Genomic DNA, 57,671 nt, shown 5'->3' on the forward strand with positions numbered 1-57,671 from the left:
GTAAGCATGTTGTTGACTCCAACCGCGGCAGTGGTGCGATTCTGAGCCGCAGTCATGTCTGAGAAGCCTTTATTGATTGCCTCTGTCTGCTCGCTTATCATCTCAGCAGAAATGCTGCTGCCGCCATACACGGTAGCATTTGCGGTGGCGCTTACGTACACATCACCCATTCTCATCACCTAACCCAATCGTCTTTGTGATACATAGACATTGTCCACCCTGTTTCGTAGTTCTGTCAAATTGGTATATGCCAACATTTCAAATAAGGTTCCCCTTGCGTCAAAAAATGAAACGCGTGTAACAAAAGCCGGATATCCGCTCTAAAGCTCATCAAAAGTCGCTGTTTTCAAAGATGGAATCATATTGATACATTACAATAAATTTCAAATTAATTTATAAAACAGTGAAAGCGGAAAACGTGGCTGTAAGCAAATTTAACTTATATATCTCGTTTTATTATAAAGAACACTCTGCGAATCGACCGCCCGCACTGAACCGTCCGGCTGCGGCCAGACCACGTCGACGATTACGTCGTTTCGACGTTTCTTGATGTTTCGATGAATCAGGACTCAGAAACTCAGCACCTCGACGAGGCCCGTATCGACGCGGTAGCGCGCGCCGACGATCATGAGTCGCTCATGCGCGAGCGCGTCGCGGATGATCTCCGAATGCGTCACGAGATGCTCGATCGTGCGTGCGATGTGCACCTGTTCGTAGTCATCGCTCGTATCAAGTCCGGACATCTGCGCCTGCCATACGGAAAGTCCGGCGTTTTTGAGGAATTGGGAGTCGGATGCCTCGATGACCTCGTCGAGGTTCTCCATGACTTCGTCGTGGAGCCGTTCGGATTCGTCCGAGACCTGCTTGACGAGCGCGTCGAGCTCCTGCGCGCCTTTCGCGACGGCCGCGCAATGCTGGTGCCCGAGCACGACGAGCAGGCTCACATGCAGTCCGCTGACCGCGTATTCCAACGACTGGAGCGCCGCGTCGTCGATGAACTCACCCGCCGTGCGCACCGTGAACATGTCCCCGAGACCCGCGTCGAAAATGATCTCCGGTGGCACGCGCGAATCCGAGCAGCCGAGCACCACGGCATCCGGGTTCTGCGTGTCGATGAGCGATTCGCGCGTCTCCTTGTCTTGCCACGGGTGTTCGGCCTTGCCTTCCGCAAAGCGCCGGTTGCCCGCGAGCATGCGGCTCCAAGTGCTGTTCGCGGTGGTTTCTTCGGTGCTTTCGGTCATGGTGACTCCTCTGATTGCTGCGGCTCATGCGTTAAGGTAAATCATAGAAGCTTTTGAATACAGCGCACTTTTCGATGCGCGCAATCGCAGGAGGTGGCGATGGCCGACCGCAAGGGGGCAAAGCGCCCTTCGATTTTTGAGGTGGCGAAACTTGCGGGCGTGAGCCATCAGACCGTTTCGCGCGTGATCAACGATTCCCCCAACGTCTCGCCGGCCACGCGCGAGAAGGTGGAGCGCGCGATTGCGGAGCTGGGCTACCGCCCCAGCAATTCCGCTCGCTCGCTCGCCTCGAACCGCACGCGCACAATCGGCATGATCGCTGGCGGCCAACGCTTTTACGGCCCGGTGACCGCGCTGGCGTCGGTCGAAGCGACCGCACGCGCGCACACGATGTTCGTTTCGGTGGCGATGGTCCACGAGGCGGAATGCACGCAGCCGGAATTCGACGACCTGTGCGGCATGTTCATGCAGCAGGGCGTGGACGCGTTCATCTTCCTGACCCCCACGGATGAGATGTTCCAAGTGGCGTGCCGTGCGAAGGTGACGCAGCCGTGCGTGATCATCACGTCCACACACGGGGGCGTGAGCGTGGGCGAAGGCATGCGCATGCTCAACGCGCGCCGCCGCCGCCGTGTTTCGTTTGTGGGAGTGGACCAGTGGGGCGGCATGGCTTCGGTGATGCGCCTGATCCGCAAATACGGCCACCGCAATGTGCTGTTTTTCGCGGGACCGAGCCAGTGGCGCGACGCGCACACGCGCCTGCTGGCGTGGAACAAGCTGTGTGCGGAGAACAAGGTGAATTCGGTGACGGTGCAGTGCGGCGACTGGGAGTCGGCCGACGCGTACCGCCGCATGAACCATATTCTCGACAACATCGGCTCGAACGGCGGCCGCCTGCCCACGTGCGCGGTCTGTTCGAACGACGTGATGGCGATCGGCGTGATCCGCGCGCTGCACGAGCATGGTGTCCGTGTGCCCGGTGACATGAGCGTGACCGGCTTCGATGACATTCCCGGTGTGAGCAACATGTACCCGCCGCTGACCACGGTGCGGCAGGATTTCGACGACCTGGGCGTGATGGCCATGAAGGAGGCGCTGTTTTTGATGGGCGACGGCGACGAGCCCGGCTACCCGGCTTCGTACCATGGCGTGGGGCTGGTGTCCGCCGACCTGATCGTGCGGCAGTCGGTGCGTGCCGCGCCGCGGCGCTGACACGAACAAGCGGGGGTTTCCGTGGTCACGGAAACCCCCGCTTGCGCATTCACTGCATCATTGGTTCATTTGGTGTGTTCGTCTGTGTTGTCTGCCTGTGACGCCTCCTTCGTGTTCCAGCCGAGCACCGCGTTCACCGCGCAGTACCCGGTGACGATGATGAGGCAGATGCTGAAGATGACATTCGACCAGCTGAAGAGCTCGCCCGCGTTGTTCGCCTCCACACAGGTCTGGACGAGCCAGATCGCGCAGGCCACTGCGGTGAGGGCGTAGAGTCGGGCGCGTGCCGCCGATGTGATGTTCATGATGTGCCTCTTTCGTTGATGATGTGGTGGTTCAGCTCTTCTTGCGCTTGGAAAGGATGTCCACGGCCACGGCGCCCAGGAGCACGAGGCCCTTGATTGTCTTCACCACTGCGGTGTCGACGCCCATGATGGACAGGCCCTGGTTGATCACGCCCATGACGAGTGCGCCGACCACAGCGCCCGGGATGGTGCCGACGCCGCCGGTGACGGCCGTGCCGCCGATGAAGCAGGCTGCGATGGCGTCCATTTCGAACTCCATGCCGGCCTGTGCGGTGGCGGAGGAGAGTCGCGAGAGCACGCAGACCGCGGCGATGGCCGAAAGGAATCCCATGTGCACGAAGAGGGTGAAGTCGACGCGCTTGGTGTTGATGCCCGAGAGGATGGCCGCCTTGCGGTTGCCGCCCACCGCGTACACATGACGGCCGAACACCGTGCGGGTGAGGATGAAGTTGTAGACGAAGACGAGCACGCCCAGGATGACGAGCATGATCGGGATGCCGCCCTGGTCGGCGTTGCCGGAGAGGGCCAGCAGGTAGGTGACGAAGCCGATGAGCAGTGTGGCGATGACGATCTTGGTCACGGTGAGCGCCATGGGCTCAGGCGTGAGGCCGGCCTTGGCCACCTTGCCGCGGCGGCGCAGCTGGCTCCATGCGAAGAGCGCGATGCACGCGATGCCGACCACGATGGTCAAGCCGTCGAACGGACCCCACCACCCAAGCAGCTGCGGCAGGTAGTTGCGGGCGATACCGCGGAACTCCGGCGAGGTGATCGGCACGGATTCACCGACGATCACGGTGGCGAGGCCACGGAAGATGAGCATGCCGGCCAGTGTGGTGATGAAGCCGGGGATGCCTACGTAGGCCACCCAGAAGCCCTGCCAGCAGCCGATGATCAGGCCGACGACGAGCGAGATGAGGATCGCGAGTATCCAGTTGACGCCCTGCCGTTCCATCAATATGGCGCACACACCGCCTACGAAGGCGACGATCGACCCGACCGACAGGTCGATGTGCGTGGCGATGATGACCATGACCATGCCGATGGCGAGGATGATCACATAGGCGTTCTGCTGGATGAGCGAAACGAAGCTGTTGGGCTTGAGCAGCACGCCCTTGGTGAGGAACTCGAAGACGAGCACGATCACCACGAGCGCGCCCACGATGCCGTACTGCTTCGAATTGTTGGCCAGTGTCGCGAGGAATCCCGCGCTCTTCTTTTCTGCTGGGGCTGCATTGGTGCTCATGATGCAACCACCTCCTTCTCCTTGGTCATGCCTTTCATGAGATATTCCTGGGTGAAGCCGTTCTTGTGCACGTCATCGGTGACGACGCCTTGGCTGACGGTGTAGATGCGGTCGCAGATGCCGATGAGTTCCGGCAGCTCCGACGAGATGACGATCACGGCCTTGCCGGCGTCGGCCAGCTGGTTGATGATCTCGTAGATCTCGTATTTCGCACCGACGTCGATGCCTCGCGTCGGCTCGTCGAGAATCAGGATGTCGGGGTCGGAGATGACCCACTTCGCGAGCACCACCTTCTGCTGGTTGCCGCCGGAAAGCGTGCCGACGTTCACATCGATGCTGTTGCACTTGATGTGGAAGTCGCGTCGGTACTCCTCGACCTCGCTCTGCTCGATGTTGTCGTTCATGATGCCGTGCGAGCTCATCTTCTCGAGCGACGCCAGCGAGGCGTTCTCGCGGATGTTCTGCAGCAGGTTGAGCCCGTAGACCTTGCGGTCCTCGGTGGCGTAGGCCAGTCCGGCGTTGATCGCGGCCTGCACGTTGGGCAGGTTCACTTCCTTGCCCTTGACGAACACCTTGCCTGAGATCTTGGAGCCGTACGAGTGCCCGAAGAGGCTCATCGCCATCTCGGTGCGTCCGGCGCCCATGAGCCCCGCGAGGCCCACGATCTCGCCCGAGTGCACGTTGATATTGGCGTGGTCCACCACGACCCGGTTCTGATCGAGCGGGTGGTGCACGGTCCAGTCCTCGATGCGCAGGTATTCCTCGCCGGGCTTGTTGGGCTCATGCTCCGGGTAGAGGTTGGTGAGCGAGCGCCCCACCATCTTGCGGATGAGCTCGTCCTGGTCCAGCGGCGTCTCCGGGGTGACGAACATCGTGCCCACCGTCGCGCCGTCGCGGATGATCGTCACATTGTCTGCGATGGCGGCGATCTCGTTGAGTTTGTGGCTGATGATGATGCTTGTCACGCCCTGCTCGTCTCGCAGCTGGCGCACCAGGTCGAGCAGGTGTGCGGAGTCCTCGTCGTTGAGCGCGGCGGTCGGCTCGTCGAGGATCAGCAGTTTGACGTTCTTGGACAACGCCTTGGCGATTTCCACGAGCTGCTGCTTGCCTACGCCGATGTCCATGATCTTGGTGTCCGGGTTCTCCGGCAGGCCCACGCGCTTGAGCAGTTGGGCCGCCTTGGCGCGCGTCTCGTCCCAGTCGATTACGCCGCCCTTGGCCTGTTCGTTGCCGATGAAGATGTTCTCGGCGATCGAAAGGAACGGGCTGAGCGCGAGCTCCTGGTGGATGATGACGATGCCGTCGGCCTCGGAATCCTTGATGGTGCGGTACTTGCACTCCTTGCCGTCGAAGGTGATGGTGCCTGAATACGAGCCATACGGGTAGACGCCCGAAAGCACGTTCATCAGTGTGGACTTGCCTGCGCCGTTCTCGCCGCAGATGGCATGTATCTCGCCGCGTTCCACCGACAGATTGACGCCGGAGAGCGCTTTGACCGGGCCGAAGGTCTTGACGATGTTGTTCATCGTCAGAATCGTGTTGTTGTCTGCCATGACGATCTCTTTCCCCTCAGGAGTGCCGTCCGTCAGCGGATGGCCTCTCCCTTGGTGAGCTTGTCGAAGCGTTCCTGCGTGAGGTACTTCGCCTTGACCAGGTCGTCGAGGTTCTCCACCGTGATGTTCTGCGGGTCGAGCAGCTTGGAGGGCACGTCGACGTTGTTGTTGTTGAATTCGCCGTTGATGCCCGTGACCTTCTTGCCTTCGGCGATCTCGATGATCATGTCGTACACCGCGTCGGCCAGTTCGTCCACGTTCTTGAAGACCGTCTCGCCCTGCTTGCCCGCGGCGATGTTCGACACCGCGATCTCCATGGCGTCCTGCCCGGTGATCGGTGGCCAGGATTCGGTGCCCGGCTTCATGTCTGGGCGCTTGGCTTCGATGGCGTTGATCACGCCCTGCGCAATGCCGTCGTACGGGGTGAGCACCGCGTCGAGCTTCTTGCCGCTGGCATAGGTGGAATCGAGGATCGACTCCATGTCTTTCTGCGCCTGTTCGGTCTTCCACGACTGCACCGAGATCTTCTGCCAATCGTCAACGGTGAAGTCCTTGGTCACACCGCCGCCGTGGTTGGACGGGCAGACGAGCACGCCCTTTTCGAAGTACGGCTGCAGGATGTCCCACGCGCCCTTGAAGAAGTACTTGGCGTTGTTGTCGTCCGGCGAACCAGTGAACAGCTCCATGTTGAAGGGGCCCTTTTCGCCGTCGTTGAGGCCCAGCTGGTCAACCAGATACTCGGCTTCCAGCTTGCCCACCTGCTCGAGCTGGAACGTGGCGTAGTAATCCACGGCGTCGGTGTTCATGATCAGGCGGTCGTAGGCGATCACCGTGGCGCCGGCGTCGCGCGCCTTCTCCACGGCGGGGCCAACGGCGGAGCCGTCCTTGGATGCGACGACGAGGATCTTGGCGCCTTGGTTCACCATGTTCTCGATGTCTGCGTTCTGCTGCGCGGGCTTGTCGTCCGCATAGTTGAGGACCACCTTGTAGCCGGCGTCCTCAAGCTTGTTCTTGAGGTTGTTGCCGTCTTTGTTCCAGCGTTCCTCGGACTTGGTTGGCATCGAAATGCCGATTGTCGCGCCTTTCTCGAGTTTCTGGGTGCCACCGGTCTGCTCGAATCCGGAACGGGTGGATCCGCATGCGCTCAAACCGGCGCATATCGCCAGACTGCTGATGAAGGCTGCTATCTTGGTGATGCGTTTCATCTGCTCCATCTCCTTCGACGGAATGTACAGCTTCTCTGCTGTGATCTCGATGAGATCTACGGTCAGGATACGCCTTTGTGTTAAGTTGTCAAACTCAACACGGCGTGTTTTGCGACACTGAGTTCACGTTCTGAACTCAATACAGGGAGTTTCTGCACATTTTCCACGATTTTCGTGTATTCAAGACTGATTTCCCGAGCGCGCCCTTTATGCTGGTGTGTATGGCAGGACGATTCTCAAAGAAGAAGCTGGGCTCGCAGAGCTCGCTTCGTGAAGCGAATCGCGCCAACCTGTTGGAATCGATCCATAAGTTCGGTGCGATGACGCAGGTGGAACTCGCCGAGATCATGGGCGTATCCACCGCCACGATCTCGGCGCTCGTGCACCAGCTGGTCGACGAAGGCCAGCTCGAGACGCATGGCACCGTGCGCAACGGCCGGCGCGCGCAGCTCGTCACGCTCGCACACCACAACGGACTGGCCGCCGGCGTGCACATCACACGCCGGGGCCTGCGCGTTGTGCTGTGCGACGACACGCGCTCGCCGTACATGGAGCACCATTACCCGCTCGCGCGCAACCATCTGCCCGACACGACGCTCGACATCGCCGCCCGCATGATTCGCGAATCGCTCCAGCAGATGGACGCGGGGGTCGACGAGCTGCTCGCGATCGGCGTCGCGTTGGGCGCGCCGGTCGACAAGCGCACGGGCATGCTCGCCGTGTCTGGCCTGCTGCCCGGTTGGGAGGACGCGGATGTCGCCGCCGCGTTCCGTGAGATGTTCGACGTGCCGGTGCTTGTGGACAACGACGCGAACATGAGCGCCTTCTGTGAGGCGCGCGTGGGCGCAGGCAGCGGCATCGAGGATTTTGTGTACGTGAATGTGGGCGATGGCGTGGGCGCGGGCATTGTGCACGGCGGCGAAGTGCACCACGGGGTGACCGGTCTCGCCGGCGAGATAGGCCACATCCAGGTGGATCCGCTGGGTGCCATATGCCAATGCGGCAATCGCGGCTGCCTCAATACGATTGTGGATGAGCAGAGGCTCACATCGCTGCTGGCGGTGACGCATGGCGACCTCACGCTCAATGATCTGGTACTCAAGGCGAATGAGGGCGATCCCGGCTGCCGGCGTGTGATCGCCGACGCCGCGGTGCGCATCGGCAATGTGGCGTCCACGCTGTGCATTTCGGTCGATCCCGAACTTGTGGTGGTCGGCGGCGAGCTTGCGCAGGCGGGCGAGGTGTTCCTCGACCCCTTCCGCGAGGCGTTGCAGCGGCTGCTCTTCCCCGATGCGTTGACACCGATCGCGGTGCTCGAAGCGAAACTGCCGAAGATCAATGGAGCGTTGGGAGCGGGCATCATGGCGATGGAGAACGTGGAACGGGCGGCCCTCAATGGCGGCCGTTCCCAGAAGGGCAAGCAGGGGGAAGGCAATGAGCCATCAGTCAACGTTGATTGAACTGCGCGGGGTCTCGAAACGCTACGGGAACGTGGAGGCGCTGCGTGACGTCGATCTTGCGGTGCAGACGCGGCAGATCGTGGCCGTGGTCGGCGACAACGGCGCGGGAAAATCCACGCTCGTGCACGTGCTGGCCGGGCTTGTGCAGCCAGACGCCGGCAGCATCGCGGTGCGTGGTGAGGCGGTGCGGCTCGACAGCGTGGCCAAGGCGGCGGAACTGGGCATTGCGTCGGCGTTCCAGCAGCCGCAATTCTGTGAGAACCTCGACGTCTCCGCGAACATCTTCCTGGGGCGCGAGATGCGCCAAGGGCTTTCGGTGCGCGACGACGCGGGCATGTACGCCAAGGCGCGCGAAGTGCTCAACACACTGTCCACACCGGTGCGCGCGGGGCAGAGCATCGCCTCGCTTTCGGGTGGGCAGCGGCAGACCGTGGCCATCGCGCGCACGCTGCTCAACAATCCCAGTTTGATTGTGCTCGACGAGCCGACGGCGTCGCTTTCGGTGACGCAGACCGCGGAGGTGCTTGACTACATTGTGCAGCTGAGGTCGGCCGAGCGCAGTGTGATCATGGTCTGCCATGACCTGCCGAATGTGTTCGCCATCGCGGACCGCATAGTCGTCATGCGGCATGGCGCCGTGTGCGCCGTGCATGCCACCGCAGACACCACGTACGAAGAGGTGATCGCGGAGATCGCCGGGGTGGGCAGGAGGTCGGCGGCCACCCGCATGCGTGCGCGTGCCACCCGTGCACACATGCCCCGTTCGCGTGGGACGGAGTGATCGCCCGGACCCCACAACGGCGCGGCTCACCAATCGACCAAGAAAGGTACACATATGAACACCACTGAAATCATCGTCTCCATTGTCGTCGGCATTGGCTGCTGCGCGCTGGGCATGTTCCTGGGGTCGATGCCACTCAAGCGTGAGCAGATCACCGAGGAGCAGAACAAGTACCAGCAGCTGAGTGGCCTGCTCGCATGCGGCCTTGTGGTGATCCTGATGCTGCTGAACATGAACATCGCCTCGTGGGTCTCCATCGCCGCGCTGGCGGTAGGTGTGGGCATCTGCCGCATTCCGGCGGTGCGCCGGTGGCTGTTGGCGCAGTTCCCCATGCTCAAGCCGGCCGAGCCGCAGTCACCGCTGCGCAAGGCGAAGCCGAGGAAGCGTTGAACGGCGGATCAGCGCTTCCTCGACGCGCGTTCCACCAAGGTGGAATCGGACGTGTAGACGTGCATCAACGTATATGGATGGCTGTCCAGCTCACCGGTGGAAGCACCACAGAGACGCTGCCATCGTGCATTGATGCCGAATCGTTGGTGTACGGTTCCACGCGGTTCTGGTCGTGGAGCGTGTTGGCGGCGAAGATGTCGTCGTCATGGAGGGTGCGGGCCTCAATCTCATGTGGTGTGAAGCCTTCCGGCAGTTTGATGTCGAACGCGCATTCGTCATCCAACGAGCGGTTGGTGACGAACACGGAAACCGAGCCGTCCGTGCCGCGCACGGCGACGGCGTTCGTGGAGGCCACGTCTCCGTAGCGTTCGGTGTGGTATTGGGGAGATTCAATCTTGGGTTCCAGCACGCTGCCGCCCTTGGCCCAGTCGGCGGTGAGCGAGAACGGGTAGAAGGTGGTCTGCCGCCATGCCGGGCCGTTGGGCTCGGTCATGATCGGCGCGATCACGTTGACGAGCTGGGCGAGCGACGCGGCGTGCACGCGGTCGGCGTTCTGCAGCAGTGTGATGAGCAGGTCGCCCACCACTACCGCGTCTGCCGCCGAATAGATGTCTTCGAGCAAACGGGGTGCCACCGGCCAATTGCCGATGCCTTCGGGGTTCCTGCTCGGCTCTTCGCCCATATACCACACGTTCCATTCGTCGAATGAGATGTACACGTTGTGGTCGCTCTTGAGTCGGGACTTCGTGGCGTCGATGGCGGAGCCGACATCTTTGATGAAGCCGTCCATATCCACGCCGGAGGCGAGGAACGACGCCATGTCACGCGATCCGTCGGGCAGGATCTGCGGGAAGTAATAGGCGTGCGCGGAGACGAAGTTCACCTTGTCGAAGGTCTGTTCGAGCACGGTCTCCTCCCATTTGCCGAAGGTGTTCATCGTGTGGCTCGATGAGCCGCAGACCACGAGCTCGAGATCCGGGTCGATCATGCGCATGCCGGCCGCGACCGAAGCGGCGAGTTTGCCGTAGTCCTCGGCGTTTTTGTGCCCGGTCTGCCATGGGCCGTCCATCTCGTTGCCCAAGCACCACATGCGGATGTTGAAGGGGTCTTTGGCGCCGTTGCGGATGCGCTCGTCCGATCGGGCGGTGCCCTCTGGGATGTTCGCGTATTCGAGCAGGTCCAGTGCCTCTGCGAGGCCGCGGGTGCCCAGGTTGACCGCTTCCATGAGCTCGTTGCCGCCGGCCTTGTGCAGCCAGGAGGCCATTTCATGTAATCCGAATTGGTTCGTTTCCGTGGAATGCCAGGCCAGATCGAGGCACCGGGGGCGGTCTTGCTTGGGGCCCACGCCATCCTCCCAGTTGTATCCGGACACGAAGTTTCCGCCGGGGTAGCGGATGGTGGTGGCGCCAAGCTCCTTGACCAGGTCGATCACGTCCTGGCGGAATCCCTCCTCATCTGCGGTGGGATGCCCCGGCTCGTAGATGCCGGTGTATACGCAGCGTCCCAGATGCTCGACGAATGAACCGAACACCCGGTCGTGCACCGGGCCGACCTTGAATTCGTCATCCACCACGAGTCTAGCGTGTGCTTCATTCTGCTGTGCCATATGGCCTCTTTGTCCTTTCTGCGTTACCCGACACGAAGGTTCACGCGCAATCGGCATGGGCTTCGCCGTCGAAGCCCATGGCCGCAATGGTGTTTGTATCTCAAAGTACCGCGTGTGCGTCCCCAACGCGTTGGATGGATGCCGGCGCTCAGCCAAAGACTGAAACGGCAACGCTTGCTCGGTGTGTTGGTCTGCTGGTGTTCGCCGAGGGCGAGCGTTATTTTGGTTCCTCGGCGTGTTTCCATGTATGTGAGCGCTAACATAGAGATGATTAACAACGACGTGCACATTCATACGGGGAGGAACGATGTCGGATTCGCAAGACAACATCGCCGAGAAGATCCGCAACGGGCGTACGTCCCTCGGCATTGAGTTCGGCTCCACGCGCATCAAGGCCGTGCTCATCGACGACGAGCGCAACACCATCACCACCGGCGACTATGGCTGGCAGTCGCATCTCGTGGACGGCCTGTGGTCGTACGACGTGGACAAGATCTGGCGTGGGCTGCAAAGCGTTTACGCCGACGTCGCCGACCATGTCAAGGCCGACTACGGCGTCAAGCTCACCCGTATCGGCCAGATCGGTTTCTCCGCGATGATGCACGGCTATCTGGCCTTCGACGCGGACGGCGAACTGCTCGTGCCGTTCCGCACATGGCAGAACACGAACACGGGCGAGGCGCATGAGCGTCTTTCGCAGCTGTTCCAATACAACATCCCGGAGCGCTGGTCGATCGCGCACCTGTATCAGGCGGTGCTCGACGACGAGCCGCACATCGGCTCGGTGCGCTACTTCACCACGCTCGCCGGATATGTGCATTGGAAGCTCACCGGGCGCAAGGTGCTCGGCGTGGGCGACGCCTCCGGCATGTTCCCCATCGATCCGCAGACCAAGACGTACGAGCAGGGGTTCATCGAACAGTTCGATGCGCTGCCCGACGTCGCCGCGCAACCGTGGAAGCTCGAGGACCTGCTCCCCGAACCGCTCGTCGCAGGCACGCCGGCCGGCGAACTCACGCCGGAAGGCGCGGCGCTGCTCGACCCCTCGGGCGTGCTGCAGCCGGGCGTCGCGCTCGCCCCGCCGGAAGGCGACGCCGGCACGGGCATGGTCGCCACGAACTCGGTGCGCCGCCGCACCGGCAATGTCTCCGCCGGCACGTCGATTTTCGCGACCGTCGTGCTCGAGCACAAGCTGTCCGCACTGCACTCGGAAGTCGATCTTGTGACCACTCCGGCGGGCGATCTGGCCGGCATGAGCCACGCGAACAACTTCACATCCGACCTCAACGCGTGGATCAATCTGTTCCGCGAATTCGCGCAGCTGGGCGGCGGTTCGGTCAGCGACGCCGACCTGTACGGCGAGCTGTTCCGCAGTGCGATCAGCGAACAGGCCGACCCGGACGCAGGCGGCATGCTCGCCTACCCGTTCCGCACCGGCGAATTCCTCGCCGGGCTCGCCGAAGGACGCCCGTTGTTCGTGCGTGAGCCGGAGGCGCGATTCAACCTCGCCAACTTCATGCGCGCGCAGTTGTTCGGCGCGTTTTCGCCCGTCACGATCGGCATGCATGTGATGACGCAGGACGAAGGCGTGCAGATCGATTCACTCGTGGGGCATGGCGGCATCTTCGCCACACCCGTCGTGGCGCAGCGCATCCTCGCTGCCGCGTTCGATACGCCGATCCGCGTGATGACCACGGCCTCCGAAGGCGGCGCCTGGGGCATGGCGGTGCTCGCCGGCTATCTGCGGCATGCGGAGACGCCTCTCGCCGATTACCTCGACACCACGGTGTTCGCAAACGCGCAGTCCGTGACGGAGGAGCCGCAGCCGTCCGATGTGGCGGGATTCCGCGAATTCTTCGCGCGGTTCATGCGCGCGCTGCCGGTCGAACGCACCGCGGTCGAATGCATGCCGATCGGCGGCAATCAAGACGACTGACCGAGTCAATACGAACCAATACGGAAAGGAACAACAATGGCAACACTCGCAGAGTACGGTCCGGAAGTCCGCGCGGAGGTCAAGCAGGTGCGCGAAGTGGTCGCGTCATTGCACGAACAGCTCATCAAGTGGAATCTCGTCGTGTGGACGGCCGGCAATGTCTCGCAACGCCTGCGCACGGCGGACCTGATGGTGATCAAGCCCTCCGGGCTGCGCTACGAATACCTGACGCCGAGCTCGATGGTCGTGTGCGACCTGGACGGCAATGTGGTGGACGGTGCGGAGTCGCCGTCGTCGGACACCGCTTCACACGCCTACATCTACCGCCATATGCCGGACGTGTACGGCGTGGTGCACACGCACTCCACGTATGCGACCGCGTGGGCCGCCACCGGGCAGAACATCCCGTGCGGCCTGACGATGATGGGCGATGAGTTCGGCGGCGACGTGCCGGTCGGGCCGTTCCGCCTGATCGGGTCGGAGGCGATCGGCGAAGGCGTGGTCGAGACGCTCAAGCAATACCCCAAGTCGCCGGCGGTGCTGATGCAGAACCACGGCCCGTTCACGATCGGCAAGGACGCCGAGGCCGCCGTCAAGGCGGCGGCGATGACGGAGGAAGTGGCGCACACCATGTGGGCCGCGCGCCAACTGGGCGAGATCATCCCGATTCCGCAGGAAGACATCGACAAGCTCAACGACCGCTACCAGAACGTATACGGGCAGCACTGAGCCGCCCATCATCCATATCAACCATCCACAGTGAAGTGAGGAATCAACATGGCAATGGACAACCCATTCGAGGGCAAAGAAATCTGGTTTGGCGTCGGGTCGCAGGACCTGTACGGCGAAGAGGCGCTGCGTCAGGTGGCACAGCAGTCCACCGAGATCGTGGACGCGCTCAACGCGAGCGGGCGCATCCCCGTCAAGCTCGTGCTCAAGCCGACGCTGAAATCGTCGGACGGCGTGCGCCGGTTCATGGTCGACGCCTCCGCGGACGACAACTGCATCGGCGTGATCACCTGGATGCACACGTTCTCGCCGGCGAAGATGTGGATCCGCGGGCTTGAGGCGCTCAAGAAGCCGCTGCTGCAGCTCAACACGCAGCACCACTTCGAGATCCCGTGGGACACCATCGACATGGATTTCATGAACCTCAACCAGGCCGCGCACGGCGACCGTGAATACGGCTACATCGTCACGCGGCTCGGCATTCCGCGCAAGATCGTGGTGGGGCACTACACCGACCCGGCGGTCGCCGACAAGATCGGCGTGTGGGCGCGCGCATGCGCCGGTTGGCAGGCCTCGAACACGATGAACGTGATGCGTTGGGGCGACAACATGCGCAATGTTGCCGTGACGGAAGGCGACAAGACCGAGGCCGAGCGCGTGTTCGGCGCCTCGATCAACACCTGGGCGGTCAATGAGCTCGTCGCGGCCTACAATGCGGTCAAGGAAGACCAGGTCAAGGACCTCATCGAGGACTACAAGGCGAAGTACGAGATCGCGCCCGAACTGCTCGACAAGGACTATGATTCGCTGTTCATCGCCGCGCGCGAGGAATGCGCGATGATGAACATGATGCGTGCCAACAACTGCACGGCCGGCGTAGACAACTTCGAAGACCTGGGCGCCCTGCCACAGCTGCCGGGCGTCGGCCCGCAGCGCTTCCCGTCCGAATACGGCTGGGGCTTCTCGGCCGAAGGCGACTGGAAGACGGCGGTGCTCGTGCGCATCGGCGCCGTCATGGGCTACGGCCTTGACGGTGGCGCTTCGCTCATGGAGGACTACTCCTACAACTTCACGCCCGGCAACGAGATGATCATGGGCTCGCACATGCTGGAGGTCTCGCCGTCCGTCGGCACGATCGCCAAGCCGCGCCTTGAGATCCATCCGCTCGGCATCGGCGGCAAGGCCGACCCCGTGCGTCTCGTGTTCACGGTCGCGCCGAAGCAGGATGCGGTCGTCGTGTCGCTCGCCGACGTTCGCACTCGGTTCCGCATGCTGATGAACGTCGTCGACGTCGTCGAACCGCTCGGTTCGCTCGACAAGCTGCCGTGCGCACGTGCGCTGTGGAAGCCCGAGCCGAGCCTCGAGGTCTCCGCCGAATGCTGGCTGCGCGCGGGCGGCTCGCACCACACGTGCATGACGACCTCGGTCGGACGTGAGGCGTGGGAGGACTTCGCGCGCATCGCAGGCGTCGAACTCGCGACGATCGACGCGGAGACGACGCCCCGCGCATTCGCGCGCGAACTCGAGATCGAGGACATGTACCACGAACTCGCGAACCGCCACTGACCAATCATCAGTGGTATCGATAATCAAATAACTGAACTCCTTTCTTCTCCTTCCTTCCCCTCGGCGGTGCGCCGACGTCCACAACGGGCGTCGGCGCACCGTCTTTTCCCGTACACGGGAGCTTCGTATGCGGTGCTAGCATCGGCAGATAGAGAAACGACAAAACGAACCACCGACGGACCATCCACAGAAAGGCGCGCCATGGGCACCCACAGCGAACAGCATCCAGACATCCCCCTCATCACACTGCACGACGGTACGCGGATTCCGCAGATCGGTCTCGGTGTGCTGCGCATCGACGACGAAGGTGTCGTACCCGTCGTCGAATCGGCGTTGGAAGTCGGCTACCGTCACATCGACGGCGCCGCCGGCTACAACAATGAGGAAGGCGTCGGGCGCGCGCTCGCCGCGACCGGATACAACACGGGCGAGCAACGCGCGTCGTTGTGGATGACAACGAAACTACGCGATTCCGAACAGGGATACGATTCCGCGATGCGCGCGTTCGACCATTCCCTCGACCTGCTGCGGCTCGACTACGTGGACATGTATATGATCCACTGGCCGACACCGTTCGACTGGCGTAGCGGCGAGACATGGAAGGCGTTCCGCGCACTGCGTGACGAAGGACGTGTGCGCACGCTCGGCGTCTGCAATTTCATGCCCGAGCACCTCGACCGGCTGTTCGATGAAACGGGGGAGTACCCGACCGTCAACCAGATCGAACTGCACCCCACATGGCAGCAGCGTGACGTCGTCGCGTACTGCCGCGCCCACGGTATCGCGGTGGAGGCGTATTCGCCGATGGCGCGCGGTGCCGACCTTGCGAACGGCGTCGTCGAGCGCATCGCCGCCGCGCACGGCGTGACGCCCGCGCAGGTCATTCTGCGCTGGCATATCGAAAACGGGACGATCATCATTCCGAAATCGGTGCACGCCGAACGCCAACGTGAGAACCTCGATCTGTTCGGCTTTGCACTCACGCCCGAAGAACATGCGCAGATCGATGCGCTCGACGGCCCGACGCGCGCCGGCCACGACCCAATGACGTTCACGTATGCGTGAGCGATACTGAGGCAAAGCCCGTCATTCCGGCAGCTCGCCCGTGTACGCGAACGTGAGCGGACGCCGTTTGGTGAATGTGATCAGCCCGGCCCGCTCGAGTTCCTCCACGGTTTTGCGCGTGCTTTGTTTGGACAATTGCAGGTGCTGCGCTGCGTCATCGAGCGTCATGCCGCCCGGGCTATCGAAAGCGGCTTTCTGTATGAGCGCGAACAGTGTCTGATGCGCGTGGTTGGACAGCTGGTGCTCGCGCCCGAGGTCTCCGCAATGTGCGTGTATTCGGCCTAGGCGGTTCAACTGCTGTGTCAACCGTTCGATGAGTTCGGTCTGCGCCTGCGCCACGCAATCGAGCAGCGTCTGCACGAAGAACGTGAGCTCGCCATGGTTGAGTGGATTCTCCGCGCTGCTGAACGCCTTGTAATAGTGCTGCCGATTGTCGGCGATCGTACGCGAAAGCGAAAGCACAGAGGGCAGTGTGAGCGTGGGCCGCAGATTCAGTGCGAGCAGATACCGGCCCATGCGTCCGTTGCCATCGTAGAACGGATGCGTGTATTCGAACAGGAAATGCGCGGCGGGGGCCGCCAACAGCGCGGGAATCTGTTCGGACCTCATCAAGGCGAGCATCTGGGTGAGCAGCTCATTGATGCGGGCCTCGGTGTGCGCGCCGGTGTGCACGACACGCTCGCCGGCGCCGATGATCTCCACGTCGCCATTGCGGAACAGTTCGCCGTCGGGGCGGTCGTCGTCGGCGATCTCGTCGCCCACCACGTCGTCGTAGATCGTGCGCAAGTCGTCAAGCGTCTGCGGCAGTTGTGTCTGTTCATCGGTCAGTCCCAGATAGAGGCGGGCAAACTCTTCGAAACGCACTGTGCGGTAGGGGTCGCGTGATGAATTCGGCTCGGGGTGTTCGGCTTCGTGCTGCGCTGTCTCGACTGCGTGCTGCACCTCTTTGCGCGTGCTGCGCACACCTTCGATGTCATTGGTGGAGAGGATCTCCTCGCTGATCGCATGCACGATGTAGCTGTGCTTCATGATGCGCGGGATGCCGTTCCACAGCACTGCGATCGAGCTTTCGCGCGCAAGCACGTCGTTGAGTTGGCGCGTGAGCTCGCGCGGCATGCCGATGAACAATTCGCCCAGTTTCGTAGTGATCCCCGTGCGGAATGTGGAGTCCGCGGTCAGGCGGGCGTGGGTGAGCTCCTCAAGATGGGTGCGTGCGGCCGTGGATGCGTCCATGTGGAACAACGTGGCGAGTGGTCTGTATTCATCTGCCATCAGGTGCCCCTTATTGATACTCCATAGTGTTTTCGTGCGGTATAGGGAGCATTCTAGCGCGTTTCATGCGTTCTTAATGATAGTTTCTATAAATAAGAGCATGCGATTCGCTGTTTTCGTCACTCTTTTCGACGTTTTGGTCACTTTTTTGCTTGTTTGATGACCATAACGGCGAAAACAGTGACGGAAACAGCGAATTCGCTGGGAGGGGCAATGGGATGTTGGAGTGTTGGGGGAGGGCACAAGGGGCTACATCAAAAAGGGGTGTGGGCTGGTTCGAAAGGACCGGCCCACACCCCGCTGGTGAGGCTGCCGTCACCATGCTGGCAGCCTCACTTGGCATCGCTTATCATCAGCCCGTGTTCTGGAGGCCGGCGGCGACGCCCGAAACAGTGCACAGGATCAGGTAGATGAACCCTGCCTGCTGGCTCTTCGAGAGCTCCTCCTTGTCCACCTTCTTGCGCAGCGAACGCAGCGCGAGCACCTGCGTGACCGAAAGCGCGTCGACATACGGGGAGCGGATGCGGATCGCCTGGCCGAGCACATGGCGGTGCTGGAGCGGCCATTCGTCGCCGACGATCTTGAGCACCCAGCGGCGCGTGAGTTCCATCTCGCGCAGCACCTTGTCACGCAGGTCGTCGCGGTCGCCGAGCGCGAGGTACATCTTCGCGATGCGTTCGTCGGTCTTCGCGAGTGACATCTCGATGTTGTCGATGAACGTCGAGAAGAGCGGCCATTCCTGATACGCCTTGCGCATCGTCTCAAGGTCGCCGAACGCTTCGCACGCCGAACCGAGGCCGTACCATGCGGCGAGGTTGATGCGCGCCTGCGCCCACGAGAAAATCCACGGGATCGTACGCAGGTCGTCGAGCGACTTCGCGCCAAGGCCACGCTTCGCCGGACGCGAACCGATCGGCAGCAGGCCGACCTCGGTGAGCGGCGTGACCGTTGAGAACCACGGCGCGAAGTCCGGCGTGTTGAGCAGGTCGAGGTACGTCGCATGCGAGACCTCGTCAAGCTTCTTCGCCATCGGCGCGAACGCGTCCGTCATCTCGGTGTTCGTCTTCTCGACGCTCGGCGCGGACTGCAGCAGCGTCGCGGCGGCGACGGATTCGACGTGGCGGATCGCGAGCACCGGGTTGCCGTAGCGGGCGAAGATGACCTCACCCTGTTCGGTGAGCTTGAAGCGGCACTTGACGGAACCCTTCGGCTGCGCGAGCACGGCGCGGTTCGCCGGGCCGCCGCCACGGCCTACAGCGCCGCCGCGGCCATGGAAGAGCGTCAGGTCGATGTCGTTCGCCTCGGCCCACGTCGCGATGCGCTCCTGCGCGGAATGCAATGCGAGCGTCGCGGACGTCGGACCGGCGTCCTTCGACGAATCGGAGTAGCCGAGCATGACCTCGAGCTTGCGGCCGGTCTGCTTGAGACGCGCCTGCACCTCGGGGATCTTGATCATTTCATCGAGCACGCTCACCGAGTTCTCAAGGTCCTCAAGCTGCTCGAAAAGCGGGATGACGTCGATGACGGGCGCATCGTCCGGGTTCGAGAACGCGAGGCGGTTGAGCTCGTACACGTCGCGCACGTTCTTCGCGCTCTTCGTGAACGAGATGATGTAGCGGCGCGCGGCCTTGACACCATTGCGCTTCTGGATCGCGCCGAGCGCGCGGAACGTGTCGAGCACTTCCGTCGTCATCGGCTGCAGTTCGCCGCGTTCGCCGTGCAGGCCATGCTCGCGGATGTCGTCGAGCGCGCGCGCATGCACGACCGAATGCTGGCGGAACTCCATCTCGACCATATGGAAGCCGAAGGTCTCCGTCTGCCAGATGAGGTCCTGAAGCGGGCCATAGGCGGCGCGCTTGTCACCAGCCTCGGCGAGCGAACGCTGCACGACGCGCAGATCGGCGAGGAAATCGTCGGCGCTGTGGTACATGAGGTCGGTGTCGCGCTTGATCGTGTAATGCAGACGGTCGGCCATGACGAGCATGACGGCGCGGTGCAGTTCCTTCGTCGAGATGAGCGACGCCTTGCTCGTGAGCCGTTCGCTGATCTCCTTCTGCTGGTTCCACAGCGTGTGCAGCTCGTCGCTCGGCGGCGTCGTCTCCGCCTCCATCGTCAGGTTGCGGCCGACGTTGCGCGTCGCCTCCTCAAGCGCGGCGAGCACATGATCGCTGAACTTGCGCGCGACCTGACGGCTCACCTTCGCGGTCACATTCGGATTGCCATCACGGTCGGAGCCGATCCAGCTGCCCGGGTGGAAGAACGCGGGGCACGCCGGTTCGACGGTGCCGGCCTTGTCGCCGAGGACCCAATCGTCGAAACGGCGGTAGACCATCGGGATCGTGTGGAACAGCGTGTTGTCGAAGATGTCGAGGATCGTGTCCGCTTCCTCGACCGGCGTCGGCTTCTTGAGCGCGATCGGCGACGTGCGGAAGAGCGCGTCGATCTCATTGTAGAGACGGCGGTAGCATTCCTTCTTGTCCGAACCACCGAGCAGACGGTATGCGGCGAGCTGGTCGGCGATGCGGCGGATCTTGCCTTCGACGGCCTTGCGGCGCGCCTCGGTCGGATGCGCGGTGAAGACAGGATGGAACTCGAGACGGTCGAGCAGCTCCTTCGCCTTCGCCGGGCCCATCTCGGCGATGAGCTGATGGTAGGCCTTCGTCATTTCGTTGACCGGATCGATCGCCTGGGTGTCGTCGACCTTCGCCTCACGCTCGTGCAGGACGGAGACACGGTAGTTCTCCTCGCACAGGTTCGCGAGATGGAAATACGTCGTGAACGCGCGCGCAAGCAGCTGCGCGTCGTGCAGATTCATCGCGTCAATCGTCTTGACGGCCATCTCCAGGTCATCGCGCTCGGGATGGGTGTCCGTGAGCACGCCGGAGAAGCGTTCCGCGCTCGCGTCGACGGCGTACTGGCGCACGGTGTCGAAGGTATTGAGCAGCGACTCGTCATATTCGGAAAGCACCCCACGGAGAATTTCGAGACACAGATCCATGTCCTCGTGCAGTGTGGGGGGAAGCTCACGCTCCTCGGGGGCCTTGGTCCCCAGACCGGACGTGACGATTGCCGCGTCCGCAGGCGTGATCTGTTCATTATCAGTCACATTGACCTCCTTCTAAGAACATCAGGTTGCTCGGTCTTCCGGTCATCCGCGGCTCCTCCGCGGTTGTGTTGACTGGACGTTGCGAGCCCACAGCCTTAAGTCCTCTTCGGTTGCACGCCCATTGTAGGCGCGGGGAATCGACAGACCGCCCGCGCCTGCGGTGAAATGGCCATGATTTGAGATATCGGGACGCGCCGCCGGCGCCGCTGTGCACGTCCAGCGCCCGCACATAAATTGGGAACCATGAGCAACGAGCACGAACAACGTCACGACGACCCCCACGAACCGTCCGCCGACCATCATCACAATCACGGAGATCCGCTCAACAGTGGCGCTTCCGCAGTGGGAAAGTTCCACTCCCATTCGATTCCGCTCGATATGGAGGACATCGAACGCGACTGGGACAAGCCGATCCAAGACGCGGGCATCGCGGCGAAGGCGAGCGTCATCGTACGCGTCGGCATGCTCGACCTCGGCGCGGGCACCGGCAGCTTCCGCGTGCGTGAGATGATGCACCGCATCGCCTACCCACTCGGCGTGCACGTGCGCGCCGATGTCAATCTCACCGACATCGGAGCCGCGTGCACCGACGGCAGCGGACGCATCACCGAAGTCGTCAATCTGCCGACGACGGGTGTCAACACCGAACGCATCTGGCTCCTCGAACATTTCGCCGACTGGTTCAGCGTCAATCTTGGCACCGGTTCGATGTACCACCGCGAAACACAAGTGTCCGCAGGTCTCATGCAGCATCTCGACATGCGCGACGCGTCGCAGGTCTCCGCGGACATGGCGAAACAGCTGCGCGAAAAGCGGCATCAGGCGCGCGTCGCCGAACGCGCGGCCGCTTCCGACGCCGCCGTCGAGGATTACGAGGCGGCGATCGCCGGCAGCGCCGCCGACGCGGACGGTGACACGAACCCCAATACGGATGGTGAAGTCAACGAAACCGTCATCGATGCGCTCGTCCAGGCCGACGGACGCGTCGACGACGCGGACGGCAGCGCGGAACAGCTGCAGCTGCCGCGCAAACGACCGTTACGTGAACGCGTCGCCGCGAGCGCACGCGCACGCGCGTGGCGCGAGCGTGCGCAGCGGCCGCCGCAGAACGGATACGCCGAACATTTCGACCACGTCGGCGTGGCGCGCGCGACGCATACGGTCACGGTGCGCGACGTGCACAAACGCCTCGATATGATCGAACGTCGCAAACCGCTGTATTCACCTGCGCTTTCGGGGCTCGCATCGGCGTGCGCGTGCGCGTCGTTCGTGTTCCTCCTCGGTGGCGCACCGTATGACATGATCGGCGCGTTCGTTGGTGCGGGACTCGGTCAGTGGCTGCGGCGGCGGCTGTTCGCGCACCATCTCAACCAGTTCTTTGTGACGTTCGTGTGCGTCGCCGTCGCAGCGTTCGCGTGCGTCGGCACGCTGCGTCTCATCGGACTGTTCAATCCTGTCGCGTTGCAGCATGATACGGCGTACATCGGCGCGATGTTGTTCGTCATCCCGGGATTCCCATTGATCACGGGTGGTTTGGATATGGCGAAGATCGATTTCCCCTCGGGTGTGCAACGTGTCATGTACGTGTTGTGCATCATCCTGATGGCGACGCTCGCGGGATGGATGGTCGCGTCGCTTGTGCATCTCAATCCACAGGGGTTCGAATCCCCCGACCTCAATCCGTGGGTCACCGGTGGGTTGCGCGCGCTCTTCGCGTTCATCGGTGTGTGGGGGTTCTCGATGATGTTCAACTCACCGCAACGCATGTGCCTTGTCGCGGCGACGATCGGTATGGTGACGGACACGTTGCGTCTCGAATTGGTCGATTACGGACTCGCCCCCGAAGCGGGCGCGTTCCTTGGCGCGATGCTCGCGGGCATCCTCGCGTCCGCATGGCGTTCGGCGGTGCGCCACCGTCTGCTGCCGCCGCACCTCGGCTATCCGCGCATATGCCTGACGGTGCCGTCGATCGTCATCATGGTGCCCGGTATGTATATGTATCAGGCGATGTTCCACCTTGGGCAGTTCGAGACGCTGCTCGCGCTCGATTGGGCGTTCCGCGCGTTCATGGTCATCATCTGCCTGCCGATCGGTTTGGCGATGGCGCGCGTCATCACCGACAAATCGTGGCGGTACGACGTGTGATAGGGGCGCTTGGCGTCGCGCGGTGTCCGGATTGTGCGGACGCGCGTCACGTGCGCGCGCTTGGCGTCGCGCGATGCCGCGATTGTGTGATTGCACGTCAGCAACGGGTGCCCAGTGTCGTGCGGTGCCGCAATCTGCGGTATCGCACGACACTGACCACCCCCGTTCCGACGTCACCGCGCGCCGACGTCAGCGGTCGTAGCGCATGCCCATCGCCTCACGCACCTCGTCGAGCGTTTCGTTCGCGATCGCGTTCGCGCGGCGGTTGCCTTCGTGCAGGATGTCGCGGATCGTGTCCATGTCCTGCGCGAGCTCTGCGCGGCGCTCGCGGTGCGGCGCGAGGAATGCGTTGACCGATTCCGTCACGTACTGCTTGAGCGCACCGGCACCGGACGCGCCGATTTCGTCGGCGATGTCCTGCGGATCGCGTCCGGTGACGAGTCCCGCGGTCGTCAGCAGCGCGGAGACCTGCGGACGGTGTTCGGGGTCGAACGTGATCGTGCGTTCCGAATCGGTCGGGCTCTTCTTGATGAGCTTCGCCGTTTCTTCCGCAGTCGCGCCGAGCATGATCGAGTTGCCATAGGATTTGCTCATCTTGCGGCCGTCGAGTCCCGGGATTTCGGGAGCGTCCGACAGGATCGCCGCCGGTTCCGGGAAGATCGGGTGCTTCTTCGCGTACCGTTCGTTGAAACGGCGCGCGATCGTGCGCGTGATCTCGACATGCGGCAGGTTGTCTTTGCCGATCGGGACGACGTTCGCTTTGCAGAACAGGATGTCGCACGCCTGGTGCACCGGGTATGTGAGCAGCAGTCCCGTGAGCGCGTGCCCCGACGATTCCATTTCCGATTTGACGGTGGGGTTGCGGTGCAGTTCCGCTTCGGTGACGAGTGAGAGGAACGGCAGCATGAGCTGGTTCTCCGCCGGGATCGCGGAATGGGTGAAGATCATCGTCTTCTCAGGGTCGATTCCGGCCGCCATGTAGTCGAGGACGAGGTTGAGGACGTTGTCGTCGATGTGCTCGGTCGTGTCACGGTCGGTGATCACTTGGTAGTCGGCGATGATGATGTTCGTGTTGACGCCGCGGTCCTGCATCGCGACGCGTTCCCTGATCGAGCCGAAGAAGTGTCCGAGGTGGAGTCGTCCCGTCGGGCGGTCGCCGGTGAGCATCGTGAACTTGCCCGGGTTCTCCTCGAGCTTCTTCAGTGTTTCTTCCGAACGTTTTCTCGCAGCGAGGAAACTCGCGCTCATTTCGTTGCCGGCCGCGGTCAGGCGCGCCTCTTGTTCTTCAGCCATTCGTAATCCTTGTGCCGTTCGAATCATTGGTTTTCGGTGGTTTTCATCGTAGAAATCTGAGCAGACAACAAAAGCGGTCCCAAGAAGTGGTACTCTCTTATGTGATGAATTGATAGCAACACTTAATCCAGGGGGTCAGATGGGCCGCGGACGTCAGAAAGCCAAGCAGCAGAAGATAGCTAGGAAGCTCAAATACCTGACCACTGACACGGATTATGACGAGCTTGCGAAGGAGCTGGGGGCGCAGGAACCTGGCTCCGGTTCTTTCGATCCGTTTGCCGACGTGGAGGCGAAGTACGCCCAGGACGCGGATGTTGAAGAGTTCGAGGAAGAGGGGACGGCAACGTCGTCCGATTCCGATGATGACCTTGATGACTATGCGAAGTGGGCGGCTGAGGCCGCCGCGAAGGCGACGAGCGGTGAGATGCCGGTGACGCCGGCGCCGAAGCCGCACAAGCCGATCCCGATGCCAGTGCCGGGTGCGTTCAAACATCCCGAACATGATGCCGAATAGTGCATCGACTGCTTTCGACGAAGGCGGGTCCTCCTCATAGATAGTAAGGAAGGCCCGCCTTCTGCATATGCATATGCGATATGCATGCGTATCGTGGGGCTTGGGTATACCTGTCCCGATTAGCCGAGCGGAAGGATCGCGGAGAGGTCGTCGCGTTCGCCGACCGCCGAGATATGTCCGGCTTCACGTTCCTCGGACCATGTCGTGACGCCGCTCGCGACGCGCAACCACACGTCCGGGTCGAGTTCGATGACGTCCGGGGGTGTGAGGTTGTGCGGATCCGACGCGGGACCGTCGAGAATCTTCACGGCGCCCCACGGCGCGACGCGCACTTCGACGCCGGGGCCGGGCGCTTTCGTTTCGAGCATATGCAGCGAATAGCGCACCGCGAGCGCCATCGTCGGACGCGGCAACGTCGGCGCGATCCGTGTGGGCGGTTCGGTGCCGATGAGCTTTCGCGCGGCGTCGCACCACGTGTCGTACGCGTCCATGCCCGCGATGATGTCGGTTTCGCGAATGACAGCCATCCTCCCATTGTCTGCGCGACCCGAGATAAAGTCGTCCGGATATACATAAGCGTCGTGCGGTACCGCGGTTGTGCGGTCGCACGTCGGAATCGGGGTATGTAGCGTCGTGCGGTACCGCGTTTGTGCGGTCGCGCGTCAGGAAGAGAGGCCTATCATCGTGCGACACCTGGTTTGGGCGAACGCGCGTCGGAGAAGGGATGCTTAGCGTCGTGCGGCACCGCGGTTGTGTGGTTGCACGACGTTACATCGGCGTTACTGAAACAGAACTGAACAGCACATGAGACACGCGGGGGAGTGGGGGATGTAGATTGACGACGGTCGTCGATGATGGCGACTTAGTGCGCGTGAAGCGCTTGAGTAATGTGAAGGTTGGGGCACAAATACTGCATGGTTGCAGCGTAGGGCGACGGTACAGACCGTGCGTATGCTATGATTTTTTGATTGAGAACGTATGCAAAATTGGGCACATGGGCTTGCGATGCAGAACAAGGAACGGCAGGCGTGTGCGCCCATCGACGTTCAGAATGAAAATAATGTTCAGAGGAGTCATAGATATGACCGAACTTACGGCACCGAAGTCCTCGGTTACCGCAGCCCAGTTCGCGGACGAGATCCGCAACGAGCTCAAGTACACGCAGGGCGTTACGCCTGAACAGGCGAAGCCGGCGGATGTGTATGTCGCGACGGCGACCGCCGTGCGCAAGCACCTCATGGATTCTTGGATGAAGACCCAGCAGGACATGATCAACGGCAACACGAAGGCCGTCGGCTACCTGTCCGCTGAGTTCCTCATGGGTAAGCAGCTGCGCAACGCGCTGCTCAACTCCGGTCTTACCGACCAGTTCTACGCGGCGGTCAAGGACCTGGGCTTCGACGCCCAGGAAGTCATCGACGCCGAATACGAACCGGGCCTCGGCAACGGCGGCCTCGGCCGTCTCGCCGCGTGCTTCATCGATTCGCTCGCGTCGCTCGGCGTGCCGGCATTCGGCTACGGCATCCAGTACCGCTACGGCATCTTCCGTCAGGAATTCGACGAGGAAGGCCGTCAGGTCGAGCGTCCGGATTACTGGCTGACCAACGAAGCCCCGTGGGGCCACATCGACTATGCGCGCGATCAGCGTGTGAGCTTCGGCGGTGAGGTCGTCGAGGAAGACGGCAAGCGTGTGTGGAAGCCGGCCTGGTCCGTCCGCGCCATCCCGGTCGACTACATGGTTCCGGGCTACGAGTCCGGCCGCGTCAACACGCTGCGCCTGTGGCAGGCCCGCAGCTACGACGAGTTCGACCTGCTCACGTTCAATAAGTCCGAGTACCTCGACGCGGTGAAGCCGCAGGTCGAGGCCGAGAACATCTCGAAGATCCTGTACCCGGAGGATTCCACCGAGGTCGGCAAGGAGCTGCGTCTCGAGCAGCAGTACTTCTTCGCGAGCGCTTCGATCCACGACGCGATCCGCGTGTTCTACCCGAACCAGGACAAGCCTGATCTGACCACCTTCCCGGACAAGATCTGCTTCCAGCTCAACGACACCCACCCGGTCATTGGCATCCCGGAGCTCATGCGCATCCTGCTTGATGAGTACGGCTACGATTGGGACACCGCGTGGGACATCACGACGAAGACCTTCAACTACACGTGCCACACCCTGCTGCCCGAGGCGCTCGAGGTCTGGCCGGTCGCGCTCATCTCCAAGCTGCTGCCGCGCCACATGGAGATCATCAACAAGATCAACGACCAGTTCATGCACGAACTTGAGCAGATGACCGACGACGAGGCCAAGGTCGAGCGCATGCGCATCGTGACCGACGGCGAGAACCCGTCCGTGCGTATGGCGTACCTCGCTTCGTACGCCGGCGAGCACGTCAACGGCGTCGCCGAGCTGCACTCGCAGCTCCTCAAGGATGTCACGCTGCGTGACTTCTCGGACCTGTTCCCGAAGAAGTTCACGAACGTGACGAACGGCGTCACCCCGCGTCGCTTCATCAAGCTCGCCAACCCGGGCCTCTCGAACCTGATCACCGAGGGCCTCGGCACCGACAAGTGGCTCGAGGACCTTGAACTGCTCAAGAACCTTGAGCCGCTCGCGCAGGACGACGAGTTCGTCAAGAAGTTCGCGAAGGTCAAGTACGACAACAAGGTCCGCTTCGCCGACTTCGCGAAGTCCGAGTACGGCTTCGACCTCGACGCGTCGACGATGTTCGACACGATGATCAAGCGTCTGCACGAGTACAAGCGCCAGGCGCTCAAGGTCCTCGAGGTCATCGCGACCTACGCGGACATCAAGTCCGGCAAGGTCAAGGTCGAGGACGTCACGCCGCGCACCGTCATCTTCGGTGCGAAGGCCGCCCCGGGCTACTACCTCGCGAAGATGACGATCCAGCTCATCAACAACGTCTCGAAGGTCATCAACAACGACCCGGACGTCATGGGCAAGCTCAAGGTCGTGTTCCCGTGGAACTACAACATCCGCGTCGCGCAGATGCTCATCCCGGCGACCGAACTCGACGAGCAGATCTCGCAGGCCGGCAAGGAAGCCTCCGGCACGTCGAACATGAAGTTCGCCCTCAACGGCGCGCTCACCGTCGGCACGCTCGACGGCGCGAACGTCGAGATCCGCGAGCGCGTCGGCGCCGACAACTTCTTCCTCTTCGGCATGACCGTCGACGAGGTCGAGAAGATGTACTCCGACGGTTACGATCCGGCGAAGTACTACGAGGGCGATCCGCGACTCAAGGCCGCGATCGACATGGTCGCCGACGGCACCTTCTCGAACGGCGATAAGGACGCGTACGCGCCGCTCGTCTCCGATTGGCTCACGAAGGACTGGTTCATGACGCTCGCCGACTTCACGGCGTACCATGACATCCAGTCGCAGATCGAGACCCTCTACGGCGATCAGCTCGAATGGAACCGCAAGGCGATCCTCAACGTCGCGAACTCCGGTTACTTCAGCTCCGACCGCTCGATCGAGGACTACCTCGACCGCGTGTGGATGACGGGTCCGCTGCCGGCGGCAAAGAAGGCGGCGACGAAGAAGACGAAGTGAGCCTTCGTTGATTCGACGCTGACATCAGCCTGACGAAAGCGGCGGGTGGCACTGCACAGTGCCACCCGCCGCTTTCGTTGTCACGGATATGCGTGATGGATACGCGTCACGGATACGTCAATGTCGGTATCGGTAATCGATATCGATACCGAATATCCGAACATATGAACAGGCCGCGGTGCGCACGTTCCAACAATCGTGCGCACCGCGGCCTTCACCATTGGCGGTCCGCGTACCGTGCATCACCGGTCACGCACGACGGAGTGCGTACCGCGGATGCGTGCGGCGGTTTCGCTCAGGCGGCGTCGGCGGCCGGAGCAGCGTCGGTGACGTCGTCCTCCGTCTTGTCCTTCGCGAGCGTGAGGTCGACAGGAGACGAGCTGTTCTCCCACGGTTCCTCCCACGGATCGTAATCCGGGTTCTGCTGCTTGTAGATGTACACTCCGACGACTGCCGCGAGCAGCGCACCGAAGAGCAGCGCGAAGAACTTCCAACCGCTAGAGGACTTATGTTCCTTCATGACGGCTCCTTTCCGATTTGTGGTCGACTGGTTGCCCCAGACAACTCTGTTCACCATCATAGAGCGTCCGGCGTGTTCTCGCGACTTCGTTGTGCTCATGGCAAGTCCTTGTCTGGGAAGGCGGCGCGGGCGCTGCGACGCGCGCCGCAGCGCGCGTTGTGCGCACCGCGGACGTCGTGCGGCGGTGCGCTACAGTGAGACGTATGCCGAACAATCGTTTCTCACTGTTTCCTGATTCCCCGACGATGCGTCAGGTGTTCTCACTGCGTTCGCTACGCTACCGTTGGCGGAACAACGAACCCGTCGTCACATCGGCGATCATCCTCGTGTGCGTCATCGTGTGGATCGTCGAACTCGTCCTCAATTTCGTCGCGCCCACGGCGCTCGCGCGGATGCTGCAGTTCGGCGCGATACAGCCGTACCGTGCGTTGTCCGCGCCGTGGACCTTCGTCACGTCGATGTTCATCCACGCGCCGACGTCAGTGTTCCACATCCTGTTCAACATGCTGACATTGTGGTGCGTCGGGCCGTTCCTTGAGCGGCTCATGGGACATTGGCCGTATCTGATGCTGTATGTCGTCGCCGGCATCGGCGGCGGTGTCGGCATGGAGTTGTGGGCGGCGTTCGGCGGCGATCCGACGAATTGGCTCACGTTCTCCTACGGCGCGTCGGGTGCGCTCTTCGGTCTGTTCGCGGCCGTGCTCGTCGTCTACAGGAAAGCGGGCGCGGATATGCGGTCGATGCTCGTGTGGATGGCGATCAACTTCCTCATGCCGCTCGTCGTACCGAATATCGCGTGGCAGGCGCACGTCGGCGGTTTCGTCTTCGGTGGTCTGCTCACATTGCTCATCACCGACGGACCGCGCGCGCTGCGCGGCAGGTCGACGCTCACACGCACCGCAATCTACAGCGGTGTGTTCCTCGCGTTCGAAATCGTCATCGTCCTCATCTGCAACCAATACAACGTGTACGCGTTGTACAACCCGTATCATCTGTTCTTCTGAGCGTTGGCGTTGTGCGGTGATGCGCGGTTCCGCTGTGCGTCAGCGATGGCGCGGTTTTGTGCGGTCGCGCGACGGATGGAAGTGCTGGGCGTCGCGCGATGCCGCAGTTGTGCGATTGCGCGACAGAAGTAGGTGTCTAGCGTCGCGCGATGCCGCAGTTGTGCGGTCGCGCGACAGAGGTGGATGCTTAGCGTCGCGCGATGCCACGGTTGTGCGGCCGCGCGACGAAGGTGGATACTTAGCGTCGTACGATGCCACGTAGTGCGTGACCGAGCGACGGGAGTGGGCGTCTAGTATCGCGCGTTATCGCAGTGTGCGCGGGATCGCGACAGATGGAAGTGCTGGGCGTCGCGCGGTGGTGCGGTTGGTGCGATTGCGCGACGGAGGGGAGTGTTTTGTGTCGTGCGGTGCCACGCAGTGTGCGATTGCGCGACGAAGGATACTGTGTGACGCGCGTGGTCGACATACGCGCGACCGCGCGATAGAAGGGGGCAGCGTTACGCGGGATGCGGCTTGGGGTTGGATACAAAGGGCGATGCGCGCTGTGCGGATGTGCGCGATGCGATGGGGCTGCAGATGCGCGTACGGTCTAGGATGTGCTGCTTTCCAACTTACATCGGTGTAGTTTTCCACATGCTGTGGAAAACCTTGTGGATAACTCGGGGATAACCTGAGGAAAGAGGGCTAAGTTATCCACATAGATATCCACAAATGTTGATATCTTAGGCATCGACAGATGTGGACGGTGTGGATAACAGTTATCCACACCGTTGTGGAATCGTTGGAATGAAGCCACAACTAGGGATTGCGCATACGTATGGACCCTATATGTAGGGGGTGAAAAGTTATCCACAATTCACGTTATGTCAAAATTGAAAACGCGGTGGACATCCCCTTCCACCGTTCCTCCTCAAGGACTCCCACCCCGCATGACGTGGATGCCGGTGTCGGCACCTCGGCTTCACTGCTAGGTCGTCCGCACGTGACTTACGGACGGAGCTTTCCGCAATCGCGCACGTATGTTTTGCGTGCGATTCCCGAGATGGGTGGTGGACCCAGGTGATTGTGGAAAGACCTGTCGCAATTATCCTGTCGGCGTGGAAATGGGGGCAAGTTTTCTACTCATTATGAGTATATAGGCGTAATTGATAGCGTGTGCTCAGGCGCTTGACGCCGGTCGCCGCAGTGCTTTGCGAGCTTGTCGCGCCCGGCGGTGGCGCGCGCATAGGCGTGGACAGATGGAGGCGGTATGACCATCCCTCGCCAATGCGTACGTACAATGCGTGTATGCACATCGAAATCGACGGTTCGGAACAGCCGTCGGTGAATGCGGCGACGCGCGCGTTCATCGACGCCCATCTTGGCGACGACGTGCGCGACGTCGCGCTTCACGTGAAACGTGATGCCGGTGTGGATGTGCCGTTCGCGCTCGACCAGATCGCCGGACGCCATATCGCGCGGACGAAGCTGCCGCAGTGGGCGGCGAACGATGGCATCATCTATCCACCGCATGTGCCGATGGAGCAGTGTTCGTCGCAGCCCGCGGCCGAACTCAAGGCGAGGCTCGCGGCGGAACTCATCGAAGGAAGCGCGCATCCGACGTCGCTCGTCGATCTGACAGGTGGTTTCGGCGTCGACTTCTCGTTCATGGCGCGCGTCTTCGACGAAGCGACCTATGTGGAACGCCAGCGCCCGCTGTGTGCGCTCTCCGCGCACAACCTGCGCGCGCTCGGCGTCGCGAACGCGCATGTCGTGTGCGGCGACGGCGTCTCATATCTGCATACGATGGCGCCTGCGACGCTCATCTATCTCGATCCCGCGCGCCGCGACGCGCACGGCGCGCGCACCGTCGCAATCGCCGACTGCACACCCGACGTCCTCGCGTTGCGCGACGAACTGCTCGGCAAAGCGCCGTTCGTCGTCATCAAACTGTCGCCGATGCTCGATTGGAGGAAGACAATCGACGATTTCGGTGGTACCGTGAGCCGTTTGTATATCGTCGCCGTCGCGAACGAATGCAAGGAAATCCTCGTCGTGTTGACACGTGAAACCACCGCGCGTCCGCGCATCATCTGTGTGAATAACGATACGCGTCTCGAATTCACTGCGGGCGATGACGAACGTCCCCGCATCGCGCTGACGGAGGCGTTGCATCACGCGCGCTTCCTCTACGAACCGAACGCGGCGATCATGAAGGGTGGCGCGTTCGCGACGCTGCAGAAGCGGTGGGATGCGCTGCAGATCGGCGCGAACAGCCACCTCTTCGTGAGCGAACAGTGGATTGACGGATTCCCAGGACGCGCGTTCGCGATCGACGATATCGGCACGATGGGCAAAAAGGACGTCAAGCGGATGCTCGGGGGTGTGCGGAAGGCGAACGTCGCCGTGCGCAATGTGCCGCTCACGGCCGCGCAGCTCGCGAAGAAACTCAAACTTGCCGACGGCGGCGACGTCTACGTGTTCGCGACGACCGCCGCCGACGGCCGCCACATCCTCATCCGCGCCCATAAACCGTGATTGGAGGCTGTGTGCGGCACCGGCGCCGCAGTGGACAGCCATCTGCGGTGTACAGATGGACGTAGGTGGCGGCGGCACCGCTACGGACAGCCGTCTGCGGCGTACGTATGGACGTAGCTGGTGGCGGTGCCGCAGTGTGCGACCGTCTACAGTGCGCAGATGGACGTAGTCGGCGGCGGTGCCGCAGTGGACAGCCGTCTACAGCGACGCGGACAACAAACAGGCAACAAAAAAGGGCGTCAGGAGACGCCCGTATCAGCTGTGAGGCACAATCAACGCCACCAGACCATCATGATGAAGCCTGCGAGCATGAAACCGAACGCGATGAGCAGGTTCCAGAACCCGATCGCCGGAATCGGATACGTGTAGTTCGTCAGATAGAAGACGACGGCCCAGATGAGGCCGATGATCATCAATGTGCAGAACACGGGGACGAACCAGCCCGGATTCGCCTTCGTGCCCTTGATGCTCTCCTCGACGCGTTTCGTGTTCTCCTGCTGACGCTGCATCATGCGGCGCATCTGCGGCGTCATATCCTTCTCGTCAATCGTCTGGTTGAGGATCTCCTGGATGCGGCCGACCGGAATCTCATCGTTCTCGGCGTATGTGGCGGCTTCGGCGAGATCCATCGGAGCGTTCTTGGCGTTCTCGGCGTCCATTTGGCCATCCGTGGGTGTTTTGTGCAGCTCTTCGTCAGCCATTTGTCTAATCTCCTTTAATAGGCTAATTAGGTATCATAGTGGGTGCGCGCGAAAGCGGCCACCACGGGCGGCCATCATGAGCAAAATCATCATATTTCACCACATCGCGGCGAAAGTTCGGAGGAGACATGGCGAAGCGGAAACCGAAACACGGGTCCAGCAAGTCACTCATCGGCAGCGTATCCGTCCTGCTCGTCGTCATGTTCGCGGGGTTCCTGCTCATCAGCAACATGCGCGTCAACCGTACGACGACCGTGTCCTCGGATACCGCGGAACTCGTCGAGAACCGCGTGCGGAAGGTCGACAAGCTGCAGGAGGACGTCAACAAACTGAGTGCGCAAGTGGACGCGCTGAGCATGCAGGTGAACGCGAACCAACCGTCGACCGCGGAGAACGCGGGCCCAAGCACGATGCTGCCGGCGGTCGAGGGCCCGGGACTCACGGTCACGCTCAACGATTCGTCGATGTGGCAGAACGCGGTCGACTCCTCAGGGTCGGTCGTCGACAGTGACAAATACGTCGTGCACCAGCAGGACGTCGAAGCGGTCGTCGATGCACTGTGGGCGGGCGGTGCGGAATCGATGCAGATCATGGACCAACGTGTGCTGCCGACGTCAGCCGTCATATGTTCGGGCAACGTCCTGCTGTTCCAAGGACGCAAGTATTCGCCGCCGTTCACGATTTCCGCGATCGGTCCGCCGCAGTTGATGATGCACGCGCTCGACGGGTCGCGCGCCGTGCAGATCTACCGTCAGTACGTCAACGCGTTCGGTCTCGGATACGACGTCAAAACGGAAGACCATCTGCATTTCGACAGCACGACGATGCTGCTGCGTCCGTTGCAGTACGCGCGCGTACTGCAACAGCCGAACAGGTCGGGGGACGACACCGATGCCGCGGACGGCGGACAGACGGCGGACGGCGGCGCGCAGTAGCGCGCCCGCATGGTGACCGCGATACGCACATACGTAGTGCATACGCACAACGTACATATGTACAACGGACAACAAAGGGAAGACATGGCAGGACAATACGCGGCGCGACGCCGCACACGCAGCGTCGGGCGTTCAATCGTCACGATCATCGCGGAACTGCTGCTCACATTCGCGGCGATCTGCGGACTGTACGTCGCGTGGATGCAGTGGTGGACCGGTGTCGAATCGGACCACGTCCAACAGGAGACGCGCGCACAGGTCGCATGGGCGCAGCCGAACGACGGCGGCACGTTGCATATCGCGCAACCGCAGAGCGGCGAACCGCCCGTGCAGCCGGAAAGCGCACCGGTCGGCGAACTCATCGCACGCGTCTACATCCCCCGTTTCGGCGACCAATGGGAACGCAACCTCGTGCAGGGCACGTCACTCACCGAACTCAACAAGCACGGCCTCGGGCACTATGTGGACTCGCAGATGGCAGGACAGGTCGGCAATTTCGCGATGGCCGGCCACCGCAACGGCTATGGGCAGCCCCTCGGCGACGTCGACACACTCGAACAAGGGGATGCGATCGTCATCCGCTCGAAGGACTACTGGTACGTCTACCAGTACACGAACCATACGATCGTCACACCGAACGAAGGGTGGGTCATTGGACCGAACCCCGAACACCCCGAGGAGGCGCCGACGAAGCGGCTCATCACGATGACGACATGCGAGCCGAAATATACAGCGCCGACGCACCGCTGGATAAGCTTCGGCGAATTCAAGTATTGGGCGAAAGTCACGGACGGCATTCCGCAGGAACTCGCGAAGACCGGCGCGAACGGCGCCGTCGAGTTCATCAACAACGAACGGCAGCCGTTCGCGTCGTCGATCGGTTCGCTCGCGCCATGGGTGTGGGGTGCGCTCGCGGTATACGCCGCCATCTTCCTCGCGGCGGCCATCGCATGGCGTTGGCCGGCGTTGCGTGCGATACGCGAAGGCAGCAAGCCGCTTCCTGACGCGGACATCTACGGATGGCTGCTGCGGCACCAGCCGGGCGCGGCGCCGATCCGTTGGCTGCTGCTGCTCCTGCTCGTGTTTGCCGCAGCCGCCGCGCTCTTCCAATGGGGATTCCCGTGGGCGGCCGCGAACATCCCGTTCCTGCAGCAGATGTCCAACTACGTGGCCGTCTAGCGCTACACTGGCTACCAACTGACATTGACTACCAACCGACACTGACCACCATGGGCGCGCGGCCGACCCCTCGCGCCATCGAAAAGGACCATGATGACCGATTCCGCACATATCCTCGTCGTCGACAACTACGACTCGTTCGTATACACGATCGTCGGCTACCTCAAGACGCTCGGCGCGGACGTGACGGTCGTGAGGAACGATGCGCTCGATGTGGCCGATCCGCATATGCTCGACGGCTACGACGGCGTCCTCATCTCACCGGGGCCGGGCGCACCTGCCGACGCGGGCGTGAGCGAGGATGTGATCCGCGCATGCGCCGCGACGCGCACGCCGATGTTCGGCGTATGCCTTGGCATGCAGGCGCTCGCGGAGGTGTTCGGATGCACGGTGAGTCATGCGCCGTCGATCATGCATGGCAAGACGAGCCTCGTCGAGCATATCGATGACGAGATCTTCGCGGGTGTCGCGAATCCGATGACGGCGACGCGTTACCATTCGCTCGCCGTACAGCCGGATTCGGTGCCGAAGGATGTCCTTGAGGTGACCGCGTGGACCGTCGACGACCATATCGTCCAGGGCATCAAGCACCGCGAACTGCCGCTCTACGCTGTGCAGTTCCATCCCGAATCGGTGCTCACACAGGATGGCTACCGTCTGTTCGCGAACTGGCTCGCGATTTGCGGGCAGCCGGATGCCGTCGACAAGAGTCTCGGGTTGCAGCCGAAGCTCGCGCGCTGAGGGACGGTCGTTACAGACGAGGGCGCCCCCGGTTCCCAAGATGGAACCGGGGGCGCCCTCGTCTGTTGTGCCGTGCCGTCACATGTCAGTGCTGGTCATGGCCGTCTCCATTCCCTCCCGATTCGGAAGGCGATGACGACGACGAACTCGACGGCGACGGCGATGGCTCGGCCTTCTTCGTCTTCACCGTGATTTCGGAGCCTTTGTCGACGTCGGTTCCGGATGCGGGGCTGATCGATTCGACGGTCGCATTGTCCGACGAGTCGCCATCCACCTTGACGGTGAGCCCGGCGCCTTCGATCGCGGCGCGTGCGTTCGCGAGCGAGTCGCCGGCGTTGATCGTCGGTACCTTGACCTGTTCGCGTCCCGTCGACACCCAGATCGTGATCGCGCTGTCCTGTTCGACCGATGTGCCGACTTCAGGCGAGACGCGGATGACGGAGCCTTTGTCGACCGTATCCGACGATTCCTGCATGACCGTGACCGTCAATCCCATCTCGGAGAGCGCGGAGATTGCCTGATCCTGAGGTTTGCCGATGATGCCGTCCGGGACTTTCGTCATGCCCGACGACACCCACAGGCTGATTGTCGAACCTTTGAGCTGTGACGTACCGTACGCGGGGTCGGTGCGTGTCACATGGTCTTTCGCGATCGTCGGACTGTCTTCGGTCTGCACACTCGAATTGACAACGAATCCGGCGTCTTCGAGCGTCTGCCGCGCCGAGTCCTGCGTGTATCCCGTCACATCCGGTATCTTGATCGACCTCGGACCTGTCGAGAACCACACTTCGACGGTGCTGCCTTCGGCGACGCGCTTGCCGCCCGCGGGACTCTGCTTCGTGAACATGCCTTCCGGTTTCGTCGAATCGGCGTCCTGTTTGACGGTGATGTTGAGTCCCAAGTCGCTTAGCTGCTTGCGCGCGCGTGCTTCGGTCGTCGATTCGCTGAACGTCGGCACCGTCACATATTTCGTCGCATTGCGCGCGTGGTCCCACCACAACCATCCGCCAATCGCGATCGCGAGGATGATGACGGCGGTCGCGACCGACGCGATGATGACGTTGCGCTTGTGCTTCTTCTTCGCGAGTTCGGCGCGGCGGTCCGCACGTGTCTTGAGCGTACCCGTCGTGCCATCCGGATTGACCTGTTCGAACTGCCCAGTCGTCGGGTTGAACACCTGCGTCGCCGGCCCCTGTTGGACCGTCACCGGCTGCGTGGGGCCAGGCTGGGTCTTCGTCGCCGACAGGTCGGCGAGCGGATTGAACGCGGTCGCGACCGGCGTGCCGCCGTTCATGAACGCGACGATGTCGTTCTTGAATTCGGCGGCCGTCGCGTAGCGGTTCTGGCGGTCCTTCGCCATTGCCTTCGCGCATATCGAATCCCATGCGACCGGCAGGCCCGGTACGATCGCGCTTGGGCGCACGGCCACTTCGGAGACATGCTGGTACGCGATCGCGACGGCCGAGTCGCCGGTGAACGGCGGACGTCCTGTGAGCATCTCGTAAAGCACGCAGCCGGCCGAATACAGGTCGGAGCGCATGTCGACGCTCTCGCCGCGCGCCTGCTCGGGGGAGAGGTACTGCGCGGTGCCGACGACGCCCTGCGATTTCGTCATCGTCGTCGCCGAATCGTCGAGCGCGCGCGCGATGCCGAAGTCCATGACCTTGACGATGCCCTGTTCGGAGATCATGATGTTGCCGGGCTTGATGTCGCGGTGGATGATGCCCATCCGGTGCGAGTATTCGAGCGCGCTGAGCACGCCGATCATGACATGCTCGGCGTCGCGCTGCGAAAGCGGCCCGTTCGCCTTGATGATGTCCCTGAGCGTCTGCCCTTTGACGTATTCCATGACGAGGTACGGCAGATGTTCGGTCTGGCCGTTCTCGAGCGTGATGACCTCTTCGCCCGAATCGTAGATGTTGACGATGTTCGGGTTGTTCATCTGCGCGACCGAATGCGCCTCGCGGCGGAACCGTGTCAGGAAGATCTCGTCATGGGCGAGGTCCGGGCGCATGATCTTGATCGCGACGGTACGGCCGAGCCTCGTATCCACAGCCACATGGACCTCGGCCATGCCGCCGCGCCCGATGAGCTGGCCGAGCTGGTAGCGGCCGCCATCCAACGTTGTGGGCATGCTACTCATTGCTGCTCCTTCCGCCTTGTCCCGCGAAATGGTTGTCATGTGCGGAACCCGTCTGCGCGCGCTGCGCGAACGGCTGAATCGTATTGGTTGCCGGATCGTGGTGCGGCGCGCTCGTCACTCGGCGCGGCACGCGTTTTCCGGAAGTGATCATCGTCGCGTCGACTGCGCTCGTCTGCTGGTCGAGGAGCCTGCGCTCGATGCGCGACAGCACACGGGCGACGGTGAGCGCGTCCTGTGGCCGGTCGAGCGGGTCCTTCGCGAGCATCGACATGACGAATTGCGAGAGCTGGAAATCGACGTTCGCCGGCAGCGGCGGCACCGGGTTGTTGACGTGCGCCGCCGCGATGTCGACGGGCGTCGCGCCGGTGAACGGACGGTGGCCGCACAGGCCTTCGTACGCGACGACGCCGAGCGAATAGATGTCGGATTGCGGCGTCGCATGCTGGCCCTGCGCCTGTTCGGGCGAGATGTATTGGGCCGTGCCGACGACCATGCCGTCCTGCGTGATCTGCTCCTGGTTCGTCGAATAGGAGACACCGAAATCGGTGATCTTGACTTCGCCGTTGGAGGAGACCATGATGTTCGCCGGTTTGACGTCGCGGTGGATCACGCCGTGCGAATGCGCGACGAACAGGCCGCGCGCCGTCTGCACGAGGATCGGCAGCAGCTGCGTCGGCTCCATCGGGCCGTTGATCTCATGGAAGAGGTCGGCGAGCGACTTGCTCGGCACGTATTCCATGATGAGGAAGCCGATGCCGTCATGCTCGTAGTATTCGAACAGCGCGGCGATGTTGGGGTGGGCGAGGTTCGCCGAATTGCGTGCCTCGGCGCGCAGCCTGCGCAGCTTCGACTCCTGGTTCGTCGTGTCGGTGCGCAGCGCCTTGATCGCGACGGGACGGCCGAGCTGGATGTCGTAGCCTTTCCAGACTTCGCCCATGCCGCCTTGTGCGAGACGCGAATCGAGGCGGTACCGCCGGTGAATGAGCTGTCCTTCGATGAGTCTCATTGGGTTAGCGCCTCCTTCATTACTGCCGTCATGACCGGTCCTGCCGCGAACGAGCCATAGAGGTCCACATTGTGTACGACGACCGCGACGGCGATCTTCGGATCGTCGGCCGGTGCGAAGCCGATGACCCAGCCGTCGATCGCGCTGTTGTCGGCGCCGATCTGCGCGGTGCCGGTCTTCGCGGCGACGCGGATGCCGGGGATCTCGAGGTTCGTGTTCTCGTCGGTGACGACGGCCTCCATGCCTTCCGTGAGCTGTTTCGCCGTGTCCTCGCTGAACGCGGTGCTCATGACTTGCGGCTTCGTGTCCGGCAGGACCGAGAGGTCACTGAAGCGCACACGGTCGACGAGTGTCGGTTTCATGACCTTGCCGTGGTTCGCGACGGCCGCGGCGACCATCGCATTCTGCAACGGCGTGACGACGGTGTCGCCCTGTCCTATCGACGCCAATGCGAGGCGGTCGGGCGTGACCTGCTGCGGGAAGCGTGATGCGACCGCGCGCATCGGCGTGCCGTCGGCATCGGTTCCGTCGATCGTGATCGTCGAATCGAACCCGAGCTTCTTCGCCATGTCGGAGACGGTGTCATCGCCGAGCGCGACGCCGAGCTGCGAGAACGCCGTGTTCGACGAATACGCCATCGCGTCCTTGAGCGTTATCTTGCCGTCGATGCCGTTGCCGGCTATCGTCGAGTTCGTCAGGTCGGTCTGCGTGCCGGGGAGCGTGTAGGTCGCGCCCGCGGGAATCTCCGAATTGATGTTGTATGTGCCGGATTCGATCGCGGCGGCCGCGACGACCGTCTTGAACGTCGATCCGGGCGGATACAGCTGGCTCGTCGCGCGGTTGATCATCGGGCTTGACGGGCCTTGGCTCAATTCGGCGTAGTTCTTGTTCGCTGTGCCGCCGTCATGTGACGCGAGCAGGTTCGGGTCATAGCTCGGTTTGCTCACCATCGCGAGGATGCGCCCGGTGCTTGGCTCGATCGCGACGACGGCGCCATCGTCTTCGCCGAGTGCATCATAGGCGACCTTCTGCAGCTTTGTGTCGATCGATGTCTCGATCGAGGCGCCACGGTTCTCCTCGCCGGTGAACAGGCCTTTGAGCCGCTGCCAGAACATCGCGTCGGACTCGCCCGTCAGCAGCGTGTCTTCGGACGCCTCGATGCCACGGTCGGCTTTCTGCGTGACCGAGAAATAGCCGGTCACCGGCGCGTAGAGCTCGCCGTCGGCGTATGAGCGCTGGTATTTGTATTCGTCCTGCGACGCATCCGATTTCGCGAGGATCGTGCCGTCGGACGCGAGGATCGCGCCGCGCGCCGCGCTGTTCGTGTAATACAGCGTGCGCACGTTGCGCGAATCGCCTGCGAGCGCGTTCGAGCGGACCGTCATGATGATCGACGACGAGATGCCGAGGATGACGAACAGCACGAGGACGGCCGTGAACAGTTGCCGCAATGTCTTGTTCATCGGACCGCACCTCCCTCGTGGGTGTCGTCGATCGCCGCGGTGGCGTCCGCAGGCTGCCGCAGATTGACGTAGGAATGGGTGTTGACCGGTGCGACGATCTGTGTGACGGGGCCGTCATCGCCCGTGCCGGCGCCGTCGTCCGTTCCTGTGCCGCCGGTGTTCGCGGTGCCGCGCGTCGTGCGGTGTGCGGATGCCGCGGCCTGCTGCCGCACGCGCAGCACGGAGAGCGCCTCCATGCGGAACGTGTCGCTCAATTCGTCCGATTGCGGCTTGTTCGCAGCGTTCGAGATGATGATGAGCAGTGCGGCGAGGATGTAGTTCGCGATGAGCGACGAGCCGCCGGCCGCCATATACGGCATCGTCAGGCCGGTGAGGGGGATGACGAGCGTGATGCCGCCGACGACGGTGAACACCTGGAACGCCATCGTGAACACGAGTCCCGAGGACAATAGCTTGCCGAAGCCGTCCTTGATCTTCATCGCGATGATCATGCCCGCCGCGATGATGAGCAGATACAGCATGAGGACGGCGAAGAGGCCGACGAGACCGAGTTCCTCGCCCGTCGACGCATAGATGAAGTCGGAGTTCGCGAGCGGTGTGACGGTCGGGTACCCCTGGCCGAGGCCGGTGCCCAGAAGTCCGCCTGACGCGAGGCCGAACAGGCCCTGCACGATCTGGCTCGACCCTCCCGGGTACCGGCGGTAGATCTCCGGGTCGAAGGGGTGCAGCCATGCGTCGACACGGTAGCCGACATGCGCGAAGATGTGCGCGGCGGCGACGCATCCGGCCGCGAACGCGAGGAAGCCGATGATGACCCAGCTCACGCGTCCGGTCGCGACATACAGCATCGCGACGAACATCGCGAAGAACATGAGCGAGGTGCCGAGGTCATGCTGGAGGACGAGCACACCCATCGACGCGACCCAGACGATGATGATCGGGCCGAGGTCCTTGAGGCGCGGCAGCTGGAGCGGGCCGAGCTTCTTGCCGCCGACGGCGAGCTGGTCGCGGTGGTTGAACAGATAGGACGCGAAGAAGAACGCGAGGAACAGCTTCGCGAATTCGCCCGGCTGGAGCGAGTAGGGGCCGATGCCGATCCAGATGCGCGCGCCGCCGATCTCGCGGCCGAGGCCGGGGATCATCGGCGAGAGCAGCAGTGCGAGGCCGATGACCATGCTCACGTAGGAGAAGCGCCGCAGCACGCGGTAGTCGCGCATGAACACGAACAGCAGGTCGCAGCATACGAGCGCGATGCACAGCCAGATCATCTGCCGCGTCGCGACATGCGCGTCCAATGCCGCGTCGATGCGCGCGATCATCAGGATGCCTATCGACGTGAGCATGAGCACGCACGCCATGATCGATTGGTTCGCGTACGGCTGGAATTTGCAGATGAGCGCCCATGTGACGATGAACAGCACGGCGATGACGCCGATGAGCACGAGCGCGGTCATCGGAGGCTGTCCCTCGGTGCGTGCGAACATCTGGAAAACGCCGATGGCCGTGATGACGAACGCGAAGAGGATCTGCAGCAGATAGCGTATCCGGGTCTTCGTCACTTCGTGTCCTTCTTCTCATCCGATGATGACGACGATGCCGATGCCGACGGGCTTGGGCTTGCGTCCGCGCCCTTCTTCGTGTCGTCTTTCTTCTGCGCGTCGTCCTGCTTGGTGTCGTCCTTCTTCTGGTTCGCCGCCTTCCTGCGTTCCTCCTCTTCCTTCTGCTGCCGTTTCGTCTTCTCGAGTTCCTGTTCGATCTGTTCCGCCTTCGCGACGGCGGCGTCGTAGTCGTCGACGTTGATGCCGTTTTCGAGCTGTTCCTGCCATCCTTCCGGCAGTTCGTCGAAGTTCAGGTCCGTCCGTTCGACCGGATGCGACAGTTTGATGCCGAAGATGTCGGTCGGCACACCTTGGTAGATCGCGACCGCGTCGCCGTCCTTCGCGAGAAAGTACTGCCGTTGGCTCCACATGTACGCGCCGCCCGCGAGCCCGCACAACGCGAGCACGGCGAGCGCGGCGACGACGACCGCCGCGACGCGTCCGCGGAAGCGCCTCGAGCGCGCCTGTTTCTTCTGTTCGAGTTGTTTGTCGTGGATCGCCTTCGCGACTTCGGGGTCGTTCGGGTCGGCGCTGTAGCGGCCGTTGCTTTTGCGGACGACGGGGATCTCCCCAGTGTCCAGGTCCTGCAGTTCGCCGGTTTCCTCACGTACTTCGCTTGTGTGGCCGACGGCCGGCTTCGCCGGCTTGTCGGCGTCGACATTGTCGTCGTCCGCTGGGCGTGACTGGATGAGCGCGGCCGCGCGTTCCGCCGGTGAGGATTTCGCGATGAGTGCGGGCGCCGCCGCGACGGGTTCGTTGACGATGTCGGCGATCGCGTCGAGCGATGCGCTCGCCGCGCCGCCGATGAGCGGCGTCTGGTGGGGGACGTCGAACGCGTCCGCGTTGAGTGCGAGCGTCGCGTCCGATATGACGGCCGTCACGTTGTCGGTGCTGCCGGCGCGCAGCGCCATCGAGACGAGCCGTTGTACGCATTCCTCGGGGTCGGTCGACGCGAGCATCGTCTCTTCGATCGTCGAGTCCTCGAGGACACCGCACAGGCCGTCCGAACACAGCAGCAGGCGGTCGCCGGGGTGTGCGACGCGGATCGAGATGTCGGGGCGTGCGTCGATGTCGAAGTCGCCGAGCACGCGCATGACGACGTTGCGCTGTGGATGGTTGCGCGCTTCGGATTCGCTTATGCGTTTCGTGTCGATGAGGTGCTGGACGTAGCTGTGGTCGCTTGTCAGGCGCATGAGCGCGCCGTCGCGCAGCAGATAGGCGCGCGAGTCGCCGATGTGCGCGAGCACCCAGTAGCCGGAGACGAGTGTGATTGCCGTGATCGTTGTGCCCATGCCCGCGAGTTTGCGTTCGCGTTTCGCTTTGCCGACGATCGCGTCGTGCGCGGCGAGCGTTGACGTCTCCATGATCGATGTCGCGCGTGCGACGTCGCCGCCCGCGCTGTCCTTTTCGATGTGCGCGAGCGAACGCACCGCGATCGTCGACGCGGTGTCGCCTCCAGCGTGGCCGCCCATGCCGTCGCATATCGCGACGAGGTGCTCGCCCGCGAACGACGAGTCCTGGTTGTTGGAACGCACGGTGCCGACGTCGGAGACGGTCGTGGAATACATGTACAGCATGCTGTGCTCTGCAGTGGTCATCGGCTCACCTCAGTTCGAAGGTGGTCGCACCGATGCGTACGGGCATGCGTGGCGCGAGGAGCGTGGGTGCGGTGATACGCTGCTGGTTGACCACGGTTCCGTTCGTGCTGTGCAGGTCCTCGATGGCCCACTGGTGCGATCGTTCGTCAGGATAGACGCGGGCGTGGTGCGACGAGACGAATTCGTCGTCGAGCACGACGGTGTTCGATGCGGCGCGCCCAAGCGTGATGACGGAGGAGTTCAACGGCACGGATGTGCCGGCGAGTGGCCCGTCGATGATGACGAGGAGCGTCGGCTGCTTGTCCGCCGCGTTCGTGACGGGCATCGCGCCCGTCGTCGGATGGTTCGGCGTCGAAGGCGCGGGCGTCGCCGCGACCGGTACGTCGGCCTTCTTGCGGACCTCACGTTCCTTCTTGCGGCGTGCGCGCGACTTGCGGGGGCTGTAGGAGGCGACGTCACGGTAGAGCGACCGTGCGATCGACCATACGAACAGCCACAGCAGGATGAGGAACGCGTATTTCAGTACCGCGAAAGTCAGTTCGGTAATCATAACGGCAATCGGTGTCCCGGTTTACTCCTGGTCCTGTGAGGACGCCCAGTACAGGATGCGCGTGCGCCCGATCGTGATCGTGTTCCCATCGAGGAGTGTCGCCGCCGGCACCTGGTGGCCTTCGACGTAGGTGCCGTTCGTCGAGCCGAGGTCGCGCGCGATGACGCCGTTGTCGGTGATGTCGATCTCCAGATGCTTGCGGGAGATGCCGGGATCGTCGATGACGATGTCGCAGCCGGAGCCTCGTCCGATGATGGTCTTGCTCTTCGTGAGCAGGTACTGGCTGTTGTTCACTTCGAGCATCGGGCAGTCCTCGGCCTGCGCGTCGGTCGTGACCGGGACGGCGTTGCCCTGCACCGATTCGCTCGTGAGCTTGAAATTGCCTTTCGACAGTTCGAGGTCCTCCTCGAACACGACGACGACGGGGCCTACGAACGCGTAATGCTGGCTTTTCGCGTACTTCGTGAGGTTGTCCGCGAGTTCGTTCGCGAGCGCTTCCGAACCCCACTGTTCGATGCGGTCAAAGTCGGGGGTGCTCAGCTTGAAGCGATACTCGTTCGGCGCGACCGTACGTTCGCGGCCGACTGGCATCGCCGATTCGTCGATTTCCCGCTCGAGCGCGCTCGTCAGATCGACGGGTTGCAGGTCCTTGGAGCCGAATTTCGCGAACACTCCGTTGACCGCGCCTTCGACGCTTTTCTCAAAACGGTCAAGAACGCTCATGGTAGTCCCTTTCTTTTCCTGTCCCATCCTACGCTTGGTCGCGAACCGCGCCGGCTTTTGCGCTTACCGGACGAACGCGACCCACGTGGGACGTCGCCGTGGACAGCGCGCATGCCGCCTCGCGTGCGGCATGCGCCACCTATGACTCATGGTATATGAAATACGTCTGTCCATCCTTTATACGCGATGACCTCAACCTCAGTACGGACGCGGATGTGAGACGGGTGCGCGGCGCGCGTTCAGCGAACGCGCAGGCTCGCGGTGCTAGCGTAATGCGGTATGACGCAAACCACTGTGCACACGAACGGTCCCATTGATGTGAACAATTCAGGGACGCTTCCCACAACCGACCCTTCGATTCCCGATTACGCGGGCGCGAAGGCGCGCACGCTGCGCTTCAGCTGCGGCGCCCCGCGCAACGCCCATCTGCTTGGCGACGGCGCACGCATGCTGTTCCTGCGTTCGGATGGCGCCGAAGACACCGTCACCTCGTTGTGGATGGGCACCGCGGATGGTGAGGAGACGCTCATCGCCGATCCGCGCGCATTGCTCACCGACGCCGACGCCGAGGATGTGCCCGCCGAGGAGCGCGCACGCCGCGAACGCGCGCGCGAAGGCGGCAGCGGCATCGTCTCGTATTCGGTCGACGCCGCGGGCACGGTCGTCGTCTTCACGATGAATGACGAATTGTTCGTGTCGACGCTTGACGGCGAACGTGCGGCGGCGGACACGAGCACGCTTGACGTGCATCTCGCCGACGGCGGCGACGAACCGCTGCGCCCGGTCCTCAACCCGCGCGTGAGCCCGGATGGCACGCGCATTGCCTATTCGACCGGTGCGGCCGTCATCGTCGTCGACGCCGCAAGCGGCGATGCGGGCGTCGCGTTCGCCGTGCCACACGGCGAACGCGCGACGATGCGGGCGGGCATCGCCGAATTCGCGGCGGCCGAGGAAATGGACCGCTACGACGGCTTCTGGTGGGGGCCCGACTCACATACGCTCCTCGTCGAATGCTTCGACGCATCGCCCGAACCACTGTGGACGATAAGCGACCCCGCGAACCCGGAACGCCGCGGATTCGACCACCGCTATCCGCGCGCGCTCACGCACAACGCCGTCGTCGACCTCTACGCCGTGCATTTGTCCGATGATCGTCTGCACGCCGCGCACAAGGCAATCGTCGATTGGGACGAGGAAACCTACGAATACCTTGCCGTCGTGCGGTGGACGACCGGACACATGCCGCTTCTGCGCGTCCTCGACCGTCTCCAGCAGCACGAGCAGATCCTGCGCGTCGACATGCCGAAGGAACAGGATTGGAAGGACTATGCGACGGTCGAGGATGGCGTCGTGCCGCTCATGCCCGTCACCGTCCTCGAAACGCATGCGAACAGCCAATGGATCGACCTCATTCCCGGCACACCCGTCTACACCCCGTCGGGTGCGCTCATCTGCTCGCTCAACGACATGGACACCGACACGAACCGGCTCACCGTGGATGGCCGCGCGTTCACACCCGTCGGCTGGCAGGTGCGCGAAGTGCTCGACGCGGACGACGAAACGGTCATGTGCGTCGTGCAACGCACGCCCGAAGCCGCGCCCGACGTGCCGAAACAGTGGACGGCGACGGCGGACGACCATGATGCGCGCAGCTTCGACGTCGTCGCGTTCGACTACGGCGGCGGCGTCTACCCGGTCACCGACGAACCGGGCGTATGGTGCGCGACGCGCGCCGGCGACGGCCTCGTCGTCACCGGAAGGGACATGGCCGACCCACGCGCGCAGATGACGCACTACTACCGTGGCGAGGCCGTCGCCGTCGCGAACAACGCGGCGACGCCCGGACTCGATATCAACGTGCGTTTTGTGCGCCTCGGGGAACGCGCGCTGCACGCGGCGATCGTCGCGCCGACAGGCGCCGCATACGCCGACGCGGAGTCGCTGCCGGTCCTCATGCACCCCTACGGCGGCCCCGGATTCCAAGAGGTCACGTTGAGCCAATCAGCGTATTGGGATGCGCAATGGTGGGCGGAACAGGGATACCTCGTCGTCATCGCGGACGGACGTGGCACGACGGGACGCGGACCGTCATGGGACCGCGACGTGTACAAGGAGATGAAACGCGTCACACTCGAAGACCAGGTCGACGCCGTGCACGCGCTCGCCGACGCCGTCGCGCGCATCAACGACGCGGCCGCATACGGCAGGCACGCGTCGGGCGCACGCGCGCACGTGCTGCCGCAGCCGGAACTCGACCGCGTCGCGATGATCGGCTGGTCGTATGGCGGCTTCCTGTCCGCACTCGCCGTGCTCGACGCCCCGGAGACGTTCGCGGCGGCATGCGCGGGCGCGCCGCCGACCGATTGGACGCTCTATGACACGTGCTACACCGAGCGTTTCCTCGGCCTCGACGAAGCCGACTACGCGCGCAACAGCATCATCGCCGACGCGCCCGCGCTCAGACGCCCGCTCATGCTCATCCACGGCTTCGCCGACGACAACGTGACGATCGCGCATTCGCTGCGCCTGAGCCAGACGCTCATGGCCGCGGGGCGCGACCACACGTTCCTGCCGCTCACCGGCATCACGCATATGACGAACGACCCGACCGTCGCACGCAACCTGCTTGTGCTGCAGCGCGATTTCCTCGCCCGCGCGCTCAAACGCTGAGCGTCAGCGCTTGGCGCCGTAGATGCCGTTCGCGATCTCCTTCGCGAAGACCTCGTTGACCTTCGGGCGCACGACCTTCATCGACGGCGTCAGGCACTTGTTGTCCTGCGAGAACGCAACCGGCAGCACAATGAACTTGCGCACCGACTCGGCGCGCGAGACCTCGGCGTTCGCGCGGTCGACATACTGCTGGATTTCGGCCGCGACCTCGGGCAGGCCGGCCGCTTGCTCGACCGTCAGGTCGGCGGGCAGCTTCTGCGTCGGCAGCCAGCTCGCGAGGCCCTCCTGATCGAGCGTGACGACGGCGCCGACGAACGGGCGGTTGTCGCCGACGACGACGGCATGCTCGACGATCGGGCACGTCGCGATCTCCTGCTCCATCGGGATCGGCGCGACGTTCTTGCCGCCGGCCGTGATGATGATGTCCTTCGCGCGCCCCGTCAACGTGATGTGGCCTTCGTCGTCGATCGTCGCGAGATCGCCCGTCCTGAGCCAGCCGTCAGCGGCGAAGGTCTCCTTCGTCTTCTCGGGGAGGTGGTGGTAGCCGCGGAAGACGTTCTGGCCCTTGACCTCGAGTTCGCCCGTCGCCGAGACACGCACCGACGAGCCGGGCACCGGCTGGCCGACGGTGCCGATGACATTGTCATGCACACGCGTGAACGCGAACGGCGCGGCCGTCTCCGTCAGGCCATAGCCCTGGATCATCGTCAGGCCGATGCCGTTGAAGAACGTCGCAAGACGGCGGTCAAGCGGCGCGCCGCCACATGCGAGGTACTTGATGCGCGGGCCGAACGCGCCGCGGATCGAGCTGTAGACGAGGCGTTCGTAGAGCGCATGCTCCGCACGTTGCTTCGCGTCCGGTTTGATGCCCTGCTGCTCCATCTCGGTCCATGCGCGCGCCGCCTCGGCGGCCTTCGCGAAGATGCGGCCCTTGAAACCGGTGCCGGCCTTGCGCGATGCCGCATTGTAGACCTTCTCGAACACGCGCGGGACTGACAGCACGAACGTCGGCTCGAAGACCTGCATGTCATGCGGCAACGTCTTCGTGCTCGGCAGATAGCCGATGACACCCGCGTCGGACGTGAACACGAAATACTGGATGAAACGCGCGAAGCAGTGCGCGAGCGGCAGGAACAGCAGCAGTCGCGCATTGCCTTCGAGCATCTCGGGGACGCATTCGGCGGCCGCGCGCGTGATGCTCACGAAATTGCGGTGTGTGAGCTCGGCGCCTTTCGGCGCGCCCGTCGAACCCGACGTATAGACGATCGTCGCGAGGTCGTCGGCCGTGACGCTCGCGATGCGCTCGTCGAGCTCCTCATCGGAGACCATGACACCAAGCCCCTTGAGCGCCGCGACCGCATCCGCGTCGAGCATGAGGATGCGTTCGAGCGTCGGGCAATGGTCGAAGACCGAATCAAGACGGTCGAAACGTTCCTGGTTGTCGGCGATCGCGAGCTTGACATCGGAATCGTTGAGGATGCGTTCGGCCTGGATCGACGAATCGGTGTCATAGATCGGCACCGTCACCGCACCGACGGCGGCGAGCGCGAAATCCAACAGGCCCCATTCGACGCGCGTCGCTGAGAAGATCGTCACCGCGTCGCCCTTCGCGATGCCAAACTGGATGAGCCCCTTCGCGATCGCGCGGACCTCGGCGTCGAACTCACCGACGGTGAGCTTGCTCCACGTCCCGTCGGGCTCCTTGTTCTCAGTGAGCGGCGAATCGGCGCCCGAACGCTCAAGGCGGTCGGTCAGCAGTGTATAGATCGTTTCGTTGTCGCGGACGGTGAGCGCATGGCCCGGCGTCGTATACTCGGTGAGCATCGGAAATCCTTCGTAATCATCCTCTTGCGGCGGCCACGGACAGGCCGCCCCCGCCATCTTACGGAACCGTAGGGAACGCGTACCTCGTACGAATCGACAACACACGCCGGCCAGGTTTTGTAGGGAACGCACAACCGCGCGTCCCGACGGTGCGTCGAGCGCGCGGCCCACGGCCGATAGCGCGGCGGCGTCCTAGGATGGTCGGTATGGAAATCGCGATGGTTGATGAACGGCACGTGCAGCAGGCGATGGCGAAGACGGCGCTGCCCGCGATCGGCACGTGCGCGCACGACGGATACCTCGAACCGGCGCGCAAGGATTGGGAAGGGCACCCGTTGCCGCGTCTCGCCGAAGCCGGCAGATTGCACTACGTGTGCTACGACGTGCACGAATTCCAAAGACTCGGTGTGCCGGGCACGGCGCGCGGCGACCACGGCGCCGTCGTATTCTCGCATGGCTTCAGCGAATTCGCGGCGAAATACGGGGAGATGGTGTGGTACTTCCTGCTCGCCGGGTTCTCGGTATGCGTCCTCGAGCACCGCGGGCACGGGTATTCGGCGCGCGACGTCGCCGACGACGAAATCGTCTATATCGACGATTGGCGGCGCTACGTCGCCGATCTGGAGAAGTTCACGAGAAAGGTCGCGCGCGCGTATGCGCACGGCGGGCAGCTCGCGTTGTTCGCGCATTCGATGGGAGGCGGCATCGCCGCGGCGATGCTCGAACGGTACCCGAACGCCGTCGACCGCGCCGTATTGTCCTCACCGATGATCAAAGCGAACACGGGCGCGCCGAACTGGCTCGCGGCGACCGTATGCGGCGCGGCGTGCGACCTCGGGCACGCGAAGGCGATGGCGCCCGGACAGCACCGCTTCACGCCGGTGATCGATGGGAAGGACCACGAGGGGGCGTGCCCCGCGCGCATCGAATGGTATACGAAACTGCGCGTCGCGAACACGCACTACCAGACGTGCCCGGCCTCGAACGCGTGGGTGCGCGAGGCGGTGCGCATCTCGCACGCGATACTGCGTGAACGGATGTGCGAACGCATCGACGTGCCGGTCCTGATGTTCCAGGCGGGCAACGACCACTGGGTCAGCAACGCGGCCGAAGACGTCTTCGCCGAGCTCGTCGGACGTGACGGCGGCGACATCAGCGTCGAACGCGTCCCCGGATCGGTCCACGAGATCTTCTCGATGCCGAACGCCGTCGTCGCACCGTATCTGCAACGCATCTTCCGGTGGCTGCAGTCGGCCGAACCGGTCACGGTGCTGCCGTAGCGTGTATGCGGAACCGTCATGCGTGAGAATCGCGCGAAACCACCCATATGCGCTGATACACACGTCGTCATCGTGACGGCGACAACAGAAGAGAAGAGACCGGCAGCGGAAGGAACGAGGGCGCAGTGACGCAGAAGGACGTGCAGGACCTGATCGAACGGTCGGCGAATGAGGAAAAGTCGGACGCGGCGCAGACGCTCGCGGACGAGACAGTCGCGGACCAGTCACTCGAACAGACCCCCAAGCGCATGATGTCGGGCATCTTCTGCACCCTGCTCGGCGGCACGTTGTGGGGAATCAACGGATCGGTATCGAAGATCCTGATGGAGCAGTACCAGATGACACCGCTGTGGCTCGCATGTGTCAGGGAGATCGTCGCAGGACTCATCTTCCTCGCGTGCGCGGCGGTCGGTTCGCGGCGCGCGCTCGTCGCGGCCTTCACAAGCATACGCGAATACCCGATGTACCTGTTCACGGCGCTCACATGCGTCACACTCGTGCAGGTCGCGTACCTGTTCTCGATCCACTGGACGAACGCGGGCACGGCGACGGTGCTGCAGACCGTGAACCTGCTCATGGTGCTCGCGTACGTGTGCATACGAGGGAAGCGCAAACCGAGCGTCAAGGAAATCGTTGGCGTGACGCTCGCGTTCGCGGGCGTGTGGCTCCTCGCGACAGGAGGGAAGGTGAGTTCGCTCTCACTGCCGCTTCCGGGGCTGCTGTGGGGACTCGCGGACGCGTTCTCGTGCGCGTGCCTCGCGATAGTACCGGTCATGCTCATCGCGAAGTACGGGAACTTCGTCGTCAACGGCATCACGTTCTTGCTGTCGGGGCTGTTGCTCACGCCGTTCGTGCAACCATGGAAGAACGCACCGCAGCTCGATGCGCGCGGCTGGGGATTGCTCGCGTTCACGATCGTCGTCGGCACATTCGTCGCGTTCTGGCTGTACATGGCGGGCGTCGTACGCATCGGTTCGATGCGCGCGACGATGCTCGGCACGATCGAACCGGTCATGGCGACGATCACGGCCGTCATGTGGACCGGCGCCGTGTTCACGAACACCGACCTCATCGGCTTCGCGCTCATCATTGCGATGTCGTTCCTCGTGCGCTGACATGTGCGTGAGCGTACCGCGCATTGATTTTGATGATCGATTGATTGTTGCGCACAGGTGACGATGTGCGCGAGGGGCTGCCGGAATCCCCATGGATTCCGGCAGCCCCTCGCTGTATGCGGTGTGCGTTGCTGATTGCGCGTCGCTTTCGCCTTCAGTGTGGGCGATTGTGCGAGCTCACTCCTCGCGGCGGCGTGCGGTCAGCATGGCGACACCACCGACGAACGCGAGCGTGAACGCCGTGATGAGCACGGCGCCGGTGCCTGCGCCGGTCACAGCGAGCTTGTCGCTTGCGGCATTCGTGACCTGCACCGATTGCGGCGCCGTGGACGTCGTGGCGGTGGTCGTCGCGGCGCTGGTGGAGGTCGACGTGCCGGGCTTCACCGGGGTGGTCGGGGTGGCCGGCTTCGTCGGATTCGACGGGTTGGTTGGATTCGACGGGTTGTCCGGCTTCGTCGGCTGCTGCTCGGCCTTGATCGCGGCTTCGAGCGCGATTTCGGCAAGGCGGAGGTCTTCCTGACGGTCCTTGAGCGCCTGCTGGGCGTCGGCGAGCGAGGCCCGCGCTTGGTCAAGCCTGGTCTTGGCGTCCGCGGCCGCCTGCTTGGCGGCGTCGAGCCTGGCTTGCGCCTCCTGGACCGCGGGCGTGTCACCCACGTTCTTCCGGGCTTCGTCGAGCGCGGCCTCGGCGTCCTTGACGGCTGCGTCGGCGTTGTCCTTGGCCTGCTGGGCGTCGTCCACAGCGGCCTTGGCGGCATCGGCGTCCTTCTGGGCTGCGGCGACCGCTTCACCGGCCTTCGTGACGGTGCCCTTGGCGGCTGCGAGCGCCTGATTGCGCTTGGCGAGCTCATCTTTGGCCGTCTGCAGATTGGCGACCGTCTGCTTGGCGTCCGCGAGCTTCGCGGCGGCCGCATCCGCCGCCTGCTGCGCCTGTGCCGCTGCGGCTGCCTTGGCGGCCGCCTGGGCGTTCGCGGCGTCACTGGCCTGCTTCGCCGTATCGTAGGCCGCCTGCGCCTTGTCCAGATTCGCCTTGGCGTCCCGCATCGCCGCGTACTTGCTTGCCGCGTCATCCTTGGCGGTCTTGGCTGCGTCGGCGTTCCGGTTCGCCTCGTCGAGCGCCTTCGAGGCGTCATCCACTTTGCGTTGGGCGGCGGTGAACGCGGCGTCTGCGGCATCATAGGCCGCCTGCGCGTTGCGGAGCGTATCAGATGCCTGCGTGTACTTGGCTTCCTGCTCATCCGCGTTCTTCTGTGCGTCAGCCTTGGCACGCTGCGCATCGGTGTGCTTCGCCAGTGCGCTGTCATAGGCCTGTTCGGCGTCCGACTGCGCGGTCTGCGCCGTCTTGAGGTCGGCGGCAGCCTGCTTGCTGGCTTGGTCCGCCGCATCGGCCGCTTTGTTCGCGACTTCCACGGCGGCCTTCGCGCTCGCAAGCGCATCCTGCGCGTCCTTGAGCTTCTGCTGCGCGTTGCGGATCGAATCGACGTACTCTTGCAGCTCCTGCTGGTAGGTGTCCGCTGCCGTAGCGTGATCCGTCATGCCCTGAGGCGGCGTATATGGCGTACGGATGAACTCCTGCGCGGAACTGTAGGGTGGGAACCATGGGCTTATCGCGCTTGGATAACGGCTCATGCCGACGCCCGTTGCATTGAAGTCAGCATTGACAAGGTTGAGATAATGGCCGATCTGCTTATCCGGATCAGTAGGATTCAGTAATTCCGGATAGGTTTTTTGGATCTCCTCATAGGTCATATGCTCGAGGCCCGGATATTTGCCGCTGGCGACATATTCGTCAAAAACGGCCTTCTCTTTGATCCACCATCCGTCGTAGGGGTCTTCGTATCCATAGGAAAGATTCTCTCCCCACATTGTGTCCTTAATGCAATTGCCGTTGTGCCCCGACGCTTGCGAAGCGGCGTTCGCCTGCACCATGGCCAACGCCGTGGCGGCATCGGAGATTTCCAGGGGTGGCAGTCCCTGCGTCGCGCGCAACTTGTTGCATTCCTGCACCAGCTGTACCGATCTCAAAAGGTTGTCCAGACTGGTTGCATCCTTCGGATCACCAAGATGCGTGTAATCCAGTTGATAGACACCATTCGCATCCTTGGTGAGCTCCCTGTTGACGAGCAATTGCTGCGCATAGGTGGAGTTGCGGTACTCGAACCAGCCGAGTGCGCCCTTCTGTTCCAGTTCGGTGGCGTTCGCCGCCGCCTGCGTCGCGGCATCCACGGCCTGCTGTGCGGCTTCGAGCTTCTGCTGGGCCGCCACCTTGTCCTGTGCGGCCTTGTCGGCTGCCGCCTGTGTGTCCTTCATGTGCTGTTCGGCATCGGCCACGTGCTGTTCGGCGTTCTGCTTCGCCGTCTGTGCCGCTGCGAGTTCATCAGCCGTCGTGGATTCGTTGCGCTCGGCGTCGGCGAGCGCCGCATTCGCACGGTCAAGTTCATGCTTCGCGGCGTTCGCGCCGTCACGCGCGTTCAGCAGATCACCGCTCGCGTGCTGATAGGCAGTGTTCGCGTCACTGAGTTCGGCGTTGGCCTGATCGGCCTGTGCACTCGCCGTCTGCGCCTGCTTGAGCGCCTCGTCGTATGTCGCGGCCGTGTCGGCGGCATCCTTGCGTGCCTGCTCGACTTTCGCCGGATCCTTGGCGTCGCCGGCGATCCGCTCCGCCTCATCGAGCTGCTGCTTCGCGGTATCCGTCTTCTGCTGCGCCGCCGCGGCCTGCGTCGCGGCGTCCGCGCTCGCGTCCTGTGCCGCCGAAGCCGCAGTGGCGGTACGATCGGCGTCCTGTTCGAGCGCGTCCATATCGGTGGAGTCGGCCTGCTGCTGCAGACCGTCCACTTTCGTCTGCTGTTCGTTCACGGCGTTCTGGGCCGTCGATTCGTTCGCCTTGGCGGCCGCTTCCGCGCTCTGCGCCTGCTTGAGCGCATCCGTCTTCTGCGTCTGGGCGGCCACGGCGTTCTGCAGATGGTCAGAAGCCTCATTGAGCTTGGTGTTGGCTTTGTCGAGTGCATCCTGCGCCGCGGCCGTGTTCGGATCGTTGGCGATGGCGTCATCGACGGCCTGCTGTGCGTCCTGTACCGCCGCATTCGCCTGATCGACTTCGCCGTTCGCATCCGCGACGGCGCCTTCGGCGTTCTTCTGCGCTTCCTGCGCTTGGGCCACGCCTTCCTTGGCGGCGTCCACGGCCGCTTGCGCCTGCTGCACCGCGCTGCTCGCCGCATGCTGTTGTGCTTGGGCCTGCGGCTGTTGCGCCGCCGTCGACGGCTCGTCGGCCATCGCGACCATTGGAGCGCCAAGTGTCGCGATGGCCGCCATCGTGGCCACCGTGCCGTTCATCGCCTTCATCGCCGGGAATGGCTTGTTCTGCTCGTTGTCGCGCGTCCGCGCGTGTTGTGCATGTGTCATGATGGACCCCCTTCAAGTGGTCTTGGTGTGGCGGCTGACGCCGCCGCCGCTGTTCTTCTCTGACAGCATATTCCATCATAGGAGGAGAAAAAATAACACGCGCACAAATTGGAAAAATTATTTCCGCGCGACTATTATACGCGCTTCAATCGTCAGTTCGTTGATTTGGGTGAGATCGAGTGCGTCGATATCGACGTTGAACAACAGCGGCGTCATGTGTGCGAACGTGCGCACATCGTCGTCTGACATTGCGAACGTCTGCGAAATGAGCTGCGAGTCGACGATTGTGAAATGTGTTGCGAATTGTTCGATTGTTTGTTCGTTCGAATAGTCGGCATTGCGCAGCTGTGCGCGCGCGAGCTCACGTAATTGTTCGTCGTGATGCGCGCCGGGGACCACTTTGATCACGACGGCGTCGTCCTTCATGACACGGCGGAATTCGTCGTAATGAATCGGGGAGAAGACATCGAGAATGCAGTCGATTGTGCCGTCGTGCACCGGAAGGTCGGCGAGGTTGCCGACAAACCATTTGACGGCCATGCCCATGTCCTCGTGCGCCGCCTGCCGGATCGAATCCTTCGAGATGTCGAACGCGAGGACGTCGGCTTCGGGGTGCGCGTCCTGCACGGCGCGCGCGTAGAAGCCCTCGCCGCATCCGGCGTCGAGGACCGCGGGGCATTGCGCGTCGCGCAGCCCCGCGAAGTCGACGTTGTGCGGCGCAGGGCAATGGTTGTCGACGGCTTCGAGCACCGCGCGCATGATGTGGTCGTAGTACCCGGCGTCGAGGATATGGCCGCGGTTCGCGAACGATTCCTTGTTGTAGAACTGCGACTGCTTCGCGGATGGGGAGAGATTGACGTACCCCTGTTTCGCGATGTCGAACGTGTGGCGGTTCGCGCAACGCAGGCTTGTGCCGTCGAGATGCAGCGCATCGTGGCACAACGGGCAGATGAAATACCGTTCACTGTCGCGGAAACGCGCGATTTTCGCAGGGTTCATGCCGACATGGTAGCGTTCGGCATGCTCATCGCGCATCAATCGCGTTCGTCGCGCGGGCCGCGGTGTTCATCGTGAGCATCATGATCGAAGGTTCGAGCGCGGTGACCGCATGCGGCAGACGCGTGGGGAAGTAGACGAGGTCGCCGGGGACGATCTCGCGTTCGTCATCGCCGCCCTTGATGAGCAGACGTCCGCGCAACACCTGCACAAACACAGGCATCGCCGCCGTATGCTCACTCAGCTGTTGTCCGGCATCGAACGAGAACAATACGACGTTGCCTCCCTTAGTGTGCATCACCGTGCGCGAAACGGTCGCCTCCGTCTGTACGCTCACCATATTCGCGAGGTCCGTCAGCACCTGCATTTGTGGTTCGTCAGCCGTCATGAAATCCTCTTTCCTCGGCACCTCGGCACCTCGGCATCGACGGTCGATGCCGATAGTCAACGTGTTGTGCGCAGCGCACGGTATGGTCCACCTGTATGCGTCGCGCGTTCCGCTTGTGTATGAGTCTGCGCAACATTCTAATGGTGGGAATCGGGAATGGGAAGGGCAGCGGCATCGCTGTGTGAAGTGGGACGTTTGTTGTCATTTTGGTACCTTTTAGGTCAGCCCTGGCAACACAAAACGGCTGATTTCGTTGGAAATCAGCCGTTTTGTGAAGAGTGCGAGCGGCGGGACTTGAACCCGCACGAGCATGAGCTCACTGCCACCTGAAGACAGCGCGTCTACCATTCCGCCACGCTCGCAGACAGAGAACTAGTTTACACCATGTCGCCGTTTGGTGCAATTCGGCGTGTTGTATATGTATGTGCGTCGTGCGGTGCCGCAGAAATTGGGATCGCACGACGTGTGCGGCCGCCAGCGTCGTGCGATACTGCAAGCGTGGGTGTCGCGCGTCGCGGACCGGTGCGTTAGCGTCGCGCGATGCCGCAAGTGGGGGAATTACGCGACGCTCAGGCTGGCTGGTGTCGCGCGGTGCCGCAGAGGTGGGTGTCGCGCGTCGCGGACCGGTGCGTTAGCGTCGCGCGATGCCGCAGTCGTGGGCACCGCGCGACACCAACCCACCCCCGTTACCCGCGCGAACCGTTCGCGTAGAAGCGCGCGAGCGTCGCGTCGCGGAATTCATCGAAATATCCACCGTCAATCGATGCGCGGATGTCGTCGAGCAGATGCACGAAGAAATACTCGTTGTGGATCGTCGCGAGCGTGAGCCCGTTCATCTCGTGCGCGCGCAGCAGGTGGTCGACGTATGCGCGCGTGTAATGCGTGCACGTGTAGCAGCCACAACCTTCCTCGAGCGGCGAAAAGTCGCGTTTGTTCGCCGCGCGCTTGATGTTGTAGCGGCCATCGCGCGTGAAGATCGCGCCATTGCGGCCGCAGCGCGCGGGTGCGACGCAATCGAATGTGTCGCCACCGTTTTCGACGCATGCGAACATGTCGTCGACGGCCGCGATGCCAAGCACGTGCCGCGGGCGGCTTTGCGGCATCTCATCGCAGATCCACGCGCAGATGTCA

General features: G+C 62.9%; 43 protein-coding genes and 1 tRNA gene (1 of these 44 running past the window's edge). 19 read left to right on the forward strand and 25 right to left on the reverse strand.

Going from position 1 to position 57,671, the window contains the following annotated elements; genetic code table 11:
* Window positions 1-569: 569 nt before the first annotated feature.
* Window positions 570-1,241, reverse strand: coding sequence for a carbonic anhydrase (locus B1526_RS04245; protein WP_407640995.1), 672 nt, complete (start codon window positions 1,239-1,241; stop codon window positions 570-572).
* 99 nt (window positions 1,242-1,340) lie between these two features.
* Between B1526_RS04245 and B1526_RS04250 the strand changes: the two genes are divergently transcribed.
* Window positions 1,341-2,453, forward strand: coding sequence for a LacI family DNA-binding transcriptional regulator (locus B1526_RS04250; protein ID WP_095614857.1), 1,113 nt, complete (start codon window positions 1,341-1,343; stop codon window positions 2,451-2,453).
* Window positions 2,454-2,518: 65 nt separating this feature from the next.
* On the opposite strand, the gene B1526_RS04255 is transcribed toward B1526_RS04250, so the two are convergent.
* From B1526_RS04255 to B1526_RS04270, 4 genes are read right to left on the reverse strand one after another with little or no spacing between them, the layout of a single operon-like run.
* Window positions 2,519-2,758, reverse strand: a complete 240-nt coding sequence (locus tag B1526_RS04255; RefSeq protein WP_095507309.1) for a carbon starvation protein — start codon at window positions 2,756-2,758, stop codon at window positions 2,519-2,521.
* Between the two features lie 31 nt (window positions 2,759-2,789).
* Window positions 2,790-4,001 (reverse strand): multiple monosaccharide ABC transporter permease, encoded by a 1,212-nt coding sequence (mmsB, locus tag B1526_RS04260; protein WP_407640996.1) that lies wholly within the window; start codon window positions 3,999-4,001, stop codon window positions 2,790-2,792.
* Complete coding sequence (locus B1526_RS04265; protein ID WP_095614859.1) at window positions 3,998-5,554, reverse strand: sugar ABC transporter ATP-binding protein; 1,557 nt, start codon at window positions 5,552-5,554, stop codon at window positions 3,998-4,000. The genes mmsB and B1526_RS04265 overlap by 4 nt, the downstream gene beginning before the upstream one ends.
* 32 nt (window positions 5,555-5,586) lie before the next feature.
* The gene (locus B1526_RS04270) at window positions 5,587-6,759 is read right to left on the reverse strand and encodes a substrate-binding domain-containing protein (protein WP_095614930.1); all 1,173 of its coding nucleotides are present in this window, start codon (window positions 6,757-6,759) and stop codon (window positions 5,587-5,589) included.
* A 221-nt stretch (window positions 6,760-6,980) separates the two neighbouring features.
* On the opposite strand from B1526_RS04270, the gene B1526_RS04275 reads away from it, so the two are divergent.
* The 3 genes from B1526_RS04275 to B1526_RS04285 are packed head-to-tail and all read left to right on the forward strand — an operon-like array spanning window position 6,981 to window position 9,390.
* Window positions 6,981-8,219: an ROK family transcriptional regulator gene (locus B1526_RS04275; RefSeq protein WP_095614860.1), complete on the forward strand. Its 1,239-nt coding sequence runs from the start codon at window positions 6,981-6,983 to the stop codon at window positions 8,217-8,219.
* 31 nt (window positions 8,220-8,250) lie between these two features.
* On the forward strand, window positions 8,251-9,000 hold the full coding sequence (locus B1526_RS04280; RefSeq protein ID WP_235607028.1) for an ATP-binding cassette domain-containing protein: 750 nt from the start codon (window positions 8,251-8,253) through the stop codon (window positions 8,998-9,000).
* 54 nt (window positions 9,001-9,054) lie between these two features.
* Complete coding sequence (locus B1526_RS04285; RefSeq protein ID WP_095614862.1) at window positions 9,055-9,390, forward strand: hypothetical protein; 336 nt, start codon at window positions 9,055-9,057, stop codon at window positions 9,388-9,390.
* A gap of 64 nt (window positions 9,391-9,454) precedes the next feature.
* Here the strand turns inward: B1526_RS04285 and arfA are convergent, their stop codons facing one another.
* Window positions 9,455-10,996, reverse strand: coding sequence for an arabinosylfuranosidase ArfA (gene arfA / locus B1526_RS04290; protein WP_095614863.1), 1,542 nt, complete (start codon window positions 10,994-10,996; stop codon window positions 9,455-9,457).
* A 307-nt stretch (window positions 10,997-11,303) separates the two neighbouring features.
* Here arfA and B1526_RS04295 point away from each other — a divergent pair, with 307 nt between their 5' ends.
* From B1526_RS04295 to B1526_RS04310, 4 genes are all read left to right on the forward strand, one after another.
* A complete protein-coding gene (locus B1526_RS04295; RefSeq protein WP_095614864.1) occupies window positions 11,304-12,932 on the forward strand; it encodes a xylulokinase in 1,629 nt (542 codons plus the stop codon).
* A gap of 36 nt (window positions 12,933-12,968) precedes the next feature.
* Window positions 12,969-13,661 carry an L-ribulose-5-phosphate 4-epimerase gene (locus tag B1526_RS04300; RefSeq protein WP_022857911.1) on the forward strand — a complete coding sequence of 231 codons (693 nt, stop codon included), beginning with the start codon at window positions 12,969-12,971 and terminating at the stop codon, window positions 13,659-13,661.
* 48 nt (window positions 13,662-13,709) lie between these two features.
* Entirely contained in the window at window positions 13,710-15,227 is a 1,518-nt protein-coding gene (gene araA / locus B1526_RS04305; protein WP_095614865.1) for an L-arabinose isomerase, read from the forward strand.
* Window positions 15,228-15,428: 201 nt separating this feature from the next.
* Window positions 15,429-16,292, forward strand: a complete 864-nt coding sequence (locus B1526_RS04310) for an aldo/keto reductase (protein WP_095614866.1) — start codon at window positions 15,429-15,431, stop codon at window positions 16,290-16,292.
* A 21-nt stretch (window positions 16,293-16,313) separates the two neighbouring features.
* On the opposite strand, the gene B1526_RS04315 is transcribed toward B1526_RS04310, so the two are convergent.
* Together B1526_RS04315 and B1526_RS04320 are read right to left on the reverse strand one after the other, a co-directional pair.
* Complete coding sequence (locus B1526_RS04315; RefSeq protein ID WP_095614867.1) at window positions 16,314-17,564, reverse strand: Fic family protein; 1,251 nt, start codon at window positions 17,562-17,564, stop codon at window positions 16,314-16,316.
* Between the two features lie 352 nt (window positions 17,565-17,916).
* Window positions 17,917-20,670 (reverse strand): phosphoenolpyruvate carboxylase, encoded by a 2,754-nt coding sequence (locus tag B1526_RS04320; RefSeq protein WP_095614868.1) that lies wholly within the window; start codon window positions 20,668-20,670, stop codon window positions 17,917-17,919.
* Between the two features lie 378 nt (window positions 20,671-21,048).
* On the opposite strand from B1526_RS04320, the gene B1526_RS04325 reads away from it, so the two are divergent.
* Window positions 21,049-22,815 carry a threonine/serine exporter family protein gene (locus B1526_RS04325; protein ID WP_235607039.1) on the forward strand — a complete coding sequence of 589 codons (1,767 nt, stop codon included), beginning with the start codon at window positions 21,049-21,051 and terminating at the stop codon, window positions 22,813-22,815.
* A gap of 189 nt (window positions 22,816-23,004) precedes the next feature.
* Here B1526_RS04325 and trpS read toward each other — a convergent pair whose 3' ends face one another.
* Entirely contained in the window at window positions 23,005-24,108 is a 1,104-nt protein-coding gene (gene trpS, locus B1526_RS04330) for a tryptophan--tRNA ligase (protein WP_095614870.1), read from the reverse strand.
* A 139-nt stretch (window positions 24,109-24,247) separates the two neighbouring features.
* Here trpS and B1526_RS04335 point away from each other — a divergent pair, with 139 nt between their 5' ends.
* Window positions 24,248-24,622: a DUF3073 domain-containing protein gene (locus B1526_RS04335; RefSeq protein WP_095614871.1), complete on the forward strand. Its 375-nt coding sequence runs from the start codon at window positions 24,248-24,250 to the stop codon at window positions 24,620-24,622.
* Window positions 24,623-24,741: 119 nt separating this feature from the next.
* Here the strand turns inward: B1526_RS04335 and B1526_RS04340 are convergent, their stop codons facing one another.
* On the reverse strand, window positions 24,742-25,149 hold the full coding sequence (locus B1526_RS04340; RefSeq protein ID WP_162287935.1) for a sterol carrier family protein: 408 nt from the start codon (window positions 25,147-25,149) through the stop codon (window positions 24,742-24,744).
* A gap of 554 nt (window positions 25,150-25,703) precedes the next feature.
* On the opposite strand from B1526_RS04340, the gene B1526_RS04345 reads away from it, so the two are divergent.
* Window positions 25,704-28,190, forward strand: coding sequence for a glycogen/starch/alpha-glucan phosphorylase (locus B1526_RS04345; protein ID WP_095614872.1), 2,487 nt, complete (start codon window positions 25,704-25,706; stop codon window positions 28,188-28,190).
* Between the two features lie 295 nt (window positions 28,191-28,485).
* On the opposite strand, the gene B1526_RS04350 is transcribed toward B1526_RS04345, so the two are convergent.
* Window positions 28,486-28,710, reverse strand: coding sequence for a hypothetical protein (locus B1526_RS04350; RefSeq protein WP_095614873.1), 225 nt, complete (start codon window positions 28,708-28,710; stop codon window positions 28,486-28,488).
* Window positions 28,711-28,913: 203 nt separating this feature from the next.
* Here B1526_RS04350 and B1526_RS04355 point away from each other — a divergent pair, with 203 nt between their 5' ends.
* Window positions 28,914-29,714: a rhomboid family intramembrane serine protease gene (locus tag B1526_RS04355; protein ID WP_095614874.1), complete on the forward strand. Its 801-nt coding sequence runs from the start codon at window positions 28,914-28,916 to the stop codon at window positions 29,712-29,714.
* A 1,287-nt stretch (window positions 29,715-31,001) separates the two neighbouring features.
* A complete protein-coding gene (locus tag B1526_RS04360; RefSeq protein ID WP_095614932.1) occupies window positions 31,002-32,231 on the forward strand; it encodes a THUMP-like domain-containing protein in 1,230 nt (409 codons plus the stop codon).
* Window positions 32,232-32,503: 272 nt separating this feature from the next.
* Here the strand turns inward: B1526_RS04360 and crgA are convergent, their stop codons facing one another.
* Window positions 32,504-32,932 carry a cell division protein CrgA gene (crgA, locus tag B1526_RS04365; protein ID WP_095614875.1) on the reverse strand — a complete coding sequence of 143 codons (429 nt, stop codon included), beginning with the start codon at window positions 32,930-32,932 and terminating at the stop codon, window positions 32,504-32,506.
* A 128-nt stretch (window positions 32,933-33,060) separates the two neighbouring features.
* Between crgA and B1526_RS04370 the strand changes: the two genes are divergently transcribed.
* The 3 genes from B1526_RS04370 (at window position 33,061) to B1526_RS04380 (ending at window position 35,787) form a co-directional block, all read left to right on the forward strand.
* Complete coding sequence (locus B1526_RS04370) at window positions 33,061-33,867, forward strand: DUF881 domain-containing protein (protein ID WP_095614876.1); 807 nt, start codon at window positions 33,061-33,063, stop codon at window positions 33,865-33,867.
* Window positions 33,868-33,951: 84 nt separating this feature from the next.
* Window positions 33,952-35,046 carry a class E sortase gene (locus B1526_RS04375; RefSeq protein ID WP_095614933.1) on the forward strand — a complete coding sequence of 365 codons (1,095 nt, stop codon included), beginning with the start codon at window positions 33,952-33,954 and terminating at the stop codon, window positions 35,044-35,046.
* Between the two features lie 93 nt (window positions 35,047-35,139).
* The gene (locus B1526_RS04380) at window positions 35,140-35,787 is read left to right on the forward strand and encodes an anthranilate synthase component II (protein ID WP_095614934.1); all 648 of its coding nucleotides are present in this window, start codon (window positions 35,140-35,142) and stop codon (window positions 35,785-35,787) included.
* A gap of 85 nt (window positions 35,788-35,872) precedes the next feature.
* Here the strand turns inward: B1526_RS04380 and pknB are convergent, their stop codons facing one another.
* The 7 genes from pknB to B1526_RS04415 are packed head-to-tail and all read right to left on the reverse strand — an operon-like array spanning window position 35,873 to window position 44,868.
* On the reverse strand, window positions 35,873-37,930 hold the full coding sequence (pknB, locus tag B1526_RS04385) for a Stk1 family PASTA domain-containing Ser/Thr kinase (RefSeq protein ID WP_095614877.1): 2,058 nt from the start codon (window positions 37,928-37,930) through the stop codon (window positions 35,873-35,875).
* A complete protein-coding gene (locus B1526_RS04390) occupies window positions 37,923-38,936 on the reverse strand; it encodes a serine/threonine-protein kinase (RefSeq protein WP_095614878.1) in 1,014 nt (337 codons plus the stop codon). The genes pknB and B1526_RS04390 overlap by 8 nt, the downstream gene beginning before the upstream one ends.
* Entirely contained in the window at window positions 38,933-40,399 is a 1,467-nt protein-coding gene (locus B1526_RS04395; RefSeq protein ID WP_095614879.1) for a peptidoglycan D,D-transpeptidase FtsI family protein, read from the reverse strand. Before B1526_RS04395 ends, B1526_RS04390 begins: the two co-directional genes overlap by 4 nt.
* Window positions 40,396-41,958 (reverse strand): FtsW/RodA/SpoVE family cell cycle protein, encoded by a 1,563-nt coding sequence (locus B1526_RS04400; protein ID WP_235607029.1) that lies wholly within the window; start codon window positions 41,956-41,958, stop codon window positions 40,396-40,398. Before B1526_RS04400 ends, B1526_RS04395 begins: the two co-directional genes overlap by 4 nt.
* On the reverse strand, window positions 41,955-43,595 hold the full coding sequence (locus tag B1526_RS04405; RefSeq protein ID WP_162287936.1) for a PP2C family protein-serine/threonine phosphatase: 1,641 nt from the start codon (window positions 43,593-43,595) through the stop codon (window positions 41,955-41,957). The genes B1526_RS04400 and B1526_RS04405 overlap by 4 nt, the downstream gene beginning before the upstream one ends.
* Before the next feature lie 4 nt (window positions 43,596-43,599).
* The gene (locus B1526_RS04410) at window positions 43,600-44,145 is read right to left on the reverse strand and encodes an FHA domain-containing protein FhaB/FipA (RefSeq protein ID WP_095614880.1); all 546 of its coding nucleotides are present in this window, start codon (window positions 44,143-44,145) and stop codon (window positions 43,600-43,602) included.
* Window positions 44,146-44,166: 21 nt separating this feature from the next.
* Window positions 44,167-44,868 (reverse strand): FhaA domain-containing protein, encoded by a 702-nt coding sequence (locus tag B1526_RS04415; protein WP_024540459.1) that lies wholly within the window; start codon window positions 44,866-44,868, stop codon window positions 44,167-44,169.
* A 279-nt stretch (window positions 44,869-45,147) separates the two neighbouring features.
* Here B1526_RS04415 and B1526_RS04420 point away from each other — a divergent pair, with 279 nt between their 5' ends.
* Entirely contained in the window at window positions 45,148-47,538 is a 2,391-nt protein-coding gene (locus B1526_RS04420; RefSeq protein ID WP_095614881.1) for a prolyl oligopeptidase family serine peptidase, read from the forward strand.
* Window positions 47,539-47,541: 3 nt separating this feature from the next.
* Here the strand turns inward: B1526_RS04420 and B1526_RS04425 are convergent, their stop codons facing one another.
* Window positions 47,542-49,362: an AMP-dependent synthetase/ligase gene (locus B1526_RS04425; RefSeq protein ID WP_095614882.1), complete on the reverse strand. Its 1,821-nt coding sequence runs from the start codon at window positions 49,360-49,362 to the stop codon at window positions 47,542-47,544.
* Window positions 49,363-49,568: 206 nt separating this feature from the next.
* On the opposite strand from B1526_RS04425, the gene B1526_RS04430 reads away from it, so the two are divergent.
* Entirely contained in the window at window positions 49,569-50,642 is a 1,074-nt protein-coding gene (locus tag B1526_RS04430; protein WP_095614883.1) for an alpha/beta fold hydrolase, read from the forward strand.
* Between the two features lie 125 nt (window positions 50,643-50,767).
* Window positions 50,768-51,757 carry a DMT family transporter gene (locus tag B1526_RS04435; protein WP_407640997.1) on the forward strand — a complete coding sequence of 330 codons (990 nt, stop codon included), beginning with the start codon at window positions 50,768-50,770 and terminating at the stop codon, window positions 51,755-51,757.
* 177 nt (window positions 51,758-51,934) lie between these two features.
* Here the strand turns inward: B1526_RS04435 and B1526_RS04440 are convergent, their stop codons facing one another.
* From B1526_RS04440 to tgt, 5 genes are all read right to left on the reverse strand, one after another.
* Window positions 51,935-55,156 carry a CAP domain-containing protein gene (locus B1526_RS04440; protein ID WP_095614884.1) on the reverse strand — a complete coding sequence of 1,074 codons (3,222 nt, stop codon included), beginning with the start codon at window positions 55,154-55,156 and terminating at the stop codon, window positions 51,935-51,937.
* A 117-nt stretch (window positions 55,157-55,273) separates the two neighbouring features.
* Window positions 55,274-56,191, reverse strand: a complete 918-nt coding sequence (locus B1526_RS04445; protein ID WP_235607030.1) for a putative RNA methyltransferase — start codon at window positions 56,189-56,191, stop codon at window positions 55,274-55,276.
* Window positions 56,181-56,540, reverse strand: coding sequence for a cupin domain-containing protein (locus tag B1526_RS04450; protein ID WP_095614885.1), 360 nt, complete (start codon window positions 56,538-56,540; stop codon window positions 56,181-56,183). Before B1526_RS04450 ends, B1526_RS04445 begins: the two co-directional genes overlap by 11 nt.
* Before the next feature lie 279 nt (window positions 56,541-56,819).
* Window positions 56,820-56,902, reverse strand: a tRNA-Leu gene (locus B1526_RS04455).
* A gap of 324 nt (window positions 56,903-57,226) precedes the next feature.
* Window positions 57,227-57,671, reverse strand: the final stretch of a protein-coding gene (gene tgt, locus B1526_RS04460) for a tRNA guanosine(34) transglycosylase Tgt (RefSeq protein WP_095614886.1). 905 nt of this gene lie beyond the right edge of the window; only the last 445 of its 1,350 coding nucleotides appear in the window; its start codon lies off the right edge, out of view; the stop codon is at window positions 57,227-57,229.

The sequence above is a fragment of the Bifidobacterium criceti genome, from assembly GCF_002286935.1.
GTDB lineage: Bacteria > Actinomycetota > Actinomycetes > Actinomycetales > Bifidobacteriaceae > Bifidobacterium > Bifidobacterium criceti.

What these genes read in the sequence shown, in the direction of transcription:
- arfA (WP_095614863.1), bottom strand. Translation starts at nt 10,996, where the DNA reads ATGGCACAGCAGAATGAAGCACACGCTAGACTCGTGGTGGATGACGAA.
- B1526_RS04340 (WP_162287935.1), bottom strand. Translation starts at nt 25,149, where the DNA reads ATGGCTGTCATTCGCGAAACCGACATCATCGCGGGCATGGACGCGTAC.
- B1526_RS04410 (WP_095614880.1), bottom strand. Translation starts at nt 44,145, where the DNA reads ATGATTACCGAACTGACTTTCGCGGTACTGAAATACGCGTTCCTCATC.
- crgA (WP_095614875.1), bottom strand. Translation starts at nt 32,932, where the DNA reads ATGGCTGACGAAGAGCTGCACAAAACACCCACGGATGGCCAAATGGAC.
- B1526_RS04425 (WP_095614882.1), bottom strand. Translation starts at nt 49,362, where the DNA reads ATGCTCACCGAGTATACGACGCCGGGCCATGCGCTCACCGTCCGCGAC.
- B1526_RS04405 (WP_162287936.1), bottom strand. Translation starts at nt 43,595, where the DNA reads ATGACCACTGCAGAGCACAGCATGCTGTACATGTATTCCACGACCGTC.
- araA (WP_095614865.1), top strand. Translation starts at nt 13,710, where the DNA reads ATGGCAATGGACAACCCATTCGAGGGCAAAGAAATCTGGTTTGGCGTC.
- B1526_RS04390 (WP_095614878.1), bottom strand. Translation starts at nt 38,936, where the DNA reads ATGAGACTCATCGAAGGACAGCTCATTCACCGGCGGTACCGCCTCGAT.
- B1526_RS04430 (WP_095614883.1), top strand. Translation starts at nt 49,569, where the DNA reads ATGGAAATCGCGATGGTTGATGAACGGCACGTGCAGCAGGCGATGGCG.
- pknB (WP_095614877.1), bottom strand. Translation starts at nt 37,930, where the DNA reads ATGAGTAGCATGCCCACAACGTTGGATGGCGGCCGCTACCAGCTCGGC.
- B1526_RS04350 (WP_095614873.1), bottom strand. Translation starts at nt 28,710, where the DNA reads ATGAAGGAACATAAGTCCTCTAGCGGTTGGAAGTTCTTCGCGCTGCTC.
- B1526_RS04310 (WP_095614866.1), top strand. Translation starts at nt 15,429, where the DNA reads ATGGGCACCCACAGCGAACAGCATCCAGACATCCCCCTCATCACACTG.
- B1526_RS04450 (WP_095614885.1), bottom strand. Translation starts at nt 56,540, where the DNA reads ATGACGGCTGACGAACCACAAATGCAGGTGCTGACGGACCTCGCGAAT.
- B1526_RS04355 (WP_095614874.1), top strand. Translation starts at nt 28,914, where the DNA reads ATGCCGAACAATCGTTTCTCACTGTTTCCTGATTCCCCGACGATGCGT.
- B1526_RS04375 (WP_095614933.1), top strand. Translation starts at nt 33,952, where the DNA reads ATGGCAGGACAATACGCGGCGCGACGCCGCACACGCAGCGTCGGGCGT.
- B1526_RS04335 (WP_095614871.1), top strand. Translation starts at nt 24,248, where the DNA reads ATGGGCCGCGGACGTCAGAAAGCCAAGCAGCAGAAGATAGCTAGGAAG.
- B1526_RS04420 (WP_095614881.1), top strand. Translation starts at nt 45,148, where the DNA reads ATGACGCAAACCACTGTGCACACGAACGGTCCCATTGATGTGAACAAT.
- B1526_RS04325 (WP_235607039.1), top strand. Translation starts at nt 21,049, where the DNA reads ATGGAGGACATCGAACGCGACTGGGACAAGCCGATCCAAGACGCGGGC.
- B1526_RS04255 (WP_095507309.1), bottom strand. Translation starts at nt 2,758, where the DNA reads ATGAACATCACATCGGCGGCACGCGCCCGACTCTACGCCCTCACCGCA.
- trpS (WP_095614870.1), bottom strand. Translation starts at nt 24,108, where the DNA reads ATGGCTGAAGAACAAGAGGCGCGCCTGACCGCGGCCGGCAACGAAATG.
- B1526_RS04345 (WP_095614872.1), top strand. Translation starts at nt 25,704, where the DNA reads ATGACCGAACTTACGGCACCGAAGTCCTCGGTTACCGCAGCCCAGTTC.
- B1526_RS04395 (WP_095614879.1), bottom strand. Translation starts at nt 40,399, where the DNA reads ATGAACAAGACATTGCGGCAACTGTTCACGGCCGTCCTCGTGCTGTTC.
- B1526_RS04440 (WP_095614884.1), bottom strand. Translation starts at nt 55,156, where the DNA reads ATGACACATGCACAACACGCGCGGACGCGCGACAACGAGCAGAACAAG.
- B1526_RS04360 (WP_095614932.1), top strand. Translation starts at nt 31,002, where the DNA reads ATGCACATCGAAATCGACGGTTCGGAACAGCCGTCGGTGAATGCGGCG.
- mmsB (WP_407640996.1), bottom strand. Translation starts at nt 4,001, where the DNA reads ATGAGCACCAATGCAGCCCCAGCAGAAAAGAAGAGCGCGGGATTCCTC.
- B1526_RS04380 (WP_095614934.1), top strand. Translation starts at nt 35,140, where the DNA reads ATGACCGATTCCGCACATATCCTCGTCGTCGACAACTACGACTCGTTC.
- B1526_RS04300 (WP_022857911.1), top strand. Translation starts at nt 12,969, where the DNA reads ATGGCAACACTCGCAGAGTACGGTCCGGAAGTCCGCGCGGAGGTCAAG.
- B1526_RS04445 (WP_235607030.1), bottom strand. Translation starts at nt 56,191, where the DNA reads ATGCGCGATGAGCATGCCGAACGCTACCATGTCGGCATGAACCCTGCG.
- B1526_RS04265 (WP_095614859.1), bottom strand. Translation starts at nt 5,554, where the DNA reads ATGGCAGACAACAACACGATTCTGACGATGAACAACATCGTCAAGACC.
- B1526_RS04250 (WP_095614857.1), top strand. Translation starts at nt 1,341, where the DNA reads ATGGCCGACCGCAAGGGGGCAAAGCGCCCTTCGATTTTTGAGGTGGCG.
- B1526_RS04275 (WP_095614860.1), top strand. Translation starts at nt 6,981, where the DNA reads ATGGCAGGACGATTCTCAAAGAAGAAGCTGGGCTCGCAGAGCTCGCTT.
- B1526_RS04295 (WP_095614864.1), top strand. Translation starts at nt 11,304, where the DNA reads ATGTCGGATTCGCAAGACAACATCGCCGAGAAGATCCGCAACGGGCGT.
- B1526_RS04315 (WP_095614867.1), bottom strand. Translation starts at nt 17,564, where the DNA reads ATGGCAGATGAATACAGACCACTCGCCACGTTGTTCCACATGGACGCA.
- B1526_RS04415 (WP_024540459.1), bottom strand. Translation starts at nt 44,868, where the DNA reads ATGAGCGTTCTTGACCGTTTTGAGAAAAGCGTCGAAGGCGCGGTCAAC.
- B1526_RS04370 (WP_095614876.1), top strand. Translation starts at nt 33,061, where the DNA reads ATGGCGAAGCGGAAACCGAAACACGGGTCCAGCAAGTCACTCATCGGC.
- B1526_RS04285 (WP_095614862.1), top strand. Translation starts at nt 9,055, where the DNA reads ATGAACACCACTGAAATCATCGTCTCCATTGTCGTCGGCATTGGCTGC.
- B1526_RS04270 (WP_095614930.1), bottom strand. Translation starts at nt 6,759, where the DNA reads ATGAAACGCATCACCAAGATAGCAGCCTTCATCAGCAGTCTGGCGATA.
- B1526_RS04245 (WP_407640995.1), bottom strand. Translation starts at nt 1,241, where the DNA reads ATGACCGAAAGCACCGAAGAAACCACCGCGAACAGCACTTGGAGCCGC.